The sequence below is a fragment of the Enterocloster bolteae genome (genome assembly GCF_002234575.2).
In the GTDB taxonomy this organism is placed as follows: Bacteria; Bacillota; Clostridia; order Lachnospirales; family Lachnospiraceae; genus Enterocloster; species Enterocloster bolteae.
This window is the reverse complement of record NZ_CP022464.2, coordinates 2652890-2710560: the sequence shown is the minus strand read 5'-3', so window position 1 is coordinate 2710560 and position 57671 is coordinate 2652890. Positions and strand designations below refer to the sequence as shown.

General features: G+C 47.6%; 54 protein-coding genes, 1 tRNA gene and 1 riboswitch (2 of these 56 running past the window's edge). Of the genes, 9 read left to right on the top strand and 46 right to left on the bottom strand.

Annotated elements, in window-relative coordinates; all coding sequences use genetic code 11:
• The 3 genes in view from CGC65_RS12650 to CGC65_RS12640 are tightly spaced (at most 36 nt apart) and all read right to left on the bottom strand, a layout consistent with a single transcriptional unit that may run on beyond the window.
• Positions 1-424 carry the 5' portion of an L-fucose/L-arabinose isomerase family protein gene (locus CGC65_RS12650; protein ID WP_007036200.1) on the bottom strand. It extends 1001 nt beyond the left edge of the window, so only the first 424 of its 1425 coding nucleotides appear in the window; it begins with the start codon at positions 422-424; its stop codon lies beyond the left edge, outside the window.
• Positions 425-447: 23 nt separating this feature from the next.
• Positions 448-1275, bottom strand: a complete 828-nt coding sequence (locus CGC65_RS12645) for an SDR family NAD(P)-dependent oxidoreductase (RefSeq protein ID WP_002567243.1) — start codon at positions 1273-1275, stop codon at positions 448-450.
• Between the two features lie 36 nt (positions 1276-1311).
• Entirely contained in the window at positions 1312-2379 is a 1068-nt protein-coding gene (locus CGC65_RS12640) for an Ldh family oxidoreductase (protein WP_002567242.1), read from the bottom strand.
• A gap of 455 nt (positions 2380-2834) precedes the next feature.
• Here CGC65_RS12640 and CGC65_RS12635 point away from each other — a divergent pair, with 455 nt between their 5' ends.
• Positions 2835-3881, top strand: a complete 1047-nt coding sequence (locus CGC65_RS12635; protein WP_002567241.1) for a LacI family DNA-binding transcriptional regulator — start codon at positions 2835-2837, stop codon at positions 3879-3881.
• Positions 3882-4053: 172 nt separating this feature from the next.
• Here the strand turns inward: CGC65_RS12635 and CGC65_RS12630 are convergent, their stop codons facing one another.
• From CGC65_RS12630 to CGC65_RS31805, 10 genes are all read right to left on the bottom strand, one after another.
• A complete protein-coding gene (locus tag CGC65_RS12630; RefSeq protein ID WP_002567240.1) occupies positions 4054-5340 on the bottom strand; it encodes a TRAP transporter large permease in 1287 nt (428 codons plus the stop codon).
• 6 nt (positions 5341-5346) lie between these two features.
• Positions 5347-5955 (bottom strand): TRAP transporter small permease, encoded by a 609-nt coding sequence (locus CGC65_RS12625; protein ID WP_002567239.1) that lies wholly within the window; start codon positions 5953-5955, stop codon positions 5347-5349.
• A gap of 1 nt (position 5956) precedes the next feature.
• Complete coding sequence (locus CGC65_RS12620) at positions 5957-6997, bottom strand: TRAP transporter substrate-binding protein (RefSeq protein WP_002567238.1); 1041 nt, start codon at positions 6995-6997, stop codon at positions 5957-5959.
• Between the two features lie 35 nt (positions 6998-7032).
• A complete protein-coding gene (locus tag CGC65_RS12615; RefSeq protein WP_002567237.1) occupies positions 7033-8469 on the bottom strand; it encodes a hypothetical protein in 1437 nt (478 codons plus the stop codon).
• Between the two features lie 2 nt (positions 8470-8471).
• A complete protein-coding gene (locus CGC65_RS12610; protein ID WP_002567236.1) occupies positions 8472-9602 on the bottom strand; it encodes a cysteine desulfurase family protein in 1131 nt (376 codons plus the stop codon).
• A gap of 414 nt (positions 9603-10016) precedes the next feature.
• Entirely contained in the window at positions 10017-11063 is a 1047-nt protein-coding gene (locus CGC65_RS12605) for a zinc-dependent alcohol dehydrogenase (RefSeq protein WP_002567235.1), read from the bottom strand.
• Between the two features lie 11 nt (positions 11064-11074).
• Entirely contained in the window at positions 11075-12022 is a 948-nt protein-coding gene (locus tag CGC65_RS12600) for an ABC transporter permease (protein ID WP_002567234.1), read from the bottom strand.
• Position 12023: 1 nt separating this feature from the next.
• Complete coding sequence (locus CGC65_RS12595; protein WP_002567233.1) at positions 12024-13538, bottom strand: sugar ABC transporter ATP-binding protein; 1515 nt, start codon at positions 13536-13538, stop codon at positions 12024-12026.
• A 74-nt stretch (positions 13539-13612) separates the two neighbouring features.
• A complete protein-coding gene (locus tag CGC65_RS12590) occupies positions 13613-14665 on the bottom strand; it encodes a substrate-binding domain-containing protein (RefSeq protein ID WP_002567232.1) in 1053 nt (350 codons plus the stop codon).
• 824 nt (positions 14666-15489) lie between these two features.
• Positions 15490-15942, bottom strand: coding sequence for a hypothetical protein (locus tag CGC65_RS31805; RefSeq protein ID WP_002567231.1), 453 nt, complete (start codon positions 15940-15942; stop codon positions 15490-15492).
• Between CGC65_RS31805 and CGC65_RS32525 the strand changes: the two genes are divergently transcribed.
• Positions 15842-16228: a DUF4397 domain-containing protein gene (locus CGC65_RS32525; RefSeq protein ID WP_227126051.1), complete on the top strand. Its 387-nt coding sequence runs from the start codon at positions 15842-15844 to the stop codon at positions 16226-16228. The two genes, CGC65_RS31805 and CGC65_RS32525, sit on opposite strands and share 101 nt — an antisense overlap.
• A 102-nt stretch (positions 16229-16330) precedes the next feature.
• On the opposite strand, the gene CGC65_RS12580 is transcribed toward CGC65_RS32525, so the two are convergent.
• From CGC65_RS12580 to CGC65_RS12575, 3 genes are all read right to left on the bottom strand, one after another.
• A complete protein-coding gene (locus tag CGC65_RS12580) occupies positions 16331-17284 on the bottom strand; it encodes a GGDEF domain-containing protein (protein ID WP_002567230.1) in 954 nt (317 codons plus the stop codon).
• Complete coding sequence (locus CGC65_RS31795; protein WP_002567229.1) at positions 17250-17546, bottom strand: hypothetical protein; 297 nt, start codon at positions 17544-17546, stop codon at positions 17250-17252. The genes CGC65_RS12580 and CGC65_RS31795 overlap by 35 nt, the downstream gene beginning before the upstream one ends.
• A gap of 310 nt (positions 17547-17856) precedes the next feature.
• Positions 17857-19275: an NCS2 family permease gene (locus CGC65_RS12575; protein WP_002567228.1), complete on the bottom strand. Its 1419-nt coding sequence runs from the start codon at positions 19273-19275 to the stop codon at positions 17857-17859.
• A 137-nt stretch (positions 19276-19412) separates the two neighbouring features.
• Positions 19413-19509: riboswitch (purine riboswitch) on the bottom strand.
• Positions 19510-19990: 481 nt separating this feature from the next.
• On the opposite strand from CGC65_RS12575, the gene CGC65_RS12565 reads away from it, so the two are divergent.
• On the top strand, positions 19991-21172 hold the full coding sequence (locus CGC65_RS12565; RefSeq protein WP_002578311.1) for an ISL3 family transposase: 1182 nt from the start codon (positions 19991-19993) through the stop codon (positions 21170-21172).
• Between the two features lie 176 nt (positions 21173-21348).
• Here CGC65_RS12565 and CGC65_RS12555 read toward each other — a convergent pair whose 3' ends face one another.
• From CGC65_RS12555 to CGC65_RS12540, 4 genes are all read right to left on the bottom strand, one after another.
• Positions 21349-21642: a hypothetical protein gene (locus CGC65_RS12555; RefSeq protein ID WP_002567226.1), complete on the bottom strand. Its 294-nt coding sequence runs from the start codon at positions 21640-21642 to the stop codon at positions 21349-21351.
• Positions 21643-21756: 114 nt separating this feature from the next.
• Complete coding sequence (locus CGC65_RS12550; RefSeq protein WP_002567225.1) at positions 21757-21993, bottom strand: putative signal transducing protein; 237 nt, start codon at positions 21991-21993, stop codon at positions 21757-21759.
• A gap of 45 nt (positions 21994-22038) precedes the next feature.
• Positions 22039-22632, bottom strand: coding sequence for a CpXC domain-containing protein (locus CGC65_RS12545; RefSeq protein ID WP_002567224.1), 594 nt, complete (start codon positions 22630-22632; stop codon positions 22039-22041).
• A 209-nt stretch (positions 22633-22841) separates the two neighbouring features.
• Positions 22842-23288, bottom strand: coding sequence for a hypothetical protein (locus CGC65_RS12540; RefSeq protein WP_002567223.1), 447 nt, complete (start codon positions 23286-23288; stop codon positions 22842-22844).
• 243 nt (positions 23289-23531) lie between these two features.
• On the opposite strand from CGC65_RS12540, the gene CGC65_RS12535 reads away from it, so the two are divergent.
• Entirely contained in the window at positions 23532-24197 is a 666-nt protein-coding gene (locus CGC65_RS12535; protein ID WP_002567222.1) for a DUF3298 and DUF4163 domain-containing protein, read from the top strand.
• A gap of 6 nt (positions 24198-24203) precedes the next feature.
• On the top strand, positions 24204-24389 hold the full coding sequence (locus tag CGC65_RS32520) for a DUF6774 domain-containing protein (protein WP_007035827.1): 186 nt from the start codon (positions 24204-24206) through the stop codon (positions 24387-24389).
• A gap of 92 nt (positions 24390-24481) precedes the next feature.
• Here CGC65_RS32520 and CGC65_RS12525 read toward each other — a convergent pair whose 3' ends face one another.
• The 8 genes from CGC65_RS12525 to CGC65_RS12490 form a co-directional block, all read right to left on the bottom strand.
• A complete protein-coding gene (locus CGC65_RS12525) occupies positions 24482-25384 on the bottom strand; it encodes a PhzF family isomerase (RefSeq protein WP_002567221.1) in 903 nt (300 codons plus the stop codon).
• Positions 25385-25450: 66 nt separating this feature from the next.
• Positions 25451-25696 (bottom strand): hypothetical protein, encoded by a 246-nt coding sequence (locus CGC65_RS12520; protein WP_002567220.1) that lies wholly within the window; start codon positions 25694-25696, stop codon positions 25451-25453.
• A gap of 24 nt (positions 25697-25720) precedes the next feature.
• Complete coding sequence (locus tag CGC65_RS12515; RefSeq protein ID WP_002567219.1) at positions 25721-25960, bottom strand: YdbC family protein; 240 nt, start codon at positions 25958-25960, stop codon at positions 25721-25723.
• A 437-nt stretch (positions 25961-26397) separates the two neighbouring features.
• Positions 26398-26757 (bottom strand): hypothetical protein, encoded by a 360-nt coding sequence (locus CGC65_RS12510; RefSeq protein ID WP_007035829.1) that lies wholly within the window; start codon positions 26755-26757, stop codon positions 26398-26400.
• Between the two features lie 8 nt (positions 26758-26765).
• Positions 26766-27227, bottom strand: coding sequence for a hypothetical protein (locus CGC65_RS12505; protein WP_002567216.1), 462 nt, complete (start codon positions 27225-27227; stop codon positions 26766-26768).
• 55 nt (positions 27228-27282) lie between these two features.
• Positions 27283-27837: a hypothetical protein gene (locus CGC65_RS12500; protein WP_002567215.1), complete on the bottom strand. Its 555-nt coding sequence runs from the start codon at positions 27835-27837 to the stop codon at positions 27283-27285.
• Between the two features lie 206 nt (positions 27838-28043).
• On the bottom strand, positions 28044-29360 hold the full coding sequence (locus CGC65_RS12495; protein WP_002567214.1) for an APC family permease: 1317 nt from the start codon (positions 29358-29360) through the stop codon (positions 28044-28046).
• Positions 29361-29365: 5 nt separating this feature from the next.
• Positions 29366-30553: a mandelate racemase/muconate lactonizing enzyme family protein gene (locus tag CGC65_RS12490; protein WP_002567213.1), complete on the bottom strand. Its 1188-nt coding sequence runs from the start codon at positions 30551-30553 to the stop codon at positions 29366-29368.
• Positions 30554-30782: 229 nt separating this feature from the next.
• Here CGC65_RS12490 and CGC65_RS12485 point away from each other — a divergent pair, with 229 nt between their 5' ends.
• Both CGC65_RS12485 and CGC65_RS12480 read left to right on the top strand, forming a co-directional pair.
• The gene (locus CGC65_RS12485) at positions 30783-31667 is read left to right on the top strand and encodes a LysR family transcriptional regulator (protein WP_002567212.1); all 885 of its coding nucleotides are present in this window, start codon (positions 30783-30785) and stop codon (positions 31665-31667) included.
• 40 nt (positions 31668-31707) lie between these two features.
• Positions 31708-32661 (top strand): CPBP family intramembrane glutamic endopeptidase, encoded by a 954-nt coding sequence (locus CGC65_RS12480; protein ID WP_002567211.1) that lies wholly within the window; start codon positions 31708-31710, stop codon positions 32659-32661.
• Positions 32662-32766: 105 nt separating this feature from the next.
• Here CGC65_RS12480 and CGC65_RS30980 read toward each other — a convergent pair whose 3' ends face one another.
• The 7 genes from CGC65_RS30980 to CGC65_RS12450 all read right to left on the bottom strand — a co-directional run bounded on the left by CGC65_RS30980 (position 32767) and on the right by CGC65_RS12450 (position 39629).
• On the bottom strand, positions 32767-32895 hold the full coding sequence (locus CGC65_RS30980) for a hypothetical protein (protein ID WP_002567210.1): 129 nt from the start codon (positions 32893-32895) through the stop codon (positions 32767-32769).
• 15 nt (positions 32896-32910) lie between these two features.
• Positions 32911-33834 (bottom strand): dihydrodipicolinate synthase family protein, encoded by a 924-nt coding sequence (locus tag CGC65_RS12475; protein WP_002567209.1) that lies wholly within the window; start codon positions 33832-33834, stop codon positions 32911-32913.
• 17 nt (positions 33835-33851) lie between these two features.
• Positions 33852-34889: an ABC transporter ATP-binding protein gene (locus CGC65_RS12470; protein ID WP_002567208.1), complete on the bottom strand. Its 1038-nt coding sequence runs from the start codon at positions 34887-34889 to the stop codon at positions 33852-33854.
• The gene (locus tag CGC65_RS12465) at positions 34876-35901 is read right to left on the bottom strand and encodes an ABC transporter ATP-binding protein (RefSeq protein ID WP_002567207.1); all 1026 of its coding nucleotides are present in this window, start codon (positions 35899-35901) and stop codon (positions 34876-34878) included. The genes CGC65_RS12470 and CGC65_RS12465 overlap by 14 nt, the downstream gene beginning before the upstream one ends.
• Before the next feature lie 33 nt (positions 35902-35934).
• Positions 35935-36846, bottom strand: coding sequence for an ABC transporter permease (locus tag CGC65_RS12460; protein WP_002567206.1), 912 nt, complete (start codon positions 36844-36846; stop codon positions 35935-35937).
• Between the two features lie 10 nt (positions 36847-36856).
• Positions 36857-37816 (bottom strand): ABC transporter permease, encoded by a 960-nt coding sequence (locus CGC65_RS12455; RefSeq protein WP_002567205.1) that lies wholly within the window; start codon positions 37814-37816, stop codon positions 36857-36859.
• A 79-nt stretch (positions 37817-37895) separates the two neighbouring features.
• Positions 37896-39629, bottom strand: a complete 1734-nt coding sequence (locus tag CGC65_RS12450; protein WP_002567204.1) for an ABC transporter substrate-binding protein — start codon at positions 39627-39629, stop codon at positions 37896-37898.
• A 277-nt stretch (positions 39630-39906) separates the two neighbouring features.
• On the opposite strand from CGC65_RS12450, the gene CGC65_RS12445 reads away from it, so the two are divergent.
• On the top strand, positions 39907-40620 hold the full coding sequence (locus CGC65_RS12445; protein WP_002567203.1) for a FadR/GntR family transcriptional regulator: 714 nt from the start codon (positions 39907-39909) through the stop codon (positions 40618-40620).
• 28 nt (positions 40621-40648) lie between these two features.
• Entirely contained in the window at positions 40649-40936 is a 288-nt protein-coding gene (locus CGC65_RS32515; protein ID WP_235622147.1) for a hypothetical protein, read from the top strand.
• A 36-nt stretch (positions 40937-40972) separates the two neighbouring features.
• Here the strand turns inward: CGC65_RS32515 and CGC65_RS12435 are convergent, their stop codons facing one another.
• The 11 genes from CGC65_RS12435 to CGC65_RS12380 all read right to left on the bottom strand — a co-directional run.
• Complete coding sequence (locus CGC65_RS12435) at positions 40973-47413, bottom strand: doubled motif LPXTG anchor domain-containing protein (RefSeq protein ID WP_002567202.1); 6441 nt, start codon at positions 47411-47413, stop codon at positions 40973-40975.
• Between the two features lie 199 nt (positions 47414-47612).
• Positions 47613-47683, bottom strand: a tRNA-Trp gene (locus tag CGC65_RS12430).
• Positions 47684-47859: 176 nt separating this feature from the next.
• Positions 47860-49248 (bottom strand): DNA repair protein RadA, encoded by a 1389-nt coding sequence (radA, locus tag CGC65_RS12425; protein WP_002573498.1) that lies wholly within the window; start codon positions 49246-49248, stop codon positions 47860-47862.
• 88 nt (positions 49249-49336) lie between these two features.
• Positions 49337-49753, bottom strand: a complete 417-nt coding sequence (locus CGC65_RS12420) for a hypothetical protein (RefSeq protein ID WP_002567200.1) — start codon at positions 49751-49753, stop codon at positions 49337-49339.
• 118 nt (positions 49754-49871) lie between these two features.
• The gene (locus tag CGC65_RS12415; protein WP_002567199.1) at positions 49872-52481 is read right to left on the bottom strand and encodes an ATP-dependent Clp protease ATP-binding subunit; all 2610 of its coding nucleotides are present in this window, start codon (positions 52479-52481) and stop codon (positions 49872-49874) included.
• Positions 52482-52534: 53 nt separating this feature from the next.
• On the bottom strand, positions 52535-53569 hold the full coding sequence (locus tag CGC65_RS12410; protein ID WP_002567198.1) for an ATP--guanido phosphotransferase: 1035 nt from the start codon (positions 53567-53569) through the stop codon (positions 52535-52537).
• Positions 53562-54179: a UvrB/UvrC motif-containing protein gene (locus tag CGC65_RS12405; protein WP_002567197.1), complete on the bottom strand. Its 618-nt coding sequence runs from the start codon at positions 54177-54179 to the stop codon at positions 53562-53564. The genes CGC65_RS12410 and CGC65_RS12405 overlap by 8 nt, the downstream gene beginning before the upstream one ends.
• Positions 54180-54300: 121 nt before the next feature.
• A complete protein-coding gene (locus CGC65_RS12400; protein ID WP_002567196.1) occupies positions 54301-54714 on the bottom strand; it encodes a GntR family transcriptional regulator in 414 nt (137 codons plus the stop codon).
• Positions 54715-55009: 295 nt separating this feature from the next.
• The gene (locus tag CGC65_RS12390) at positions 55010-56293 is read right to left on the bottom strand and encodes a glycine/betaine/sarcosine/D-proline family reductase selenoprotein B (protein WP_235622158.1); all 1284 of its coding nucleotides are present in this window, start codon (positions 56291-56293) and stop codon (positions 55010-55012) included.
• A gap of 28 nt (positions 56294-56321) precedes the next feature.
• Positions 56322-57620 (bottom strand): glycine/sarcosine/betaine reductase component B subunit, encoded by a 1299-nt coding sequence (locus CGC65_RS12385; RefSeq protein ID WP_002567194.1) that lies wholly within the window; start codon positions 57618-57620, stop codon positions 56322-56324.
• A gap of 33 nt (positions 57621-57653) precedes the next feature.
• Positions 57654-57671, bottom strand: the end of a protein-coding gene (locus CGC65_RS12380) for a sodium/proline symporter (RefSeq protein ID WP_002567193.1). It continues 1491 nt past the right edge of the window; 18 of the gene's 1509 nt are visible here — the last part of the coding sequence; its start codon lies off the right edge, out of view; the stop codon is at positions 57654-57656.

Genomic DNA, 57671 nt, shown 5'->3' with positions numbered 1-57671 from the left:
ACAGATTCGGGTGCTCATCCGTAAAATCCTGCTGTATCCGAAGATGTTTGTAGCCTATCTGGTTTAACGCTCCTCCTGAGCCCAGGAATCCTACGGTTCCATGGGTTCCGGGATCGTCATTGGAGAGCAGTATGGTGGGAAGGCCCATATTCAGCACTCCCCGGACCACTCCGTTGGGCCAGGTCCAGCAGGGGATATTGGCAATAAATACTTCCACCCCCTTCTTCTTAAGCTCATCTGTCTGACGGTCAATATCCTGGGGAGAACGTGCCACGGTGTCAAAGGTATGCAGCTCCATCTCATAGTCAGCAAAGTATTCAACGGTCCGTTTTATCCTGGCTGCTGTCTTTTCCTCGTAAAGCACCTTGTACTCATGTTCTCTTGCATCGCTAAAGGTAATCATGCCGACTTTCGGCAACCCCATTTTCTTCACCTTTTATTCCTCCTCTACTTTTGCTCCAGCTCCATAAGCTTCTCATACTGTTCATCCGTAACCGTCTTGTAACCCGGTACCGGGAATGCCTGGAAGCTTCTGCCGCCGTCAATGTATATGGACTGTCCGTACACGAAATTGGAATCATCGCAGGCCAGGAACACGGCCAGCCTTCCGCATTCATTAGGAGTTCCGATCCTGCCTATGGGCGTCCTGGAAATCACCGTGTTAAACAGCTGTTCATCCGATCCAACACGCCTCATAAGCTCACTCTCAATGGGACCCGGACAGATGGCATTTACCTTGATGTCATAGGGAGTGAGAGCCACAGCCTGTACCTTGGTCAGCTGGCTGACTCCGCCCTTGCTGGTGGTATAACACATCTGGCTGTCCAAGGCCAGGTAAGCGTTCACAGAAGAAATATTGACAATGGCTCCGCCCTGCCCCTGCTTTACCATCTGCCTTGCCGCCAGCTGGCCTCCAAAGAACAGTCCCTTCAGGTTGACGCCCAGAATCCTGTCATACTGTTCTTCCGTGATGTGCAGATAGTGGGTCTTGTCAGGATCATTGATTCCCGCGTTGGCCACAAAAATATCCAGCCTTCCGTACTTCTTTACTGTCTCGTCCACCAGCATCTGGTTATCCTCGATAGATGAAACATCGGCCTGCAGGTACAGCACCTCTCCCAGCTTTCCCAGCTCTTTTGCCGCCTTCACGCCCTCTTGGGCGTTTCTGGAACAAATGGTGATTTTTGCGCCTTCCTTCAGATACTCTTCCGCGATTCCATATCCGATTCCCTTTGTACCGCCGGTGATAATGGCAACTTTATTTTCCAGTTTCATATTGTATCCTCTCCTTATATTATGTGTTCAGATAAATCACTCTTGGATTATGGTCAGCGGAGCCTGGATGTCATATTCCTTCTTAAGCTCTGCCAGTTCCTCGTAGGTGGTCACCGGAATAGGAAGACCGTTCTGACGTCTCTCCTGTTCCTTACGGTACTCAATCTCGCCCGGCAGAAGCATCTGAGCCCCTTCCTGCCACATGGGCGTTGCCTTCAGCTGGTCCTTAAACTGCGCCATGCGCTCCTTCATCTGTTCCTTTGATATAATCTTGGAGATATCCATGGCGATAAAGAAATGGCCGGTCAGGCTTGGGTCCTTGGGATTGGCGTACATGCTCTTCATATCCTTCGAGAAAACGCCTCCTGTTATCAGGCCGGATAATATGTCCACCACATAGGATAAGCCCAATCCCTTGTGTCCGCCCATGGGCAGCAGATATCCGTCAAAGGCTGCCTGGGGATCATCGGTGGGACGGCCGTTCTTATCAGTTGCCCAGTCCATAGGAATCTTTTCCTTCTTCTTTATTGCCAGGGTAAGCTTGCCGCCGGCCACCACGGAAAGGGACATATCCAGCACAAATGGGAATTCGCCGTATGTAGGGATGCCGAAGGCAATGGGATTGTTTCCTGTCACCGGAACACTGGCTCCCGGAGCCACAATCAGAGGTTTTACATTGGTCATGGCAATTCCAATCATGCCCCGCTCAGCCGCCATGCGGGCATAGAGGGCGCCTGCTCCAAAGTGGTTGCTGTTGATGACGCCGCAAGCCGCTATGCCACTTACAGCAGCGTGGTCCATGGCGCGCTCCATACCTGCCCTGCCGCCGATGAATCCGGCTGCCGCGTCCACGTCCAGGACCTCAAGGCATCCCTCGCCCCGCACCACCTTGATCTGAGGGTTGGTGTTAATGGCCCCATTTAACATTCTCTTAAAATAAGCCGGAACCCGAATCACGCCATGGGAATCAATTCCCCAATAATTGGTATTTACAAGACATTCTGCATGATACTTCGCATCTGGTTCGCTCATTCCGGCCTTCTGGAATAATTCCTGCGTAAACGCAGTCACGGTTTCACCGCGCATCAATACTGTATTGCCCACTGTTTTTCCTCCTGATTACTTGTTTTTATCTGTATTTTCCAATTATGTATACCTATTCATTTTATTTTTTTATTTAAGCTGTATCTTCCGTTTTTTTAACTTAAAGTATTAAAACTGTTGTTTTTCGAAATATACAACTTTGTTTTTTGCTGTTTTTGAATACGTATACATTTGTTTGTAAACTCATTATATTCCCAATGCCGCCTGTTCGTCAATGTATTTTTTAACTTTTTAAGTATTTTAGTTATTTTACTCAAACTATCATTACATTTATTGTACACTTCTAACAATTTCTATTTGGTATTTTTTAAATTACAACGCAGCTGCTGCATTATAAATCGTATTCACCCATATTTTCCCTTTGTTACCTTGCAAATAACCATAATTTATGGTACTGTTAACTATATTCAGTGCGGTTACCGCACATATTCAGCACACCAAGGAGGATTTTTCTTATGAAAAGCTCTGATTCTGGCGACAGCATCCAGAATACCGGCAAGCGCGCAAATGGGCGCGGCCACAATACCTCCATCGACGTGGCAAAGCTGGCCGGCGTATCCCAGGCCACCGTATCAAGGGCCTTCAATCCCGCCTCGAAGATGAATCCATCTACGCGCCAGCGGGTTCTGGACGCTGCCAGCGCCTTAAAATACGCCCCTGACGCGATTGCCAGGAGTCTTATATCCAACAGCACCAACATTGTGGCCGTCATTATGCAGAACACCACCAATCCATTCTACGCAACGGTCTTAAGCAAGCTTTCTATCCGGCTGCGCTCCATGGGCAAGCAGATCCTGTTTTTTTATCTGGACGATGAAGGCCATATGAAGGACCTAATCCATCAAATCCTGCAGTACAGGGTGGACGGCATCCTGATCACATCCGTGACCCTGACATCCGATCTGGCCGATACCTGCGTGGACTTCGGGGTTCCTGTGGTTCTGTTTAACCGCTATATGAATACCCCTGGAATCCAGGCTGTCTGCTGCGACAACGTACAGGCAGGGCGCGACTGCGCGGATTACTTTTTCATGAAGGGCTACCGCAGCTTTGCCTTTATAGGAGGCCACGACGAGGCTTCCACCAGCCACGACCGCCGCAGAGGCTTTGTGTCCCGTCTGGAGGAGCGGGGAATTCATGACTGCTCTGTCATCAACACCCCGTTTACCTACGAAGGGGGCAGGGATGGTTTCAGAAGGCTTCTGGAGCAGGAAGGAACATGCCCCAAAGCCCTGTTCTGTGTCAGCGACCTGGTCTGCGCCGGAGTCCTGGACTGCGCCCGGTTTGAATACAATCTGAAGGTGCCGGAGGACGTGGCAGTCATAGGCTTCGACGATATAGAGCTGGCTTCCTACAACTCCTACAGCATCACTTCCTTTGTCCAGCCCATGGACAGCATGATTGACAGAGTATTGGATTTGCTGCTGTCAGAGAAGCAGCCCTCGGAATCCACCAATCTGACGCTTTTCCCCTGCACCTTAAAGACCAGGGGCACCGCATGAGACGCCGCTGTTTAAGCAGCGTTCCGCCTCACTGCTCCGTGTCGGATAGCCTGCATGAATCTGCATAAGATATGGCCTTATTCTGTTAAATGAATGAGCGCGGATTAAAACAACGCAAAAACGGCGGCTTTGATTTGTCAAAGCCGCTGTTTCATATCCGGTTCTGTTGCTGTCAAATCACTCCCATCGCCTCAGGCAGCGCCATGGATATCTGTGGTATGTATGTAACCAGCATCAGAAGCGCCACCATGACCACGATCCACGGCCATATCTTCCGCGCCAGCTTATCAAAGGATATCTCCCCCACCTGACAGGCCATGAACAGATTGGCTCCCAAAGGCGGAGTGATAAAGCCGATGGACAGGTTCATTACCACGATGATTCCGAAATGGATGGGATTCACTCCCAGCCTGGTCACAATCGGAAGCAGGATGGGCGTCAGGATAATGATGGCCGCATTGGTCTCCATGAAGGTTCCCACAATCAAGAGCAGTACATTGATGAGAAGCAGCACCAGTATCTTGCTGCTGGTCAGTCCCAGAATGGCATCCGCAATCATGACCGGCACCTGGGTAATGGTCAGGATGCGTCCGAAGCCGGTGGATATGCCTATGATGAGCAGTACCGGCGCGCACATCAGCACGGAACGGTACATAATATAAATCAGGTCCGACGGTTTGATCTCCCTGTATATAAAGAGTCCCACAATCACACCGTACACGCCTGCTATGGCCGCTGCCTCGGTGGGTGTGAATACGCCGCCGTAGATACCGCCCAGGATAATAACAGGAATCATCAGACCAGGAATGGCCTTCAGTATAATCTGCCATATCTCTCCCGGAGTATACCGCTTATCTTCCCCTTTATACCCATGCCTTCTTGAATAGAATACTGAGTACAGAATCAGGCCAGCCCCAATAAGAAGCCCCGGCATGATTCCGGCCATGAACAGGCCGCTGATGGAGGCGCCTGCCGCTACGGCATAGACCACCATACAGACGCTTGGCGGAATGATTACGCCCACGGTTCCTGCGGTTGCCACCAATGCACTGGAATACCCCTTGTCATAGCCATTCTTCACCATGGCCGGAATCATGATAAGTCCGATGGCTGCCACGGCCGCAGAGCCTGTGCCCGCGATAGCGGCGAAGAACAGGGATGTGACAATAGTCACAATGCCCAATCCGCCTGTAAACCGGCCAGTGAATACCCTCGCCAGGTCTATAAGGCGCCTGGAAATACCGCCCTTCCCCATAACCTCCCCGGCAAATGTAAACAAGGGAACCGCCATCAGAGGAAAGGAATTCAGTCCCTGTATCATGGATTGTACAAAGGTGGTCATGCTGATACAGTCCATGGTCCGGATGGTGGTCAGGGAGGCCAGCCCCAGGCTGACGCCAATCGGGATGGAAAGCAGCAGAAACAGAATCAACGATACGAACAATAAGATTGCAACCATAAGCCTTTATTCCCCCTTCTCCAACAGTTCCGCCGCCTCTTTTTCCGCCAGTTCCAGGACATCCTTTACCTTGGGTTCAAAGCAGATCCGGTTGTTCTCATAATAATCGCCGTCGTAGTTCACAAACCGTTCCAGATCATCCCCCCAGTGCCGGAATTTCCACACCAGGATCTGGATGTTGCGCACCACCATCATAAAGAAGCCCAGCATTCCGGCCAGATAAAGGGCGTTGTAGTTCCACGGAACAGCTGTCAGCATATCCTGAAAACGCCATGCGTCAGAACAAAGCTGCACCATTGCCCTCAGCCCGCCTGCGGAAAATACGAGAAAGAGGACATCGCATAAAATCAGAATGGCTTTCTGGGTCCGGACCGGGAACAGCTCCCTGAAAAAGCCCACCCGCACATGGCGGCTTCCCCTGGTCAGATAGCCAAAGCTGGAAAAGGACATCCATACAAACAGCAGCCTGGCCACTTCCTCGCCCCAGGAAAATCCTGTTTTAAAGATAAACCGCAGCACCACCTGCACAGTAACCAGCAATATCATCAGGGAGAAAAAGAGTACCATGAGGATTGCCTCAAAATTCACATCCAGCCATCTCAATGTTTTTTTCATTTTACTCCTCCCCCTGCTCCCGCCGCTCAGCCGCCACGGCAGCCATCAGCATGTTATATGTATCCTCTCCGCAGTTGGCTATAATATCGCCCTTAATGGACGCGTTGATTTTCTCGCCCAGCTGTCTCCTGACAGAGATATCCACGTCGTTGACAGGAAAACCTGCGTCCTCAAGCTGCTTAAGTATCTCCTCCTCGCTCTGGTCCGCCAGTTCCCAATTATAATCAATGGCCTCCTGAGCGCTCTCCATGATAAATGCGCGGTCGGAATCCGACAGGGAGTTCATGAAATCCTCATTGGCATACCACAGGAAATTCGTGAACACATGCCTGGTCAAGGACCAGTACTTTTGTGCCTCGTAAAATTTCTCAGTATAGAAGCTGGTGGTGGCGCATTCCTGACCGTCAATCAGTCTCTGCTGGAGGGACGTAAACAGTTCGTTCCAGCTGACGCTGGTGGTGTTGACTCCCACCGACTCCCACGCCTTAATCTGCAGCGGATTATAGCCGCGGATTTTCAGGCCCTTTAAGTCCTCATCAGTCTGTATGGGACGCTTGCTGTTGGAGAAATTGCGGAAGCCCAGCTCCATATAACCGATTCCCGTAAGGTTCATCCGTTTTAAGGGCTCCATCATTTTCTTTCCGGCCTCGCTCTCAAACACCCGCTTTGCGTGGGCCGTGTCGTCAAACATGTAAAAGCTCTCCCATGCGGCGAATTCCGGCATGGCCCTTGTAAAGTTGCTGGTGGTGGAGCCGCTCATTTCGATATCCCCGCGCCTGCACTGTTCAAATGTATCCTGGACACTGCCCATCTGTCCACCCGGGAATATAACCACCTCCATACGCCCCTCAGACCCTGTCTCCACCAGATCCTTGAACTTCAAAAATGCCTTGTGCAGCGGTGTGTTTACATTATTGTCATGGGCAATCCTGATTGTGATCACATCTGATTTCTCCGTCTGGGCGCATCCGGTGAGCGCAAACGCGCTCACCGTCAGAATACAGACAAGACCCATGGCTGCTTTTATGCGCCATCTATCCATAAGATACCTCCTCCCATCTTCGTCCCCTCTGCTGCTTATGCTTCCAGTACCTCTAAATCACATTCCTTTGCAAATGCCTTTACCTCCTCCACGTAATCCCCATATACGAGAGCGAAGTGATGTCCCACGAACTTCTGGCACTCATGGAACCGTTTTGCGTCCTTCACCGTGTAGCGCACCGCGTGCTTGCATTCAGGTGTAAGATAGTCGTCGCATCCATTGATGGTGCCTTTTGCAACCATAATTTTCTTCATATCCGGACTCATGTTAATCATGGTCAGCGTTTCCCCGTTATCCTTGGAGAAATCATAACGCATGGTGGTCCCCCATGAATCCATTGTAAAGGAAACGAATTCCGTAGGCAGGGCAGGCTCGTCGTAACCCTTCATCTGGGCGCAGGCCACATCGTGAAGAGTCCTGCACTGGTTTGTATTCTTATCCAACACCATGGTATTTCCCATGTAAGGAGCCTTTCTGGCAATGTTCATAAGGATGGTGATGGTCAGCACAGACCCCACGTCGCCGGCGCAGGCAGAGGCGATTCCCTCATCCTTAAACAGGGAATGGGCCAGGCAGAAGGTCAGCCTCCTGCGGTTCAGCTCCCTGGTGGCGCAGACCTCGAAGCAGGGGATGGTAAATGCATTGCAGTCGTAATGAGCCATCATTTTCTTAATAGTCTCATAAAACTCCGTATCATTGAGTATGTATTCAGCCGGCATATGTACGCCCTGGGATTCCTTTTCCAGCTTATCGGCCAGCGCTTTTGCCTCTGCCTTCTCCTCATCCGTCAGTGCGTCCAGCCACTGAAACACCTCATCCGAGTTCACATGGGAAAACCGCACCTTGAACTTCCTGGTGATATCCTCCAGGTTCAGGTAAGAACTCTGACATCCAAAGGTGAGCATAGCGCTCTTTAAGGGGAAGAATATCTTTGTGCAGGCCAGAGCCTTCTTTACTCTCAGGGCTGCAAATGTGCGGTTCATCTCCTCGAAATCCAGGAATGCATAGCCGGGTTTTCCCTCGGCAAACAGGTGGGCAGTCATATCCACATGGTCGCATTTGGATATGGCGGATTTATTAGGAGTATGGCCGATAGGTTTATCTGTCCGCTTAGACAGTTCAACCGCGAAGTAGGAAGAAATTCTCAGGCCGCGGATCAAATAGAAATCAGTCTTTGCATCGTCTTCCAGGGCCTTCTGAATCTGTTCCTCCTTAAGCGCGAAATCCTCATTCCAGAAAATAACCACCGGCTCCAGGAATTCCACATTGCGCAGGTCCGCTTCTTCCTCCATCTCCTTCTTGAAAATATCGAATTCCTTCTGAGTTACTTCCATGTCGGATTCCGTTGTCAGGGCATATCCCTCACCGTAACGGCACGGTCCCATATACGCATGTATATGATACATGGTAAATAAAATCGGTTTAACTGTCAACTTTACATTTAATGTACTCTTTTCATTAATCTTGCTCATAATCATTTCCCTCTCTTTATTAATTCATTTAATGTTTCTACTAATACAGTTACTTCTTCCCTGGTATTCTTTTTTCCCAGGCCGATCCGCACAACACTGTCCGCCCTGGGGCCTTCTATGCCCATGGCCCGGATCACATGGCTCCTGGCCCCCTTTTCGCAGGCCGAGCTGCCCGACAGATATATACCCCTCATACGCATCTCATGAAGCAGCTCCTCCGTGGCAAAGGGAAGTACCGATATATTCAGCACATAAGGAACCGCCCCCGAAGGGGAATTGATTACCACATCCTCCATCTGCCGCAGACAGTCCGTCAGGTACAGGTTCAGTTCCTTTACATGCTCCCAGTTCTCCCGTATATCCCGGAGGGCTTTTAAAGAAGCATGGCCGAAGGCTGCGATTCCCGGTACATTCTCGGTTCCCGGCCGCACCTTACTCTCCTGGGAGCCTCCAAAGCACAGGGGACGTACGTTTACGCCTTCCCGCACATAGATGGCCCCGCTTCCCTTTGGCCCATGAATCTTATGGGAGCTCATGGTAACCATGTCAGCCTTTATCCGGTTTAAGCTGAACAGAATCTTTCCGAATCCCTGCACGCAGTCGCAATGCACCAGGACATCCGGATTTTTCCGTTTCACACCCCCGGCAATTTCTTCCACAGGAAGGCGCTCTCCTGTCTCGTTATTTACGGCCATGACCGACACCAGCAGAGTATCCTGATTCACTGCATGAATCACATCATCCGCCTGTATCCTCCCGTCCCTGGGCCGGATAAATACCACTTCGTATCCATCCTCTTCCAGCGACCTGCAGGATTCCAGGACAGAAGAATGTTCGATGGCAGTGGTAATTATCCTGCCCTTGTTTCTCCCCTCTCCCCGGGCAGCCAGGACGCTTCCCCTGATGGCCAGGTTATTGGCCTCAGTACCTCCTGATGTAAAGAAGATCTGCCTGGTAGGGGCGCCTATGACCTGGGCTACCTGCTGCCTGGCTGCTGTCAGCCGCCCCAGCGCATCCCTTCCAAGCAGATACGGGGATGATGGGTTTCCGTAAACCTCAGTCATCACTTCACAGGCAGTCATGGCCACATCCTTGTCAACCTGTGTGGTGGCGCTGTTGTCCAGATATATCATATCTTTCTTCACCTCTTTCCACTTTATATGGTTTGTATATATCCTCCCTCCGCACACCGCATTATTTTCTGCTGCTTATTATGTATGATTGTTTTCTGAATACGTATACATTTTATTGGTAAAAATTAGGCATTATCGCAATTAAACCCCAGTACATCTATATGCTTTTTATTGCTTTTGCCTTTTGTTTTCATCTATTTTATTAATACGTATTCACTTTCTATGCACTCATTATAAAAGCTCTCAAACTGTTTGTCAATTTTTTTTTATTAAATTATCTTTTTTTGTGCAAGACTCACAAATTTAATATAGTAATTTAGTAAATATGGAGAAAATCAAAAATCACCCCGGCATAGAACAAAAACCGTTCTGTGCCGGGGCCTGTTAAGGCGCTCCCACTGCCGCAAAGTAATATCACAGCTGTATCAGAGCCTTAATGCATCCATCCCTCCGCTGTGTAAATACGTCAACCGCCTCTCTCATATCCTCCAGGGCAAAGCGGTGGGTTATCATGGGCAGCGGATCTGCAATTCCCATTTTCATCATCTGCATCACCTGTTGGTGGCTGTTGGGATTTCCTCTGCTGCCGCACAAGGTCAGTTCATTCCACATGATGGCTTTCATGTCAATCCCGTAAGAGGATTTGCGGGGCGAGGACAAAAGGGCAATCCTTCCGCCCCGCTTCACCCCTGCGATGCAATTGCGAAAAGACAATTCTGTTCCGGCGCACTCAATCACCTGGTCCGCCCCTATTCCGCCGCTTATGCTGTGAATCCGCTCTCCAATGTCCTCTGCCGTATAATCAAGAACCACATCCGCGCCCATCTGCTTTCCCCGTTCCAGCCTGTCTCCCCTGCCGCACAGTATAACCCGGCTGCCCATTGCCTTTGCCAAAAGCATGGCAGACATGCCCACCGGACCGCAGCCCATGACGGCCGTGAGCCCTCCGGGCCTGATTCCCACTGATTCAATCCCATGAAGGGCCGTGGCCATCGTATCTGCCATGGCACCGTGTTCACAGGTCAGGCCGTCGGGAATATGATGGACGGCCCGTATGTGATAGACACAGTATTGGGCATAGCATCCCTGAGCGGTAAATCCATACTGCTTATGCCCCTGCTCCCTGATACCGAAATTAAGGCACAGGTTATACCGCCCCATCCTGCAGTTGGCGCAGTGTCCGCACCCAAGATGGGCCTCTGCCGCCACCATATCCCCTGGTTTAAAATCAGTCACGCCGCTTCCCACGGTTTCCACCACGCCGGCTCCCTCATGGCCCGGTATAAAAGGCATGTAAGCGGGCAGTCCGTCCTTCAGGCTCTCTCCCGCCAGAAGGGGCGGATCTGATCCGCAGATTGCCACGGAATGCATTCTTACCAGTACTTCCTGAAAGCCGGGAACCGGCTTTTTTACATCCTCCACGCCGTATTCCCCCGGCGCCCTCATAACCAATGCCTTCATAAGTTATCCTTCTACCTTCTGTTCTTCATGTTGTCGGCCACCACTGCTATTACTATAATGGCGCCCTTGAAAATCTGCTGCAAATACGGTGATACCATCATTAAATCCAGGCCGTTTTGCAGAACGCCCATTATAAGCACTCCGCCCACAACGCCCATCACATTGCCGGACCCTCCGGTCATGCTGACGCCTCCGATTACCGTGGAGGCAATGGCATCCATGTGATACTCGATTCCGTTGGTGGCTGAACCCGAGCTTACACGCCCGGTAATCAGGATGCCGGAAATGGTGGCAAACACACTCATCAGCAGAAATACCTTGATTCTGGTCAAATCAACGTTAATGCCGCAAACCCTGGCCGCTTCCTGGTTGCCTCCCAGTGCATAAATTTTCTTGCCAAAGGCCGTCTTTTGCAGCATGATGCTGACCACTGCGGCACATATAATGAATACAATTACTAATACCGGGATTCCCATAAGCTTCTTGCTTCCCAGCCACTCTATCTCAGGCCGTATGCCGCTGATAGGCTGGCCCTTTGAGACAATCAAAGCCAGGCCCTTTGCCACGCTCATCATGCCAAGGGTAGCGATGAAAGAAGGAATCCTCATTTTCGCGGTCAGGACACCATTTACCAGACCGCAGCACAATCCTGCCAGCAGAGGCATCAGGAAAGCCAGAACCAGCGGACATTCCCTGCTGGCAAAGTAAGCGCATATAACGGATGTAAGCGCAATCTGCGGTCCTCCCGAAATATCAATATCGCCAATCAGTATCACCAGCATCATGCCCATGGTGAGAATCCCTACCAGTGATATCTGGCGCAGCATATTCACAAGATTTCCCGGTTTTATAAACTGCGGCTTAATCATTGTCAGAACAATCATGAGCGCAATCAGTATCAGTATAATACTGTATTTTTTGATTAAGCGGCTGGCTGCGGCCCTTTCTTTATTTTCCATTTTAATGTTTCCTCCCTTCATCTTCCCCGAATGCAATCTGCATCAGAAGCTCCTGCGTGGCGTCTTCCCTTCCAATCTCACCGGCCTTGCGGCCTTCGTGCATAATGACAATGCGGTCGCTCATGCCCAGGACTTCTGGCATCTCCGAGGATACCAGAATGACTGCAGTGCCGTTTTTGTTCATTTCACCTAGCAGGCGGTGGATTTCCGCCTTTGCATTTACATCAATCCCCCTGGTAGGCTCATCCACAATCAGAATCAAGGGGGCATTGATCATCCATCTTCCCATCAGAACCTTTTGCTGGTTGCCGCCTGAAAGCAATTCAATATGTTGCTCCATAGAGGGTGTTTTAACCGCCAGTTTGGCCCGCATGGATTCCGTATGGGCCTTAATCCGGTTAAAGTCCAGAAACATCCCCTTTTTCTGGAGTTCCAGATTCGACATAATCATATTGTCAGTGATATCCAGGGGAAGAAAGCATCCGCTGGCCTTTCTGTCCTCTGTCAGCAGGCCGATGCCAAGGGCGATGGCATCATGCGGATTCCTTATATGTACTTCCTTTCCCCGGATAAATACCCTGCCCTCCGTATGGGGACGCAGGCCGAACACCGCTTCTAAAAGCTCGCTTCTGCCCGACCCAATCAGTCCTGTAAACCCTAACATTTCCCGCTCATGCACGCAGAAGGATACGTCAAAGAACCGTTTTCCGTCAGAAAAATGTTCAACTCTCAGCAATTCCTCTCCCGGCTCGTAATATACTTTGGGGAACATTTCCGTCAGTTCCCTTCCTACCATGAGAGAAATCAGCTTATTGTTATCCAGGTCAGCAGTCAGGTCCCCTCCTACCAGCTCTCCATCTCTGAGGACCGAAATCTCATCTGTTATCTCAAACACTTCCGACATCTTATGTGTAATATAAATAATGGTCACGCCCTCTTCCTTCAACATTCTTATGATGTTAAAAAGGCTTTCCACTTCCTTGTCTGCAATTGCAGATGTAGGCTCATCCATTATGATCAGCTTGGAATGAAATGATATAGCCTTTGCGATTTCCACCATCTGCATATTTCCCACGCTGAGTTCCCTCATCAATATGGTGGGGCTCAGCTTAAGCCTCAGCCTGCCTAACAGACAGGCTGTCATCTCATTCAATTGTTTGTGGTCAACAAATCCCCATTTATTCTTTGGTTCTCTTCCCAAAAAGATATTCTCCGCCACCGTCATGTCCGGAATTGGGCTCATTTCCTGGTGAATCATGGATATCCCCGCTTCCAGGGCATGATAGATTGTCTTTAGCTCCAATGGTTTTCCATCAAATATCATTGTCCCCGATGTGGGTGTATAGATTCCCTGAAGGATTTTCATAAGAGTGGATTTACCTGCCCCATTCTCCCCCATAAGGCCATGCACCACCCCTTTGCGCACCTTAAAGGTAACATCCTTCAACGCTTTGACTCCTGGAAACTCCTTTGTTATGTGGTTCATTTCCAGAATGTATCCGGTATCACTGCCCATTTGTTTTCCTCCCTTCTGTCCGTTTCCAAAATCTGAATGGATGGGCGCCTGCCAAGCGCCCTCTTCTATTTTTGCTACTTCTGGGAATACTGCACATAATCATCAACATTGTCCGCTGTCACAAGTTCAAAGGGAATCATGATCTTGCTCTCCGGCTTCTCCCCGTGAATATACTGCAAAGCTGCCTCCAGCGCTTCCTCTGCCTGGCGGTCGGGATTCTGGAATACGGTGGCAGCAATCTTGCCGTCCCTGACCGCATTGATTCCATCCGGATCCCCGTTGACGCCGCAGACAATAATATCATCGCTTTTGCCCGCCTGCTCTACTGCCAGCTGCGTACCCATGGCCATATCATCGTTCAGACACAGAATTGCATCTATATCTGTTCCGGACTGCAGCCATGTCTCTACAAGCTGAAGCGCTTTGTCTCGTTTCCAGTCGCCGGCGCCTTCAATCACCACCTGCATATCCGGATACATTTCACCTAAGGTTTCTACAATTGCGTCACGCCTGATAAACTGGTTCTCCTGGCCCATAATTCCGTTTACAATCGCTACATTGCCTTTTCCTCCTGTCTTTTCCCCTGTAAACCGGGCCAGCAGAGAACCGGCCACTGCGCCGTCCGCACCCACAAAACTGTCACAGTTTTCAAATATGCGGTTAAAGGCAATAAGGGGCACCCCCGCCTCCTTGCAAGCCCTCACAATGGGTTCTGACTGCTTGGCATCCACTGCCAGGCAGATAATGGCCTGGGTGCCGTTGAGAATCTGATTCTCCACCTGGCTGATCTGCGTGTTGGCATCCTGCTTGGAGTCCAAATATGTAATGTGGATTTTATCCTTATGCTCTTCCTCGTATTTTTTCATGGCATTCATCACAAAAGATGCAAATGTATTGTCAAAGGTTTCAATGATGACAGAAACCTCAGCCGGTTCTCCAGAAGTCCCGCCCGGTCCCTCTTCACCATTTCCGGCGGCAGGTGCATTGGCTGTTTCTGCCACTTTGTCCGCGGCTTCCAGGCTGCCGCTCTCTGCGCTGCCGCATCCTGTCAGGATACATCCCGCCATCATTGTGGCCGCCAGCAAAATGCTCACTATTTTTCCTGATACAATTCTTCCCTTTAACATGTTATTTCTCCTTTTTACTATTTTATTTACGGTTTGTATGAATACGTATTAATGGTTTTGGCCTAAAAAAATAAACTTTGATACATTTCTTTGGTATGCAAAGAATCATTTTAAAAACCACATACAGATTAACATGGTTTTAAGGATATCTATTCTTGTCATTTGTTGTCATTTTTTACATTGTCCCCAAGTTTTTGCCATGGTTTTGTCATTTCTTCTAATTTTTCCTCCTTTTTCCGTTAATTTTTTGTTAATTATACGTATTCATTTCATGGACACATTGTAAGTCCCGCAAACTTTAAAGTCAACTGTTTTTTTGATCCGTCCTTTATTTCGTGTATATTATTCAAAATTACGTACTTAATTTTGTGCACTTTTAATTGAGAATGGGGATTCATTTCCGTGACAACCAGATAAAACCGCGAGAATTTGCAGCTTCAGATAAAAGTAAAATGACCAGTCGGGGAACTGGTCATTTTAGGAGAAGGTATTTCGTTTCTTATGGGGTGTAGCAAAAACTATATAATGTATTGGGGGGGGTTACGTCTATTATAATAGCATAGGGTCATAAAAAAGTCTGCCCAAAGTTTTGCCAGAAGAAAACTTTATTTTGTGCATTTTGCGCCGCTCCTGCCGGTTGATGGCGAAATATGTCTTTGTATTCCGAAAATCAAGCCTTCCCGCACATAATCTTTTTCTGCGCATAAGATATGACAAAGCATATTTATGAAAGGTTACCTTATGTATAACGATAATTTTTATCCATCCACAACAGAGGATGACTTTAATTCAGCCGCTGAATATTCCGAATATGATTCAGAGCCTTACGGCTCCGATGAATGGCTGAACTCCCAGGAAACCACTCCCATTCTTCCTCTTCCGGAGGATGGAAGCGACTGGTCAGACCAGGAGAATGATTTTGGCATGCAGGACAGGGATGCCAGTCCCATGCAGGCAATGCCCAGGCGCCCTATGCCCGACAGGCCGGTTGCCCCGCTTCCTGACAGGCCCGGACGCCCTATTCCCGACAGACCCGTACGGCCCGACAGGCCGGTCCCTCCTATACCCGACAGGCCCGGACGTCCCGACAGACCGGTTCCTCCGCTTCCAGACAGACCCGGGCGCCCCATTCCCGACAGACCGGGATGGCCTAACAGACCGGTTCCTCCCAGGCCCATTCCTCCCAGGCCCACTCCTCCCAGACCCATCCCTCCCAGGCCTGTTCCTCCCGTACGGCCCGACTGGTCCTGGAACTGGGGTACAATCCTGCCAGGCATCGTTCTCCCCCTCTCTCCTGCCCGCGTCAGATTCTACAATGCATCTGTCCCCGGACCGATTCAGATTTACGTGAACAACCGCCTGGTGGTATCCAATCTGAACTATTTGCAGTACTCCCGCATATACAATGTGATTCCCGGACGCTATCGTATTACAGTCTACCAGGGGAACGACATGCGTTCACCTCTGGTAGATACCTGGATGAGCTTCCGGCAGAATCAGGACTATACAGTTGCCTTGATTCGTTCAGGCTCCAATTTCCGCCTTCAGACATCTTCGTTCTAACTTATTAACCATGGACTGAGTAATATTTCGGGGCGCTGCAGCAGGCCAAGAATGACCGCTGCAGCGCCCCTGTATTTTCATAAAACCATATTCATAAAACCATCATGATTCAATATAAATGATTTCTATATCAGAAAAAATCCATAAGGTTTCCTTACCCGTGCTGTCATAATGATAGAATTTGAGGATTCTCAGCCTCAGCTGGCTCCCATCCTTTTTCCGGTAAGTAAAATCAGGTATCTCCTCTCCCTCCAGCATGGCTTCAAGACGGCTGTAATCACAGCAGAGCTCAAATAACGAAGCGTATTGGGGTTCCACCATTCTATCTGCATACAGCAGCAGGGCCCTGCTGTATTTGTCACCACATTCCTTCAGCATTTCCTGGAAATAGGAAGGTATGAAGATTTGCCGCACTGTATCCGTCTCCAGATTCACAAAAAACACACCCTCAAACACAGGAGCCAGTATGCTGAGGAACCGGTCCGCATCCTTTTTCTCAGATATAAGCCGTTCCATATGCTGGTTCAGTTCACGCCTCTGCCGCTCTCCCCCCTTGGAAGAATAAAAGCCCTTCTTATTCTCCTGCATGGCTCTCTCTGCCTTTTGTACAATGTCCTCAATTCTAAGATCCGACTCCCGCCATTCCAGTCCTGTGGAGAGTGAAAAACCTGCCTCCTCCGTTTTCCTGCAGACCTGCTCTATCCTGCGCACCAGCTCCTCGCGTCCCATATTTTTACACAGAATGACAAACTCATCTCCCCCAATGCGAAAAATATCCTGGGAATCAAAATATTCCAGGAAGATGTCCGATATGGTTTTAAGCATCCGGGCTCCTGCCTGATGCCCCAGGTGATTGTTAATCTCATGGAGGCCGTTTACATCAATATAAATACAGCCAAGAGTCCCGCATCCCTGCTTATCAAACTCAAAAGCCTGAATTGTTTTCTCAAAGCGGTTTCTGTTTCCAAGGTTTGTCAGGGCTTCTGACAGAGCCTCCTGGCTCAGCATCTGGTTGGCGGCCTCAATCTGCCGGTACTGCCTGCCTCTTCCTGTCAATCCATGTCTCCAGCCATGTAACACCTGCCGCTGCCAGTATAAGGACCAGATACAAAACAAAATATGTCACTCTGCGGGGCTTGGCAAAGGGCCCGCCCGGACGCATGGATATGGAAATGACCATCACAAATTCAAACACAATGATGAATATGTGAAAAAGAAAATTTCTTTTAACCACGTCACCATGCAAGGCACGGAATACCTCCTCAGAATCCGTAAAATCCGGAATGATTCCCAGAAATTGTTTCAATCTGCTCCACATTTATATTCCTCCTGCCCCGCATGTTTACGTGTCTTTTCCTGTAAGAATTTTGAATGATTTTTGTCACAAACTACTTACAAACTGTTCACATTTAGGTAACAGACTGCTCATAATTAGTGGATATACTTTATATTGTAAACAGCTAATGCTTATAAGACTTTTTTTCATAATACTCGGCCAGTGGGATATATCCCACTGGCTCCTCCCTTTTTCAGGGCCAATTCACGATATGGCCCATGAATTATATGTATTTTATCATATCTTTCTCTGATTTTGTAGTCTGTTTTTTCTCCTTCCCATCAAGCTCCAGCTAACCCAATGTCATAAATGCATATCTTACCACGAACACAACCGAAATGGCCAGGGTCAGTATCTTCACATCCTGCCTCCTGCCAGTGGTAAGCTTCATCAGGCAGTAAGTAATCAGTCCGAATGCAACGCCATTGGCAATTGAATATGTAAACGGCATGAATACAATGGTGCAGAAAGCGGGAAGCGCGTTGCTCATATCAGAAAAATCTACGTCCCTGATATTTCCCAGCATTAAAATACCCACAAAAATCAGTGCCGGTGCAGTGGCAGCTGCGGGAACAATACTTACAATGGGCGCAAACAGAATAGCCCCCAGAAACATAAGGGCTGTTACCAGGCTTGTAAGTCCGGTCCGTCCTCCGGCTGCAATGCCTGCGCTGGATTCCACCACTGTGGTTACGGTGGATGTTCCCACCATGGCACCGGCAGCCGTAGAAATGGCATCTGACATCAGCGCCTGCTTCATCCGGATCACCTCGCCATTTTCATCAATCATGCCCGACTGCTTGGCCGCGCCCAGAAGTGTGCCGATGGAATCAAACATATTTACCAGCGAAAAGCTGATGACCAGCATGGTTACAGTAAAGATGGTCTCCACCATATTGGCTCCTGAAAATAATCCGGCAAAGTCCATTTTCATAAACGATACCTCTGCAAAATCCCTGAATTTCATTCCGATGTTCATATCCAGGTTTGAAATATGAGTCACCCCAAGAGGTATACCTATAAGTGTTGCAGCCACAATGCCCAGAAGGATTGAACCCTTGACTTTTCTGGCATGAAGCATTCCCATGATAACCAGTCCGGCCAGTGCAACCAGAGCGCTGCTCATGAGAGCCAGATCAGCCCCTTCTATTTTCCATTGGGAAAAGTCCACCAGGCTTACAAGGGTTGCTGGATTTGATATGACTATACCCGCATTTTTCAGACCGATGATAGTAATAAACAAACCGATTCCGGGGGTGATGGCCGTTTTTACCGCATCGGGTATGGACCTTATAATTGCCTCACGCAGTCCGATAGCTGTTATCACAATGAAAAATACGCCTGAAATGAACACAACCACCAGGGCCTGACCATAAGTATAGCCCATTCCCAACACAACCGTGTATGCAAAAAAAGCATTCAATCCCATTCCGGGCGCCTGCGCAAAGGGCACTCTGGCATACAATGCACAGAGAATTGTTCCGATAAAAGCTCCGATACATGTTCCAATAAATACGCCATTTGCAATTTTGCCTGCCATGGCGGCATCCCCCATGATGACGTAGGGGTCTGCTAAAATCTGTGGGTTCAAAATTAAAATATAGGCAATGGTTATAAATGTGGTGATTCCCGCAAGCACTTCCGTCCTGACGCTTGAATGGTTCTGAGATACCTGGAAAAAGCGGTCTATACGTCCTGTTTCTTGTTTCAATGCTATGTCCTCCATGTCATGTTTTAATCTGTGTAATGTGATCAGATTCCTCACGTCGCTATCCCTTGTAGCCGGTCTCCAGCTGCTTTACCTCACTCTCCCCCCTCCGCCAGCAGATCTTTAACTGCAAAAAAAGAGCCAACTACAAAAAGCCATGTAGTCAACTCTTTACGGTAGTTGGTAGAAACTCTGAGCCAATTCTCAGGATATACATAGTGAATAGCACCAATATTTAATACAAAATTAATTATATACCCTAAAACATTTTTAGTCTATTGGCTTTTTTATTCAATAATCCCGTCCTGTTTTTGTGCAATATGTACATTCTTATTTCATTCATAAACTTATTACAAACCGTTCATACTTTTGCAACAGACTGCTCACATTTTCTGAATATACTAATCATTGTAAAAGGTCAATGCTAATAACTTTTTTTCATAATACTCAGCCAGCGGGAACAGCCCGCTGGCTGCTCCTCTTTTCAGGAATAGCAAAAGATACATCCCATCTCAGGTTGAAATCCCATCCCGGTCTGAAGAAAGGCAGGGCAATGGGGTTAAAAATACAGATAAAAAAGGTTCTATACTGAATGTTGGGGTGTGCTGAAAAGCACACTTCCAACATTCTTTTCGTTGTAATAAAATACATCTATAAGAAGCCTCCTAAACGCATTATCCCAACCAAAGTTTAATGTTACGGAGGTGACCCCTTATAGATGTACCCTAATTATACCAAGGCTTTCCTTAACTTGGAAGGTGTTTTTATTAAAAAAGTGGTTCAGGCAGACTCTTTCATTAAAATTTTCATCCAGTCCCAACCGGTAGAACAGACTTGTCCCTGCTGTGGGGCTAAAACTAAACGGATTCATGATTACCGTTTACAAGAAGTCCAGGACATTCCCTTACTGGGAAAACAAGTAATCCTGCTCCTTCGCAAACGCCGCTACCTCTGCCCATACTGCCGCAAACGGTTCACGGAACCCTATTCGTTCCTCCCCAGCTACCACCGCAGGACCCGCAGACTGGCATTTTACATTGTCTCCCTGCTCCGGCAGACCTTTTCCTTAAAACAGATTGCAGAGCTTACCGGTGTTTCCGTCCAGACGGTCTGCCGCCTTCTGGACACGATTTGCTATCCTCCGCCTGACCAGCTTCCACAAGCGCTTTCCATTGACGAATTCAAAGGCAATGCTTCTACCGGTAAATATCAGTGCATTCTGGTTGATCCGAAAAAGCGCCGGATCCTCGACATTCTCCCGGATCGGACCCAGAGCCATCTGGCTGATTATTGGCGGAACATTCCCAGGAAAGAACGCCTGAAGGTAAAGTTCTTCGTCTGCGATATGTGGCGCCCCTACACCGAACTTGCACAGACCTTCTTTCCAAACGCTACAATCATCGTGGATAAATATCATTTCATCCGGCAGATGACATGGGCGATTGAAAATGTACGCAAACGGCTGCAGCGCTCCATGCCGGTTTCTCTGCGTAAGTATTATAAACGCAGCCGGAAACTCATTCTGACCCGCTATAAAAAGCTGAAAGATGAGAACAAACAGGCCTGTGATTTAATGCTTCACTATAGCGAGGATCTGCGTCTGGCACACCGCATGAAAGAGTGGTTTTATGATATCTGCCAGATGGAAGCGTATCGTCAGCAGCAGAGGGAATTTGATGACTGGATTGCGAATGCACAGAGCTGTGGGATCAAGGAATTTGAGGCCTGTGCTAAGACCTACAGGGCCTGGCGAAAAGAAATTCTGAATGCCTTTAAATACGGGTTGACAAATGGTCCCACAGAAGGATTTAACAACAAGATAAAGGTATTAAAACGGAGCAGCTACGGAATCCGGAATTTCAAACGGTTCCGAACCCGGATACTTCACTGTACATCATAGGATAAAAAGGTCGGTAATGCGGAGGCTTATTTGGCATGCCCAAAATCAGTAAAACCTGGAACTAAACATAAAAAGGGCCCTTTTCATAGAATTGGGGCGGGATTTTAACAAATCCCACCCCAACTATTGACAAAGAGCCATAAAAAAAAGACAGCCGAACTGTCTTTTTTTGATACTTAGTTAATCTGAATCTCCATGGCCTGCTCCGGGAAAAAGTCATTTTCCATATCATAAATATTATGGCTGGTGGAATCCCTCAGCACACGGCCCTCCAGCGAATAACAACGCATGAACTTGTTCTGTCCGTCCACGCATGTCCAGTTCTCGGCATCCCAGGTCAGATATCCCATATCGTCTGTTCTCTTCTCCGCAAACTTCATATCAATCTGGCGGTCCTTTTTCATGAAGTCAATCAAACCTTCCTTAGTAACTTCAACTTCCTGCTTGTTAACGCAATCAAATGCTTTCATTCGTTTTCTCCATTCCGCCCTGCCTGCTGCAGTGCATATCGTGATTTTATCCCATAAGGATTCTATCACAAATCTATGTTTCTGGCAATAGATGGATAGTATCAGTCACCATGTTCAGCGTTCCTCCGTCAGCCCCATCCCCTCCAATACTTCCATTGCCTTCTGCGCATCCTCTTCCGCAACATATATATCCTCTCCGTACAGGGAATTGCCTCCATATATATTCATGATATCGCTGGAACCCACACCCTTCTTGTAAGCCGGTATCTGATTGTTGCCCAATGTCTCCAGAATCATCTCTGCCTGTATATTGTCCTGGGCCCCAAAAATCTTTATCACTTTACGTTCCATCACATACCCTCCTTTTCAAATTGTCCTGATACTCTGATTATATCATCATACCGCTACTGTTTTCAATGCCTCCGCATACTTCCGGTTAATCCGCAGGAATCCAAATTCTTTCTCTACAGGAATCTTATCATAATATTTTCCGGCCAAGGTATACAGGCCCTGTGATACAGCTACATACCGCTCATGTCCCGGAACAATAAAGTACATAAGCTTTCTCCTGCTGCCTGCATAGTATAACTCCAGGTTTCTCTTTGCCATATGGCGCATGGACTCCTTTGTTATTTCCATAATTCTATCATTCAGCCCTGCCTCAAAAATCCGTATCTTCTCGGCCAGCTGCTTATAATCATCCACATATCTCAGCTTGTAATCTTTCGGACAATCAGACTGCTGAAACACATCCGAATAATCCGTTCCCACACATACCATAAACCTTCTGGCAGGATCGTGATATAAAATATCATACTGTATGTATGACACAGCCCTGCAATCAGGGCATACTACTGTTTCAAACTGACCGTCCAGAATCTGCTGCCTAAGCCCCGGATCCAAGGATGATGTAATACTGTCATATAATTCAAATGGTATGATACAACCACATTCAGGACATCTGACTGCATAGTTTCTGCTTATTGACATCACGCGCCTCCAAACATTTGTTCGATACACAAAGTATACCAAACACAGCTGATATTGTCAAACAGAATCCGAACATTTGTTTTCTGATATTTGTTTCTGCGTATTATTTCACCAATCAAATTTCCTGCCTGGTTTCCGTGCCTGAAATGATAAAATGCGGACCCGCCTTTCACGTATCCGCATAAATGCAAAACATATGATTTATATCATCAGGAAACTGATTCATCCCCTCCATATTTTATGGCATTTAAGAACGCCTCAAGTGTATACTCTTTGTCAAATTCATCCACGATACTGTATTGCTGCTGATTCATCTTACTGTTAAAAAACTCCACCAGACTGGACTCATCACGGATGATATGTTCCTCAACATAGGAACCTTCCCATTGGAACAGGTTCCGCTTTCCATTCCAGTGAGACACACCTATAACGGTTTCATAGCTCTCGGATTTACCTGGCGCGCCCGAAATCCCGGATATTTTTTCTCCGATTATTTCATTTCCAAAATCCGTGTTGACATAAGCTCCATTCTGCTTACTGCAATGATCTTCTATCTGCTGTTTTATTCCTGGAATAAATATTTCTTCCCAAAACCTGTTAAATTCCTGGATTTCTTCCCGTTTTTTCCGGTTAAAAATATAATAATTTGTAGACAATCGTACTACCTCCATTACGTTTCCAAACTCACATATTTTTATAGAGCATAAGATTTTTATAATAAACTTACTATATTATACCAAAATTCAGTCTGTAAAGCCACTATAGATTTTATTGCCCACATGGCCCTTGTTTATGCAAAACGACCATTCCGATGCGCATACTGTGCTTTCCATTTAACACTGTCATGTCAGGAATCTATATGAATATACTATTACAAACTACTTAAATCGGAAATCAATGTGCAGACAATCACAGAAAAAATCCTGAACGACACCATGCTTTATGGGAACATACCGGTATTTACCTATCATATTGCCTATCCATCCTTCTCAACCACCTGTGTTTTATCAGCTGCCCAAACAGCAAACATCTATTATATGCAGCTTGCAGAGAATACAGAACAGTATTGCCGTACCGTCCTCTACCCTCAGGCGGTTGAAAGTGCCAGATATATTACATCCAATCATCCGCCCTTCAACCGCTATACCCTGGATATGAATTATCAGATAACCTATAATTCCGGCTGTATTACAAGTCTTTATATGGATACCTACACTTACATGGGAGGCGCCCATCAGGAACTGGAACGGATTTCAGACACATGGGATTTCAGTACCGGCAAACAGTTACATCTGGACGATATCTCCGCCCTTACTCCCGCAGCCCTGAACGGACTCCAAACGTCTGTGGAACGGCAAATCGCAGAACGCTTAAAGGAATCCCCTGGTTCTTATTTTGAAGATTACCCCTATCTTCTGAGAAATAAGTTCAATCAAAATCATTTCTTTCTGCGGCCCGGATATATTGTCATATATTATCAGCAATATGAGATTGCTCCCTATGCAACAGGCATACCGGAATTCTCCTTTCGGATGCCGGCCTATCAAATGACTACAAGGAGGTGATTTGTCTTGCAATCCTGCGAACTTGCCCTTTCTGTATCCACGCTCGCCTGCTGCATTGCAGAAGGTAAGAGCCCGGAAGAAATTGCCCTTATCAGTTCCATATTCATGCAATTGGGGGATACGTTAGCCACCATCGCAGCACACCAGGCGCTGTGCTGCCCACCGGAAAATACAGATACACAGAAGTCATAAATGCCATGGCAAAAAATGCCCTATGCGCATAGTCCCAATAAAACAGAGCTGAATCTACCAAATAAAAGGAAATTCAGCTCTTCATCATATGCTCAAATAGTAATCTCCGTTGAAAAAGCAATGACAGCATTCCCTGTAATTTGAACCAGCTTCGGCGCTCCGTGCTCTTTTTCAACATGAACGTGCATTGTTCCATCGCGTTTAATCGCTTCTCCCTGTAAAATATCAAAGTCAAAGCATGGGGCATCTTCCTCCTGTAAAATATTAAAATGCACCAGATATGCGCCCAGGGGACCGTTTGCGTTTCCTGTTACAGGGTCTTCCGCAATTCCGATAGCCGGAGCAAACATCCTTCCATGGACCAAAATTTTATTCTGCGGATTGAGTGTAAAGACATAGTATCCGTTACATTCAATTTGCTTACTAATCTTTGTCAGCTTCTGCAAATCCGGCCGCAGTCCATGAAGCAGCTCATTTGAATAAAGGGGAACCATAACCTTGGAATGCCCGGTGGAAGCAACAGCAACGGGATATTCCCTGCATAGCTCCTCATGAGCAATTCCCAGAGCGTCCGCAATCCGTTCTCTTACAGCATCCCCAAAGGGCGCAGACACCGCAGGCGTTCCCTGGGTCATTGTGATTGAGTAGTCACTTAGGGTGCGGACAACCTCTACGGGCAGTATTCCTGCTTTTGTTTTTTGAACGACCGTTCCGCCTTCCATATTTCTCTCTTTGGCCCTGACATAATGGGCCGCTATTGTGGCATGGCCGCATATGGGAACTTCTGTTGTGGGTGTAAAAAAACGTACTTCTATATTATAATCCGGAGAATCTGTTTCAAACATAAAAGCTGTTTCCGAATTATTTAATTCTCTTGCAATCCTCAGCATCTGCTCATCGGTAAGCCCCTTTGCATCAGGAACAACCCCGGCCGGATTACCATGAAACCTGTCTCTGGTAAATGAATCCACTTGGTAAATTTTATATGTTTTCACAAAATATTCCTTTCAGGCATTCGTTTTTTTCACCAGTTCTCTTATTTCTTTTCTCATAGCTCCTGGCTATAAGATGGTAAAATAAGCATTGAGCAGTACGGTTGCCATTGCAAGCATACTTAATACAGAATAAAATATCTTCATGCCCTTACTCTTTGTATGCCTGACAGAATATACCAAATATACAAACCATACAGTATAGGCGCATATGGTAAAAAGGGGATTTCTGACCAGATACAAAAGAATAAACAAAACATTGACTACTTTCATCCCGTCCTCTGAAAACAACTGTTTTTTCCATCTTTCCAGCATGGCTTTCCTCCTTACTGATTCCTGTCAGACAAACGCTTCTGTTACCGTTTCTATCAGTCCCAGTATCTCTTTCAGATTCTCCATTTCCTCCTCTGTCAGAGTAGTCCCTTTCCCCATCTTCTCATGGTCCGGCGCCCAATCACGGATATCGTATTTCGCTGCGCCTCCGTTCCAGCTAATCAGGTTCAGCTCCTTCCGCCATCCTTTTGCATTTTCGGATAACACGCCAATTTCTTTTATAATATCATATTTTATATCTGCCATCTCCTGTCACTCCCTTCCCATCACTAAAAACCACTTCCCGCCATGCCACATTACGTTGGATAGTTTTCCTCATTCAATCGTTTCAGCGCACGTCTGGCAGCTCTCCTGTTTAAACGCTTGCACTTTCTCCATCCGTTATGATTCACTGCCCAGCACGCGTATTTTCTATCAAATTTATCTTCGTATGATAATTGCTTCCAGAATCCCTTTCTCATAACATCTCCTTAAAAGCAGTTATCTATATATTACCATATTCTGCTTTAATTTTATAGTCTAATTTCATACCGCGCTTTCCGGCCTTTATATCAAGGCTCAGCCCCTCCCGCAGTGATAAATATAAGAATGCCAGGCCTCTCATTGGAGGCATCATAGCTATGGCCTGCAGGCCATAGACATACATCCGCGGCAGTTATCAAGAGCAAAAAAAGAAGGGGGCATCATGAGATATCACCCTTCTCCTTTACCAGTTCCATATACAATTCGTCCCCGTTTCTGCAAATCAATGTTCTATTACAATCAACTAAATATATTCCTCCATTTTGAAATTCAGGATGAACTTTAATGGGGTCCGTCACACACATCCGAAAAATACCATTGGTCCCAAACGGTTCAATGGACTGCAGATATATCATATTGTATAAAGCTTCGTCCCCATATTTACCGCCGATATAATATAAAATGGAATTCAGACCGCACCCGGCCGTGCCGCAATTATCCACTTCTTTTTGAGTGATTTTTATCTCATGGTAATCCCCTCCATCATACCAGCCAACAAACCATATATGTCCATCCATCATCCGCCACCTCACCTCATAATGGTCTTATCAAAGGATTTCTTCAACGTATGGTACACCTTTACCATATGATTTGAATTTGTCTGCAAATCTTTAAAATACAACTGATTACATTTTCCCATACCGTCATCATATGTAATGACAAAACGAATCCCATTGTCTTCTTTCTTTTTCTCGGAAGCATAGAGAACCCCTCCAAACAACGACAAAATACCATTGGAAAACATTTCTCCCAGCACTGACTTTTTATACCTTAATCCTTTAACCTGCGCCTCCATATCCTGTATCCGTTCAATGAAAAAAGCGTACAGCTCATTATAAGTGCCATTATAATTATCCTCCAGTATATATAAGTGACGCTCAGTCAATATAAGTCTGCAGAAGCTGTCCGAATACTGTGCGCCGGGCGGAATCAAACGCGCGGTAAGGCCGGCTTCTATCTTTTCGCCCCTGTACTCTTTTGTATGACTCATTGCCTCCCCACTTTCTTTTCCTTTTAATTCAAACAGCGTTTTCCTGTCATCATTATCAATAAACAGTCCATTTATCTTCGTAATCCAACGAAAAACTCTCTTCTACGAACTTAGAAATATTGGCCCTGTCAATGCCCTTCTCGTCAATTTCTGTTCTTATTAAAGCTGCCCTTTTTGAAAGGTCTGTCTTTTTTGTTATAAGGCCCTCTTTAAAAATCAGCTCATATACTGTCTTATATGCATAAACCCGCTGGAATCCCATATGGATATAATATCGTGTCAGAAAATCATTCCCAATGATAATACCGCCATCAAATTTCACCGGAATGTTGATACCATAATATACCTTACCGTCAAACCTGTCCTCCTCTGGTTCCACTCCATTAACAGGCGGATAGCTGCCGTTTCTATCGTTTACAAACAAATCTTTTAGAAACAGGCCTTCCTCAGTTATATTATAAATGCAATGATAACCTCTCCAACATGCCGTATGAATGGGTACGGGATCAAACCCCAACTCATGAATATCAAAATTCATCGTTCCCTTAATTGCCACTATATTATATCTGTTTCCGTTGTATTCATAAACATCTGCAATTTGTCCGGTCATATAAGTCTCCTCTGGCATTGCTTCTTAACATTTTATCAGCGTGCGGGCTGTCTCCCTACCCCTTTTACATTATACCAAAATGAAGTTAATAAAGCTATGACTGAATTGTTTTAATCTTAACAATGCAAAAACAGAGCCGGACAGAACAGCTGATTATCCAGCCGTCCTGCACCAGCCCTGCATTCTGTGAGCCAAAACAAAAACCTTTAATCCTTCTTTTTATCCAAGGTCCTGAAGATAAAATACGCCGGAATGGAAGTTGCCATCAGTCCTATGCTCTTAATCATCTGAATCCCGGAACATGTCATACAGATAATAAATGTGACTGCAATCGCAAGAATGGTGGTAACTGGATATCCAGGCATTTTAAGAGGCCGAGACATATTCGGCTTTTTCTTTCTCAATACCAGGAGTGATAAACAAACAATACATTCCAGAATTCTGCCTGCAAATACATTAATGCCCAGCAAAGTGCCGAAGGAACCGGTCCAGACAAATATCAATGCAGTCAGGCAAATAAACAATGTCGGAATATAAGGTGTATTATATCTGTTATGGAGTCTGCCAAATGACTTAAACATCAAACCATTCTGGCTCATGGAATATGATACCCGGGGATAACTCATGATACCGCCGTTCAGGGCTCCGAAAATCGAAACACTGGCGCCGATTGCGACAATTATAGTTCCCACCGGTCCGAAAATCGCAGTGCCCGCATCAATAACAGGAGTCTCACTTCCGGCAAGTTGTGCAAATCCAACGGTGCCCACACAAACAACTGAAATCAGTATATTAACAGCGATTACAATTATCATCCCGATAATCATTGCCTTGGGCAGTGTTTTTTTAGGGTCTTTAATATCCGCACTCATATATGCCAGCTGGTAATAACCTCCAAATGCCAGGAACGCCGGAAACGCAGCGCTCAGGACTCCATTCCATTCTGCTACCTGTGAGCTAGTTGTCACGGATGTGAAATTTTCAGGTGATATAATGAAAAAGCCGCCTATGATAACAAGAAGCAGGGCCAAAAGTTTTCCAACTGTAAAAATATTCGCAATTGTTGACCCTAATTTTGTCCCTCGAATATTTAATATCATAAGTGCAATAATAACAGCTGATGCCACCATTTTAATTCCTACAGGAGTAATTCCCGGTATCAGCTTTGCCAGATTGCTTGCAAATCCAGTTGCAAGCATGGCAACCAAAGGAATGTAATTTCCGATAGTCATGGACCAACCGTAAACAAAGCCAAAACCATTTCCAAAAGCTTCTGTTATATAAACATAGGGCCCTCCTGCCTTGGGCATGGCCGGAGACAATTCCGCATATACCAATGAACAGAGAATTCCGCTGGCTCCTGCGAGTATCCACGCAACCATAAACGGCCCGAATGATTTTGCAGATGCAGCGACGGTCCCCGGCGTCATGAAGATACCGGAACCGATTACAGCGCCCACCAGAATTGCAACAGCTCCAAACAATCCGATTTGTCTTTTAAGTCCATTTTCGCTTTCACCCATATTATTTATTCCCCTTTCACTGTCTCCTTTTGTAATGCGTGGTCCATGGCCCACCGGGATAACTCCTGACCAATTCCGGGCAATTCAGGCACATGGCAGAAACCGCAGCCATCCGGCTGATAATCGTAAACACCTAAGCGTATATTATTTTCACTTCTATTTGTAACATGATGTTCATGAATAACAAAATTGGGAAGTGACGCTTCCACATGCAGCGACGCAGCTATCGCAATAGGGCTGGCGCATACATGAATCTGTATGCCGGCGTCAACCGCATCTGCCATGGAAGCGATTTTCATTGCTTCTGTTATCCCTCCGCATGTCCCCAAATCAGGCTGATATACCTGAAATATATCCTTTTTTATCAGATTGGCATAATGGTATTTACCATAAACCCTCTCTCCGCCTGCCTGCAAAACAGCGGAGTGGTTACGGACTGTTTCAAGCACCTGCAGATTCATAGGGGTACAGGTCTCTTCCATAAACATGATACCGTAAGGTTTTATGATTTGACTCATTTCAACAGCAGACACCGCGTCTGTTCTTGCATGATTTTCAACAATGATATCCACGCCATCCCCTACTGCCTCCCGAACCGCTTTAACCCGCTCTTCTATCAGAGCTCTTGTTCCGGGCATGATAGGCCCCTTTAAAAATCCAAGACGGTTCCCGTTTCCATCGTATGTAATGAAATTTATTTTGATGGCGTCAAACCCCTCAGCAACTGCTTTTAAGGAATGCTCAACCAAATCCTCTATTTTATATCCACGGTCGAATACCATTCCTTTTCCCCATCCAAACTGCAGCTGGCTTGCATATGAGCGTAATTTCTCACGGCACTTGCCACCTAACAGTTTATAGAGCGGAAGATTCAGCGCTTTCGCTTTGATATCCCAGCATGCCATATCAATGGCACTTATGGCGGAAAACATGATGGTTCCTCCCCCCTGCGCCCAAAAGGTCTGTGTATACATCTTATTCCATACAGCCTCTGTAGCCATTGGGTCCATACCTATCACAAACGGAGCCACTTCCTTAATCATACTATACGAGGCAGACGCCCCGGTATCAAACCCGACTGATGCCTCGCCGTAACCGGACACCCCTTCATCCGTATTAACCCGGCAGACAATGGGCCTCCACCCGGGCGAACCGCCATCCAAAAGAAATATATCTACGCTCACTATTTTCATATGCAACATAACCTCCTGCAAGTCTGTTTTATTGGAATACATAAAAATACATCAGATCTGATTTACATACATTATAATACAAAAAATGCAGTTTATTTATTCCAAGGCCGAATATATATCATTCATTTTTCACATGATTTTTATGAACTTTTCCAATAGCCAACACACATGACTTTTGGTAGAATGGTCACATCAGCTGTATCTCAATTGCAAGGAGGAACCGGCAATCATGAATAACATCAGTCTGCAGCAAATACAGTATTTTAAAATTGCCATGAAATGTTCCAGTTTTTCCCAGGCTGCAAAGCTGGCTTATACCACCCAGTCAACCATCAGCAAAAACATAGCGACACTGGAAAAAATCATGGGGGAACCCTTATTTACGCGGCAAAAGAAGGGAATCATGCCGACCCAGAGAGCAATTCTGCTTGACCTTGAGCTGACAGAGATATACGATAAGATAGATTTGCTGCTTAATAACACCCGCCAGTCCAAACAGGAACGGGTCAGTATCGGATTTTGCCAGAGCATTGACTTCTCTTCATCCATACCTGAATTTTTCTCCTTATTCAGAAGAGAGAATTATATTCCGACCGCGGTCATTAAATTGCAATGCTGTGAAAATTCAGATGTTGTCAACGGAGTCCTGGACGGCTCCATTGACCTGGGATTTATTTTATCTGATACAAATATATCAAATCCAAATATTAAACTCCACACCATCACCTCAACAGAACCGCAGATTTTCTTCTCAGTCAACAGCCCACTGAATAAAAGCGGCCTAACCATAAATGATTTTGCAAATTATCCCATTGTCACCACAAAATATCTGATTGAAAAAAATGACTATCGAATGATTAATCTGCTTCCATTTACTCCAAAGGGTATTGAAATCGTAAAATCATATGATGACATACCAATTTATCTGGCCACCGGACTCTATGTCACGCTGCTTCGTCCTTATGTCAATCTGGCAAATAATAAAAATATTATGAGCTACAAACTGCCGGACAGCTACCATTACAAACAGGGAATTACCATGATATGGTTCAGCCATAATAAAAACAAATACCTGAAACGAATTCTTTCAATCCTTTACAAAGCAAACACGTAATATGAACCTCATTAACATATGACCGAAAGGATAACAGCCTATGCACTCATGGAACAATTCAATATTCAAAACAATATTCAAAAACAAAAATGGATTTTTACGCTCCGGATGGACCATTCTCATTGTGATGCTGCTTTATTACGCACTGCTGTATTTTGCATCTTTTCTGGTCCTGACTGCCCTGATTGTAATATTAACAGCCACAGGTGATCTCAATCGGGCGGCTGACTATTTTTCACCTCTTGCCAACTGGGTCAACGACGCCTGCCTGCCGGTGGCGATGCTGATCCTGACAGATGTCATGATGATCATTATTCCAATCATAGCGTGGAAATGTTTTATAAAACGTCCTTTGAGCGAAATGGGCCTTCATCCGTTCAAATCCACAAAAAAAGAGTGCGGCGCAGGGATGATTCTGGGTATGGTAAATTGTACGCTGGTTTTTCTATTGGTGGTGTGGTTTGGAGGCGGCAAAGTTGCATCCTGGCAGCCCCGCATTACTGCTTTAACTTTAACGTGGTTATTCGCCTTTATATTGGTAGCCTATGCAGAGGAGCTGCTGAACCGCGGGTTCATCATGGCTGTACTCCGCAGATGCCGTAACCATGTTTTTGTCCTCATCTTCCTTCCCTCAGTCATCTTCGGGGCCATACATCTGGGAAACCCCAGCGTGACGCTTCTTTCCGTCTTCAATATAATAATTGTCGGCATTCTTTTTTCATATATGTTTATTAAATCCGGCAATATATGGATGTGTATTGGTTATCATTTTACATGGAATGTATTTCAGGGAATTATCTACGGAATGCCTGTTAGCGGCCTTAGCATTCCCGGTATCATAACCACACACTTTACCCGGGACAATATACTAAACGGGGGCGGATTCGGTATCGAAGGCGGTATACTTACTACATTGGTAACACTTCTCAGCTTTCTGTTTGTGCGGTATTATTACAGGAACAGCACCTATGATTTTATGAATAATATGGATTAGACCAGATCCAGTGCCTAAAAAGCACCCACAGCCGGGAAAATCAATTTTCTCAGCCATGGGTGCATTTCTGTATCATGGAATCCGTTTTTTCTTTCTGCTGACTTTTTACTGTTTCATGGCAGCCACAAACCGCTTCGTTATCTCTCCGGGCCTGGTTATGGCTGTCCCGGCCACCGCGGCCAGAACGCCTCTGTTACGTTCCAATACGCTGTACTGCGGCTTACTCCCACTCATTCTTACCGTCCCTCCTTACAGCCTGAACATATCCAGCTCTTCTGCCTGGTATCTGTCCTTTATCCTTCTGATATCTTCCTTAAGGCCCTCCAGCTCTGAATCCTGGTAATTGTAGAACGGTCTCCTGGAGTATCCGGATTCCAAACCGCGCCAATTCATCAGATTGTGAAGTACGGACGGGAAATCATACTTCAGCGCAGCAAATATCACCTCGTCCGCAATCCGCTGCAGCCGCATGCCTCCCTTAATATCGCTTTCCTCCACCTTCTTAAGGATCTGCTTATATAAATCCGGGAACAAATTATAGAAGGACCCTATGATTCCGTCCGCGCCTGAACACATACCGGAAAAAGCCATCTCATCACACCCTGAATATATCATGAAATCCGGGCCCAGTGTTTCCTTGATGAATCCCATTTCATCGTGGGACCTGGCCGTATACTTAAGCCCATGGACATTGGGAAGTCCTGCCAGCTGCAAAAGCAGGTCCATATCCATAAGTCCTGCCAGCTGAATATTATAGACCACCATTGGAAGAGGGGTGGACTCCGATATATCCCTGTAATAATTATAGATATCACCGGCACGGAATTTCCAGTAAAACGGCGGTACGGAAGATATGGCGTCGGCGCCGGCCCTGTAGGCATGCTCCGCAAGCTCTATGGATTTCTTCGTGCCGATATCCCCAACATGTACAACAACCGGCACACGGCCCTTCACCTGGTCAATGACCGTATCCACCACCAGATTCCGCTCCTCCACGGTCATGGTAAAGCACTCGCCGGTGCTGCCTGTAAGATAGAAACCGTCAGCGCCATGCTCCAGCATGAATTCCACCATGCGTCTGGTACACTCAGTATCCACGTTCTCTTCCCTGTCAAAGAACGTCATCATTGCAGGGATGACCCCCTTGATCTGATTCATCTCAAATCTGCTCATTTCTCTCTCCTCTTCGATTATATATGTGTCTTAAAATCATTCCCGCCGCCTGCATTTGCCTGTACCCGATGGCAGCACACCATATGTTCCCGCCCATCCCTGGTGATGATCACCGGATGCGGGACTTCGGTCTTACATCTTTCCATGCACTCCGGGCATCGGGGATGAAAAGGACAGCCGGAAGGCGGGTTCACCGGACTGGGTACATCTCCCTGTAACGGTATCCTCTTTCTCCTTCTGTCGATATCCGCAATGGGGATAGCGCTTAATAAAGCTCTGGTATATGGGTGGAGCGTATTCTCAAACAGTTCCTGCGTATCCGCCATCTCCACCATGCGCCCCAGATACATAACCACAATGCGGTCGCTGATATACTCCACCACAGACAGGTCGTGGGTAATGAACATATAGGTAAGCCCCCGCTCTTCCTGCAGTTTTTTCAGCAGCTGCAGCACCTGGGCCTGAATGGATACATCCAGAGCGGACACAGCTTCATCGCAGACTATGAACTCCGGCGATACGGACAGGGCCCTGGCAATCCCAATCCTCTGCCTCTGGCCGCCTGAGAACTCATTGGGATAGCGTTCCATGTAATCCGCAGGCAGGTTTACGGCCTCTAACAGCTTTGCTATCTTCTCCCGCCGGGCTTTCCTGCTTTTTTCACCAAAACGGATTAATGGTTCCTGCATGGACCCGAATATGGTAAAGGAGGGGTTCAGGGAGGAGTAGGGATCCTGGAACACAATCTGCATCTTGCACCTGGCCTCATCCAGCTCCTTTTTATTCATGCCAATCAGTTCCTTTTCCCCGCCCTCAAAGGCATAGCGTATACTTCCCTCCGTAGGCTTTATGAGCTGGAGGATGCTCTTTCCCAATGTGGTCTTGCCGCAGCCGCTCTCACCTACCACGCCCAGGATTTCTCCCCTGTATACATCCAGGCTCACATCATCCACGGCCTTCACATGTCCAACCGTATGTTTAAACACCCCCTGCTTTACAGGATAATACGTCTTAAGGTTCCTGACTTTAATCAACACATCCTTAGTTTCCGGCATCCGGCTGTCCCTCCTTCCCCATCAGATTATGGAAACATCTGCAAAAATGCCCCGGCCCGATTTCCGTCTCCGGCGGCATTTCCTGCATGCACTGCTCCGTTGCATACCCGCATCTGGGCGCAAACTGACATCCCTTTGGACGGTCATATGGGTCTGGTGTGGAACCCTTTATAGGTTCCAGCTCCTGCTTTTTCCCCCTTCCCAGCACTGGTATGGATTTAAGCAGCGCCCTGGTATATGGATGTGCGGAGCGGGTCAGAACAGCCCTGGCATCTCCGCTCTCCACGATATTGCCCATATACATGACAGCCACGTTATCAGCCAGTTCCGCCACCACGCCCATGTCATGGGTAATAAGGAGGATTGCCGCGTCATTATTATTCTTAAGGTCCTGCATCAGTTCAAATATCTGTGCCTGTATGGTGACGTCCAGCGCCGTGGTGGGTTCATCCGCAATCAGCACCTTGGGCTGGCAGCTCATGGCCATGGCGATCATGGCCCGCTGACACATGCCCCCTGAAAACTGGTATGGATATTCGTCAACCCGTTTTTCCGGGAGAGGTATTCCCATATCCTTTAACAGACGTATGGCCTTCTGTTTTGCCTCGCTTTTAGTTTTTGCCCTGTCATGGTACAAAAGGGACTCGTTAATCTGATACCCTACGGTAAATACGGGATTAAGGGCCGTCATGGGGTCCTGGAATATCATGGAAATCCCGTCTCCCCTAATCTGGCGCATCTCTTTTCCCTTGCGTTTCAACTGGTCTATCCGTATATCCCTGCCGTTGTGGAAGAAATGTATCTCCCCTTTCTCAATTCTTGAAAGGTCAGGCAGCAGCCCCATGATGGAATTGGCAGTAACTGACTTGCCGCATCCGCTCTCTCCCACAATGCACATAATTTTCCCTTTTTGCAGCTGAAAGGATACCCCTCTTAAGACCCTGTTGCATCTCTCATTGTTATAGAAATTCACTTCCAGGTCCCGGACACTTAATACAATGTTATCATTCATACTGTAATATCACGCTCCTTCTCTCCATGGCTGTTAACCAATCTGTGACGGGTCCGTGGCATCCCTCAGGCCGTCACCGATAAAGTTGATTCCCACCACAAACAGTGTCACCACGATACCGGCAGGCAGCCATACCCACCAGGAGTTCTTAAGTATCATCAGGTCCTGGGCCGCATTCAGGATATTGCCCCAGGTTGCCACCTCTAACGGAACCCCAAGCCCCAAAAAGCTTAAGGATGCCTCCTGCAGGATAAACATGGCCGTAGACAATGTGATATTTACGAAAATAGGTCCTATGGCATTGGGAAGCATATGTACAAAGGCAATCCTCATGCTTCCGATACCAAAAGCCTTTAGAGCCTGTACATACTCCTCCTCCCTCAGCGACAGCATCTGGGACCTGGCCATACGGTACATGGAAGGCCATCCTGTGATGGAAAAAATGAATATCAGATTCCACAGGCTCTGGCCCGTAATGGTCACAAGAATCAGAACCAATATAATCTGGGGAAATGACATCAGTATTTCGGAAACCTTCATGATGATCCCGTCAAACCAGCCGCCCTTATAACCTGCCATAGTCCCCAGCGACACCCCCAGGACCGTAGCCACAAGTGCGCTTCCCAGCCCCACGCCGATGGAAATACGGCCTCCGTAGAGGATTCTGGCCCATATATCCCTTCCTATCTTGTCGGTCCCAAATATGTGGGAAGACGTGGGCGGGCTTAATATATTGCGCAGGTCCACCTTGGTGGCGCTGTACTGTGTAAACAAAGGCGCACCCAGGCACATGACAAGTATCACGATAAATATGATAAATCCCAGCACTGACAGCCGGTTGGCAAACAGCTTCCTGAGCGCGCGGTTCCTGATTCCCTTTTTTATCCTGCCGGAGTTCTCCCGTTCCAGAATCCGGTCCATTTTCCTGTCAAGTGAATGTTTCATCCCGCACCTCCTAACTCAGTTTAATACGCGGATCCAGCAGCGCGGTAATGATATCCACCACAATACTGGCCACCAATACCAACAGAACGCTGAAAAAACCAATAATCATTACCAAGGGCGTATTCTGGGAACGAACCGCATCCACAAACAATACGCCGATTCCCGGCCACTGGAATACCTCCTCCACCACCACGGCGCCGCCGATGAGCATGGGCAGACGGAATCCAATGAGCACTACCACCGGCGTCATGGCGGCCCTGAGGCCGTGCAGCAGGTTCACACGCCACTCCGGCAGTCCCTTGCTCCTGGCCGTTTTCATGTAATCCCGTCCCATGGAATCCAGCATGCTGGAACGCCCGTAACGCATCACACCGGAAGTCAGGGAAAATCCCAGTACTGTGGCCGGCATGATAAGGTATGGAAGCCGCTGGATAAAATTCTGGCCCGCATAAGCCATCCTCCCGCCTACAGGAAGAATGCTGGTATGCAGAGCAAACGCGTTGATGCAGATCAGTCCCAGAAGGAACTGGGGGATGGCAACTCCCACCATACCCACAACGCTCAGTATCTGATCCAGGGCAGTTCCCTTCTTAAGGGCGCATACGACCCCCAGGAGAATACCGAATATGGAAGACATCACCAGGGAAGTCAGGGTCAGCTCTATGGTTGCAGGCAGGTGGTTCTTCATCAGGGTCAGCACCGGCACGCCGCTCTGAAGGCTGTAGCCAAAGTCCCCCCGCACAAGTCCTGCCAGCCATTTAAGGTAGCGCAGAAAAAACGGATCATTTAAACCCAGGGCATCCCTCATGGCATTCAGCTGTTCCGGCGACATGGTTGAAAGGGCGTCCGGAGGAATCAGGAAGTCCACTGCGTCGCCCGGCATCAGCTCCATCCCCAGATATATCAGGAAGCTGATAACCAGCATCATTGGGATAAGTGTCAGGATTTTACGTATTATATAATTACTCAATTCAAATCCTCCTCGTCGAAATCTCCTCTAAGAAACAGGGCGGACCGTCATATAGCCGGCCCGCCGCAGTCCAATCATCCTACTTAATATTTGGTTCATGAGGGAACTGATTGATGTAGAAGCACCTGGTGTATCTGATATTGGCAGTTGAAACCTTCATTCCATCCATGGATTCGATTGCCTTGGCGTCATCCGTGGATTTGCTCCATGCATAATCAATCTTACCTGCACCTGCGTTCTTAACCAGATTGCTGTCATTCTCACCGCTGGCAAACATGTAAATTGTCTCGATGTTACCGGTTCCTGTCTTATAATATCCATCCCAGCGTTTCAGGGTCGCATAGTTGTTGAGAACCACCTCATCCACCTTAAATGGCCCGGAACCAATGGGTTTCTGCCAGAACTGATCCTGCTGAAGGGTTTCAGGACTTGCATTCTCCAGACAATGCTTTGGAAGGATTGGCCATTGTGAGAATACAGCCAGCGCATTGGCTGAAACCGTGTCAAAGTTCACTGTAATCTTGCTGCCGTCAATGACAACACCTTCCAGGTTATCGGTCTTGCCGTCCAGGAAATCCTGGGCGCCCTGGATCGCCTTCATGACTTCTGATGCCACTGCATTGGTACCCGGAGTCCTTAACATAAGTTCCAGTGTGAACTTAACGTCCTCAGCAGTCAGAGGTTCATCGTCATGCCACTTAAGGCCGTCCCTGAGAACAAACTCAATCGACTTGTCATCCTCAGAAACCTTGTAGCTTTCAGCCAGCATGCCATCTGTTGGATTTAATGAACTGTCTGCATTGATAAGCTTATCAAAAACAAGTTCAGTATTAATCATATACCCGGGATTGACCATGGGATACCAGAAGAATTCCTGAGGTCCTCCGTTGGTGTACATGGTGCGGTCATCCCTGTCAATCTTCCAGTCCAGTATGTTCTTTTCGTAGGAGAACTGGTCATTGCCAAAGGCGCTGCCTGCTGTATCCAGTTTATCGCTGGTATAGATGAAACATACCTGATGGTACAGAGGCATGGCCAGCTCATTCTCAGCCACGAACTGCTGGATTTTGTAAAATGCCTCCTTCTGCTCACCCACATCCATGGTGGCGTTGGAAGCTGCAATCATCTCATCCAGCCCTTCCTGTTTGGGAACAGAAGAGTTATTGGATGCGGTAGATGCAAAACGATTATAGAACTCGCTCTCGGCAAGGGCTGCCACTGCCGCATAGGCTAAATCCCACTTCACTGCTGAAGGCCCCTTCTCCATATCTGCCGGCGGTACCCACAGCTGGGCCGCCAGATCGCCTTCCAGCTTCCTGAACTGTGCCTTCACGCCCACCTCCTGCCAGTACTGGCCAATGATGGTCATAAGGTCCACGGTCTGCTGGTCATCATAATAGTAAACCACATCCAGGGTATAATCGGAAGGCCATCCAGCTTCCTTTAGCAGCTCCTTTGCCTTTTCCGGATTATACTCATATACCGGGATGCCGGCATTCAGCCAGTCACCGGGAGCAGTAAAGCTCTTAGCCACCTCTGCCTTACCCTCAAACAAACTGTCCACAATGGCATTCATGTCAATGGCATAGGCAAGGGCCTGCCTTACCCTGACATCCGCCAATGGTGTCCCAAGGTCAGCCGCGCTGGTCCCGCCTGCCGCCCCGGTCTCCCCTGCTGTCCCGCCTGCCGCTTCAGTCTGTCCTCCTGCCGCTGCCGCAGTGGTTTCCGTCTTTCCTCCCGAACCACATCCGGCCAATGCGCTGGCTGCAAGGGATGCCGCCAACAACAGGCTCGCCAATCTTCTTTTTCTCATACTACGTAACCTCCATTTCTTTTATATTTGTACTTTGTACTACAAAGTATGTGGCATGTTGCTGTATTTATTAATCAATACAGCCTTATTGTACGTTAATCTGACATATATGTCAATATATTAAAATGTTTAGATTGTATATATGTGTATAATACATAATTTGTTCCATATATTTTTGTTGTATATGTATATCGTATTGACTTTTCTTTCATGATGAAATATGATAGTCCTATAAATTATTATTTTAACAATTACATATTAAGGGAGAATATCAGACATGGCAGAATCTACCGGTATGAAAAACCTCAAGTCCCGGCGTCTGTATTTACAGGTTTACGACGAAATCAAAAGCTACATAGAAAAAAATCACCTGTTGCCAGGTGACAAGCTTCCATCGGAGATGAAGATGTGCGAGATGCTGGGAGTCAGCCGTAATGTGCTCCGGGAAGCTATTAAATCACTGGAGATAACCGGGGCGGTCCACTCCACTCCCGGCGTGGGTATCGTGATTCAGGAATTTAATACGGATTTTTTCCTGAGCAATCTCATATACAGTATCAGTGATGAGGACCAGCTCCACAAGGAGATTGAGGAACTGAGGCGCGTCCTGGAACTGGGATTCGCAAAAGATGCATTTGACCGCATGACAGAAAAGGGCATTGCGCTTCTGTCAGAAAAGGTGGTTACCATGGAGGAACTGTTTAATCAGATTAAACGTTCCCACTCCTCCGTATACGGCGTGAAATTTGCCGAAACCGACGCCGCCTTCCATAAAATCCTGTTCCAGGATGTGGATAACCGGCTGCTAAAGTCCATTATAGAGTTTTTCTGGGCCTGTGACCGGTACTATAAAGTAAAGACTACCCACAGCAACATGGAACTTACCGTTGAAAAACACCAGCGTATCTGCCATGCATTGAAAGCCGGCAGTTATTCTGATTTTTATGACGCCATGCAGTTCCATTTCAATGTAGGATATTTCAAGCGCTGACCATACCGGGCCAGCGGTCAGCTGTGCCATGACTGGTACAGCTCCTTACCTTGTCTGTAAAGGCCGTCATCCCGACCAGCGGCGGTATGGAAAATCTGTATCTGCACACCCTGAACACCGCAGGCATATCAGGAAGCAAAGAAAAGAAAGCTGCGGCAGCCACTACAGGGAAGATTCACCGGATACAGATGACGCCCATTATCTGCACCGCATCAGTATTGGTCTTGAAGAGAAAATAAAAAAAGAGGCAGCCGCTTCACAATTTTTCACTTGTGAAGCGGCTGCCCTTTCAAACATCAGAGCATCTGCTCTATGATGCTAACATAATGCTTAAAATAATATTACTGAATAATCATTCCTTTTTTCTTTTCGTCAACGCTAGATAAATCCCTGTCAGTAACATTGATATCACAGTCAGCATATAATGATCAACTGACATATCACCTGTCTTTGGCAGTGGTGCCAGCGGTACATCGTCATCCAAAATCGTAATCAGAGAGTCTGGTTGGCTGGGAATCTGAGCCATAGGAACCTCTTCCGGGGTAATACTGATTGTAACTCCTGGTCCGCCATCAGAAGGCTGGTACCGTCCACCCCCAGTATTGGAAGTACCGCCGCCTCCTCCAGTACTCCCTCCCGGAGAAGGAGATGGGTTTGGATTTGGAGACGGATCCGGTGTGGTTTCTGGATTCTCATGGTAAACATTATTAAACTGTATCACCTCTGCCTCAGCACCATCAGACCTCTGGATATTTACTATTTCTGCACTCACTGTTCTGTCATGATTGTCCGTAACCTCTACCGTCACAGTATAAACAGTATCATCATAGTCAACACCTGTCAATGTACCCTTCTGTTCCATGATTGTGTAGGTATGTCTGCCCGCATCATTGGCTTTGTAGTTAATCTCCGGAAACAGGATAACTCCGTTTAGTCCATTTTGAGCTTCCGCTTTCAGCGTGTCTCCCTCGTATATGCGGAAAGTAAATTCCCCTTCTTCCAAAGGCCTTCCTTCCATTGTCTTCATGGCAGTGAATTGGAGATTTCCATCTGCTTCATATAGATTCTTTACCAGACATTCCGCCTGCTGTTCTTTTTCAATAGCTATGACCGCTTCATTCCTGTCCTCACCATTTATCTGTACATTATAATAGAAATTATCACCGTTAATAGGCGTCCCCTCTGCGTCTGCCACTTCTTTCACCACATATTCTCCAATAGGCAGCGACAGTATGAGGCTGTTATCCGCAATCCTGGAATCATAGTGAAGTTTTACAGTCCTCAGGTCGGCGTAGGATCCATCCCTATCGTAGTATCGGTCTCCACCATAGACTGTAAAGTAGAAATCGGTCTCAAAATCACTGCCTGATTCCCTGCCGTTTACATCTTTGGTCAGCTTTAATGTACCGGAATTCTTAATGTTCTCTACTACATGAGGTGTTCCGGCATTTTCTATGGCTATCGCTCCATCCGGCACCCCAATACCATTCTCCCTATCCGGAATGATAAAATACTCCCCTTCTGCCTTCTGATATCCTTCCGGCACCGTAGTCTCCTCCAGATAATACAGCTGCCCCTTCTCCAGTCCCGTTATCAGCACTGCTGCGCCTGCCTGCGGATTCCCAGAATCAATTACCGGGGTAAACTCTCCCACATATTCTAAATCCGGGCTTCCCACTTCTGATACTTTGCTCAGCGTAAAGGCAGCTCCTGTCAGCGGCTGTTTATTCTGATCCACCTTGTATAGTTTTATAGAAAATTTTCCTCCTCCTGTAAAGGCGGCTTTTACAATAGTGACGCTGCGCTCAATGGTTTCGGTAATTATACCTTCTCTGCTGTAGAGCAGGGATGCTGTGTTCTTCGTATCAACGGTTTCATTTATAGCTCCTGTAATCATTACCTTATAAAAAATCTTAATGGGCGTTTTGTTCGGAAGATTGGAAATCTCAAAACTGTCATTGCCAAAACTGTCTTTTCCCACCCTGATATTCGCTTCTTCTATAGGTGTCCCGTTTTCTGCATTTGTTACCTTAAAGCTGTCCGGAACATATGCCATTTTCCCGGGTACTCCTAAGGTATCAATTACGGTCAGGGTACCATTGCTGATATCTGCCCCTGGCTGGTTGACCAGAATTGTATATTCAGCATACGGCGCCGTGTCGCGGCTGTATGCCATTCCTTTTTTCAGGAAGCTCTTATCAAAACCAGTCGTAGCTGATACTTTATGAAGCATATTTCCATCAATAACCATCTGGGCGCTGTTTGTAAAACTCTTTATAGATGGATCTGTAACCTTGGTTATGATGTTTAGGTTAATATGTTTGCTCATCTTGTAACCAGAAAAGTTTCTAGCAACCGTGTTAAGGTGGATGGTCACTTTATTTCCATCTATATCGTAATCTCCCTTTTCTGGTTTCAGCGTATAGTTCATGCTCTGGAATTTAATATGGTCCAGAGTTAGTCCTTCCGGTATATACTCAATAACATCAACCGTGAAACGCCCCAGATTTTGGGGTGCATCATTCCCATATCCCTTGTTGATATTCAGATTCCATGTGATGGTGCCTGCTTTCGTATCATTTTTTACCCAGTTCTTTGAAATATAATCTTCGATGTAATATGGCTGAGAGGTAGCGCTCTTCCATGTTGTCCCATTGATTGTCATCTCACCTACATTTTTGAACCGCAGATTATCTTTTGTTCCGTCTTTATCAAAAACCCCCACATTTTCCAACATCTCTAAATCCACGAAGGACTCATACTCAATGACAACCGGTCCTGGGACATCTTTTGAAAACACTACGCTGAATCCACGGTTTCCAAGTTTTTCATCAAATGATAATGTATAGGTCCCATCATCCGGAGATATAGCCCTGCCATTACCGTCTTTCAGAACAAAGGAAGCCTTAAAGCTGCCATCATCCTTGAATGTATGCATATTTGCACGGGCAGCATCTTCCTTATTTTTATTTCCCCACTTAATTACGCTGAGAGAATCTTTATAGACAGTGCCCGCTGGAATCGTGGCGCCTTTCGTCTGCCCGTCTGCATATGGGGTAAGCACGCTCTGCCAGCGGATTGTGCCAAATTCATCCCCCCACCCAACATTTCCGGCTGTATTATTGACAGGCTCATATACCCCGCCGGAATTAATGTTATTGCTGGATTTCATGTTGCTGCTTAAGTTCTTCTTTGTCATGGTATAGGTGTTGTACAGGAATCCGACACCGGTACTTCCGCCTATGCCTCCAGAACCTCCGCCTGGCCATGTTATCTTTATTTCGTTACTGAGATTGCTTTCTGTTGCTTCATTAGGAGTGGTAAAGTATTTGAAATCATAGTAATATTTTCCTGGATTTTCAATGACATATTTCCATGTTTGGGGATTCTTAGAAATTATTGGTTCAATGTCATCCACTTTCCCAAGTGAGGTTCCATTTTTGCCAGTATAAGCAATAACTTCTACATTTCCCAGATACTTTTGATTTTTATCCAGCTTATCCTCAATCGTCCATCCGGTCATATTAATCAGCCTGGGATTTACAAAAACATGATACTCAATGACAACCGGCTCAGTCTTACCATCTATCTCATAATTATAATGTACAATTCCACTCTTGGTAACGCATTCTATGGTCCTCTTAAATGTAGTGCTGTCACTGCCCGATACTTTTTTATCCGCTGTCACATTAACTGTATTCTTAAGTTCCAAAAACAGGGATGCGGACATCTCTTTTGAAGAATTCCCGGTATTCTGACCGCTCCAAGCACCGGCTCCAAGCTTTACCCAATAAGATAAACTAACAGACTCTCCAGGCATCATAGAGGCCGGCATTCCATCCTTTGTATTCAGTTGGATACCTATGGTCTTTCCCCCATTGCTCATGCCGCCGAAAGTAACATTGTCTATAACAGTATCCTGATTATTGGATTCAAATTTGATTTCCTGGGTCTTGTCAAATACAATCGTTCCGTTTTTGGTGTTCCCCAAGGTATCGCTTACTTTTACATTGGTTATTGGGCCGCTGTTCTGCGCATCAGCTGTCACGGTTACATGGTACTGCAAAGCTGAAGGAAGCCTATTCTCATCATACCTGATATCCTGGTCTGTCCACTTTCCGCTCTTGGGTCCTTTGACTACTTTTACAGAGTAATTTTCCTGCACCGGAGCCGGCACCAGTTCCATAATGTACTCCACTTCGTCACCCACCAGAGTGATTTCATTTTTTTCCTCTAAAACCTTTTCCAAATCCAGTTTACCACCGGCTTCTGCCGTGCCGCGATAATTCTGGCCTACATTTTCAGCTGTTATTTCAACATCCATGTAACCCTCTGCATTGATGGATGCCGTTCCAATGACAGCTTCTCCTCCATTGATATCTTTTACAACAGTCTGCTTTTTGTCATATAAAATATTTGACGGGAACTGATATGTAAAATGGTCTCCCTTCTGTACACTGTAAGTTTCAAAAAAAGGGTCTGAACTATTCTTAAAATCGTAGGAAATCTCAAACCAGGTGCTTATGTTCCTTGGAAGAGGTTTTCCATCTTTCAAGGTAACCCTCCTGGCCCCATCTTCCTGTTCTGTAATCTCAATATCAAGTGTATTTTCGTCTTTATCCCGGACAACAAGTTTAGGAAAATCCTCATCCATCAGTCCATGTTCATCAATATTAAATACATTAGATATATCCGGCGCTACAGCAAAGACAGCAGCAAACGTCGTAAAATGACTGGTTTCAAAACTTAGATCTTCAGTTGTACCCTCCCGGGTAATATCCTTATAACTGCCTTCCATTACTTCTGTGCTGTTGTTCTCATCCTTTACCCAGAGAACCTGGGCCATCTGTGACTCCTGAATCAGTTGGTCCATAAGAGGGCCTGAAAAACTTACCGTAACAGCACCATTCCTGTTCCAGATTTCATCATCCAGCTTTTCTCCATCCAGACACAGGTTAATATCATAAGCAGGAGCAGCTATAATTTCCCGTCCCTCTTCTGACTGGTCAGACCTGATTGCCTCCTCAACTTGTGATGTTACAATTTCGGCTGTAACCTCCGTATTTTCAGGAAGAACACCCGGCAAAGCGGATATGGTAATATCCATACCATCATCCATTGAGATCGTTTTGTTAAAAGGCATAGATGTACCATCCGGAACCATCGTTATAAGGATTTCCAAGTCTTCCTCTACATACTCCAGAGTAAACCATACGATGTTTTCCTCACTGTATGCGGATTCCACCACATCTCCATTTGCCTCTACCTGCCCAACACGAAAACCCTCTTGTTCCTCTACACCAAAGGTAACGCTTTCTCCTGCTTTAACCCTGTCACACTTATCTACAATTGCCGCCTTGTCTTCGGGGGTAATCTCATATGTGACACGGTATCCGTCCACCTCATCTAATACTTTCAATTTCTTCAGTGTTGTTACATATGCCTTTGCAGTGCTGCATCCGTCCATCCCCACAAGATCACCATTACCAATAGAACTCACCGGGATGCTTTCCGTCTCTGTCGAAATCTGGCTTTCCTGGGTTTCCGTAACCTGGACGGGTTCTGATTCTACTGGCTGAGTCTCCTCGGATGTCTCTGTCTGAGTCTCCTCAGATGTCTCTGTCCGGCTTTCCTCTGAAGGGGTCTGAATATCTGTTGCAGGTTCAGATGACTCAACTGCAGCTGTTTCTTCTCCGGTTTCATCGGCAGACGCTTCTGTCTGCTTCCCGCTTTCCTCTGTCAATGACTCCGTTTCAGACTCTGCCTCTGCAGAGGATTCCTTAGGTACGCTGCCTACAGTTTCATTGTCCTTATCATTACTATGTTTTTCTGAATCATCATGGGTTCCACCTGTTTCTGTATCCTCCTGCTGCTTATCAACACTGGGTTCAATCGTAGAATTTTCTTCTCCTGTATCCACTGCCGCCACGACAGGAACTGCATGCCTGATACGGGAAGCCACGGGACTATCAGCCTGTGTTTTTCCCTCTTCCGATACATCAGGAGACTGCGTCTCTGGCTCTGACTTTTCAACGATTTCCGGCTCGGTATCTTCTATCACTTCATCCGTCTCAACAGCTTCGTTTTCCTTTTCCTCTGTTTCCTGGTCAGGAATCCCAGATCCTGTCTCTGGTTCTGTCACCCCGGACTCTTCCATACTGGTTTCAGGTGTTTCCACCATCGGTGCATCTGTTCCGGGTTTCTCAATTTCTGCTGCATCGGATTCAGGTATTTCAGCCTCTGTCTGGCCCGTGGCAGATGTATTGGATTTATACTCAATTCTGTTATCACCAAACGCAGTTTCATAGTCCTTGACTGTAACCCTTTTTGTCCTCTTTTCACTGCCATCTGACATTAAGATTGTTGTTGAGCAGCTTATGGTATCCTCACTATTGTTAATATATAGAAATATAATCTCTTCCTCACCAGTAAGGGAATATGTATCATCCGCTGCTTCCGGAAGGCGGACAAAAACCCTTACTTCTGCCTCCATATCCTGACCATCAAATTCCGGATAGAACTCATATACCGGGTCCTCCCCATCAAAGAAAAACTGATAGTACTTTTCTGCCTTTCCATTGGTAAAATCCAGCTCCTCTTGTTTTAATGGCTCTGCTCCTGAATGAATCATGTCTTCAATAGCAGCAACAAAATCCGTTCCTGATACCATGAAGTCCACACTGTTTCCGCTGGCTGCATACGCAACAGTCGGGGAATGGCCAATATTTGTAAATACCATTGCTGCTGATAGTACAATGGCCAAAGTTCTTTTCACTAATTTATTCTTATTCACGAATGATTTCCTCCAATTTACAATTCTGTACTACATATATGTACGATTATACACTTAAACGGTTACATCTTGGTTACATATTCAAATTCTGTTAAAATTCATAAGCCAGACTTTATTATGCAAAAGAAAAAGCCCAGAAACCTTATAAAATAAGATTCCTCGACTCTCTTCGGGTTGGGCTATTCGTTAAAATAGTCAGCAGGGGAAGAGGGGCTCGAACCCCCATCTACGGTTTTGGAGACCGCTGCTCTACCATTGAACTATTCCCCTTTTTGTTTGGCGCATTTCTGAACCTCAATTAGAATACCACAGGTTTGAGAAAGTGTCAACTGTTTTTTCAAAAAAGTATTTTTCCTGTCCTAATGGCCCGGGCCGGGAGGGAACTCCTCTTTACAGACATCGGACTCTCCCTTCCCATCCCAATTCCCATCCCAACCCAGGCTCTTTTACATGATTCCAATAGCCTCCCGCACATTGGACACCCCAATCAAACGTATGCCCTCCACAGGCTTCATCTTATCCGCGCATACGCTCGGCAGCACACAGGCGGTAAAGCCCAGCTTGGCAGCCTCATTCACACGCTGGCTGGCCTGGGATACGGCCCTGACCTCTCCTGACAAGCCCACCTCCCCGAATATGAGCATTTTCGGATCCACGGGCCGGTCCTTGTAGCTGGACATAAGGGCCATGATAATGGCCAGATCCAGGGCTGGCTCGTTCATCTTCATGCCTCCCGCTATATTCACATAGGCATCCAGCCGCGACATCTCATAGCGGCAGCGCTTCTCCAGCACTGCCATCAGCAGGTTCACACGGTTGTAATCCGTACCGGCCGCCGTCCGCCTGGGCATACCGAAATTCGTTTCCGTCACCAGGGCCTGTACCTCTAAAAGGATGGGCCTGGTGCCCTCAAAGGAACAGGATACCACTGCGCCCGAGGCTTCCTCCGGCCGGCCGTCCAGCATGTATTCAGAGGGATTCTCCACCTCTGCCAGCCCCTGTTCCTGCATCTCAAATACACCTATCTCATTGGTAGATCCAAACCGGTTTTTCACACTGCGCAGAATGCGGTAGGACGCATTCCTGTCTCCCTCAAAATAGAGTACCGTATCCACCATATGTTCCAGTACCCTGGGGCCTGCCACCACGCCTTCCTTTGTCACATGCCCCACCACAAAAATGGCGATTCCCCGGCTCTTTGCTATCTGCATCAGGATTCCTGTGGACTCCCTTACCTGGCTGACGCTTCCGGGAGCAGAGGATATCTCCTCCCTGTACATGGTCTGTATGGAGTCAATGACTGCAATCTGGGGATTCTCAGTGTCAATGGCCCTCTCAATATGCTCCAGGCTTGTCTCACACAGGAATTTCAGCTCTCCGGTCACAGGACCGATGCGGTTTGCCCTCATCTTAATCTGTTTTAAGGATTCCTCCCCTGATATGTACAGAACCCGCTGGCCTGCGCCCGCCAGATTCCGGCATACCTGAAGCAAAAGGGTGGATTTTCCGATACCCGGGTCTCCCCCCACCAGCACCAGGGAGCCGGCCACGATTCCGTCTCCCAGCACCCGGTCCAGTTCCCCAAAACCAGTGGATATACGGTCCTGCTCCTCTATGTCAATCTCTGACAGAAGAGATGGTCTGGCTGCCGGAACCGGGGATTTCTGGCTCCCCGAAGCCAGGCGCCCTAACCCGCCCTGGCTGCCTGACGGTTTTGATACCGGTTCCTCCACCATGGAATTCCAGGCCTTGCAGGCAGGACACTGCCCCATCCATTTGGATGATTCATATCCGCATTCCTTACAGAAAAATGCGGTGGTTCTCGCTTTTGCCATGATAGCCTCCTCATATTTATGGAATCAATATTTAAAAAACTGACAGAAAAAGGCTGGAATCGCTTCCAGCCTGTATGATACTTAAGTTTTATGCTCTCTTTACAGCCTTAACCTGAACCGATACCCCTTCTTCCAGTTCCACGCTTACGCTGAGCTTGCCGCTCATGTTAGTCTTCATGCTGCCTACGGCTGCACCGTCAACGTAAACCTCGTAATCCGTATCGTTCTCAAGCTGTATGGTAATCTGTGCATCCCTGCTGCCTTCCACCGCGAATTCCACGTCCTCATCCGTAACCTTGAAATGCTCTGCAGCTGTTCCGGGTACAGATTCATAAACAAACATGTCATTGCGCTCCAGTTTGGTAATCTCGTTGTAGGTCTTGACCTTGTACATGTCTCCCTGATATTCGAAATCGGACTTCTTAGCCTTCTGTCCTAACTTGTAATTGCCAAAACTAATGGTGCCATCCTGCTCTATGCAGATTAACTCTTCAATGACCGGCATCTTCTTATCCTCCTGCTAATTGTGCTTAAGTATAACCTCTTCATAAAAATTATACAACAATCACCGAGAAATAACTAGTGAAAATATTCTTAATTTGTATAAACTGCTACAGATGCTGTTAAGCCTTGGGCGCCGGGGTCTCCTTCTTCTTACCGGAGGCGCGTCCGGCCCTGCTTTTGCTCCCCGCCGCCTTGCTCTTATCCTCAGAACCTTCCCCGGCTGAGGCTGGTTTGGCGGCTGGTTTGTTGGCTGGTTTGGCGGCCGCCTTTGGCCTGGCTGTCTTTGCTTTCACGCTAAAGGTAAGCTTTTCCCCGTCAAATCCCACTTCCACCAGGGATCCGGCTTTGATGCGGCCATCCAGCATCTCCTCAGCCATCCGGTCCTCCACCAGGTTCTGGATGGTGCGCCTCAGAGGCCTTGCCCCGTATTTATCGTCATATCCCTTATCAATCAGGTGCTCTCTGGCGCTGTCCGTTACCTCAAGCCCTATGCCCAGCTGTTCCTTGCAGCGTTTGCCGATGGTGCCCAGCATGATATCCGCGATTCCCTTTATATGCTCCCTTGTCAGCTGATGGAACACGATAATCTCGTCAATACGGTTTAGGAACTCAGGCTTAAAGAGGCGTTTCACCTCATCCATAACACGGTCCTTCATGAAATTATAATCTGCCTTGGCATCGCTTACCATGCCGAATCCCAGGCGTTTGGGTGAAATGATATTCTCCGCCCCTGCATTGGAAGTCATGATGATAATGGTATTCTTAAAGTCTATCTTGCGTCCCTGGGCATCTGTGATATGACCGTCGTCCAAAACCTGCAGCAAAATGTTGAACACATCCGGATGGGCCTTTTCTATCTCGTCAAAAAGGATGACACAGTAGGGATTGCGGCGGACTTTTTCGCTGAGCTGACCGCCCTCGTCATATCCCACATATCCTGGCGGTGAGCCTATCATCTTGGACACGCTGTGCTTCTCCATATATTCGGACATATCCACGCGAATCAGGGCATTTTCCGTACCGAACATGGCCTCTGACAATGCCTTGGACAGCTCCGTCTTTCCCACGCCTGTGGGGCCCAGGAACAGGAAGGAGCCAATGGGGCGTTTGGGGTCCTTAAGGCCCACCCTGCCTCTGCGGATGGCCTTTGAAATGGCTGTTACCGCCTCCTCCTGTCCCACCACCCTCTGGTGCAGGATGCCTTCCAGGTTCCTCAGACGCTCTGATTCCTCCTCAGCCAGCTTCCTGACCGGAATCCTGGTCCAGCCGGACACCACGTCCGCGATTTCATTGTCGCTGACAATAAGCTTTTTGCTCTCCTTGTCCTTCTGCCACTTTTCCATGGTCTGGGCTATCTTTTCCCGTATCTTTTCCTGTTTCTTCTTTATCTCTCCGGCCTTCTCGTAGGCTTCCCTCTTGATGGCCTCCTCCTTGGCTTCCTCCAGACCATCAATCTCAGCCTCGTAATCCTTAATCTTAGCTGGCTTCGTGTAGTTCTGGAGACGTACCTTGGAAGCGGCCTCGTCAATGAGGTCGATAGCCTTATCCGGCAGGAACCTGTCGTTAATATAACGGCTGGACAGCTTCACCGCTGCCTCCAGTGCATGGTCTGTTATCTCTACTTTGTGATGCTCCTCATAACGGCTTCTGAGCCCCTTAAGTATGGCTACGGACTCATCCTCTGTAGGCTCATCCACGGTTACCGGCTGGAAACGGCGTTCCAGGGCAGAATCCTTCTCTATATACTTGCGGTACTCATTGATGGTAGTGGCTCCAATGAGCTGAATCTCACCTCTGGCCAGGGACGGTTTTAATATATTGGATGCATCCAGTGCGCCCTCGGCCCCGCCTGCTCCGATGATGGTGTGTATTTCATCAATAAACAGAAGCACATCGCCGGATTCCACCACTTCCGAGATGACTTTTTTAATACGCTCCTCGAATTCTCCCCTGTATTTGGATCCTGCCACCATACCGGACAGGTCCAAAGTCACTACCCTTTTGTCTGCTATGGTTTCAGGCACATTGCCGGACGCAATCATCTGGGCCAGTCCCTCTACCACGGCTGTTTTGCCCACGCCGGGTTCGCCAATCAGACACGGATTGTTCTTAGTGCGGCGGCTCAGTATCTGTATCACGCGCTGGATCTCCTGCTCTCTTCCTATGACAGGGTCCAGTTTTCCCGCTGTGGCCAGCTGGGTCAGGTTCCTGCTGTAGCTGTCCAGGGTAGGTGTGGCATTGCCCCGCTTTCCGGCCCTGGCTCCCTGAAGGTCATCCTTGGCAGCAGGAGCGTCCTCACCCATGGCTGCCAGCAGGTCGATGTAGAGCTTCTGTATATTGACCCCGATGGTGTTGAGAAGACGGCTGGCCACGCAGTCCCCTTCCCTCAGCATGGCAATCAAAATGTGCTCTGTTCCTATCTGGGCTGCCTTAAAACGGACAGCCTCCCTGTAGCTGTTCTCTATTACCCGGCGGGCCCTGGGGGTATAGGCCGTCCTGTCCGCGGTCTGTACCGTTGGGTTGGGGGCAATGAGCTGGCTAACCAGTTCAATGACGCGGTCTTCCTCCACCCCGTTTTCCTCCAGTACCTTGGCCGCCACTCCGGTCCCTTCCTGCAGCAGGCCAATGAGCAGATGCTCTGTTCCCACGTAACCATGGTTCAGTGTCTCCGCCACACCCACTGCCAGCCCAAGCGCTTCCTGGGCCTGCGGTGTATATCGTTCCATCATAATGTCATGTCCTCCTTGCAAGTGTGTTAAATCCGGCTCTGCCCATGGCTGAGCTAGATTATCTCAGGCAGGTTCTGCCTTATATAAGCTGCCCTCACAGCGTCCAGCTCATCCTTATCCAAAGGCCGTTTGGCCCAAAGATTTAAGTTGGCCGGCTTAATTCCTATAATCAGGCTGTAAAGGGAGCATTCCTCATTAAATTTCATCAGTCCATCCTCTTCCCCTGCCATGAGCTGGGAAATGAATATCCTGGCATCCTTCTCCGTTATCTTCCTGGCGTACTTTAAGACACCGTAGGACTTATATGCCTCATCCTCCCGCTCCAGGCGCTGGGTATTAAGGGTGGCGCTCCTGACCCGCATTTCCTGGTTGTTGAGCTGGGCCGCCGCCTTTGTAACCAATTCCACGATCTCCTTTTCGGACTGTCCCAGGGTCCGCTGGTTGGATACCTCATAAAGGCTTCCATAGTTGTCGCTTCCTTCTCCGTACAGGCCGCGAATAGCAGTCCCGAACCGGCTCATATCCGCCACAATGCTCTGGAACTTGCGCACCTGGGATAGGGTGGGCAGGTGAAGCACCGCACAGGCACGCAGTCCTGTACCCACATTGGTGGGGAAGGAGGTAAGATACCCGTACTTTTCGTCAAAAGCATAGGAAAACCGTTCATTGACATAATCATCCAGAACATCCGCCTTATGCCACAGCTCATCCAGTTTGAGTCCGGGGGACAGTATCTGCATGCGGATGTGATCATCTCCGCCCAGGACAATACTGCCCGACTCATCAGCTGACAGCAGCAGTCCAGACGGCTCCTTCCTGCTGACACAGGCCATGTTAAGGATTCTGCGCTCCCTGAGAGCCATCTTCTCCAGCTCCTGCATCTGGTCCAGCTGGCTGTAGCTTAAATCCCGGCCATCCTGGTCCTTAAGTCCTTTAAGTCCCTCCCTGAGGCGTTCCACCATCTCGCCGCACTGGGCAGCGGTCATCCTGGAGGGAAACACATATTCATCCCAGTTCCTGGCCAGACGGACGCGGCTGTATATCACGTTGGAGTTTTTGCTGTCTATTTCCTCAAACCATTTACTCATGGATTCCAGCCTCCTTTTTCAGTTCTTTAATCTGGTCCCGGTAACTGGCCGCCAGTTCATAATCCTCCTGGCGCACTGCCTCCTTTAGCTTGGAGTCTAACTCCCTAATCTGCTTTCTGACCACAGCGGTCTGGGAATCCTGGGAACCGGCCTCTGCCAGACAGTCTGTGTTCTCTTTTGTTTCCTCCCCAGAGCCCCCTGAGGCCTCCGGGTGCTCCTTTTCAAATGTACTTCTGTATTTGGGATGCTTGCCCTTATGGCTCTCGCTTCCCTGAAGCTGCTTCATCTTATCTTTGATAAACAAATCAAATACGCCATAACAGTCAGCGCATCCGAACCGGCTGTTCTCCACAAAATCCTCGAAGCTGGTGCCGCAGGTGGGGCAGACTACATTTCCCCTCACATCGGTCTCCTCCTCGTCATCCTCCAGACCCAGAAGGCCGGAAAGAAGCTTCCCCAGTGGAAACTCCCCATCCAGGAGGGCGGAGTACTGGCCGAAATCCATCTCCTTCGCACAGTGAGAGCAAAGGTTATGTTCCGTTTTTACGCCATTGATTATCTCAGTGTATTTGATCGTGGCTTCCCGGATTTTACATCTTTCACATAACATACGAATCCTCCATTGACATCCAGAAACGTACCCGTGCTTTCTGCACATCACGGTTCTGGCCTTATTACAGAACATGTCTGAATATACAGGCGGACAGCCGCCGCTCATGTTCCGGCAGTTTCTAACCTTCCCCGGTCCCCTGGCCGTCATTTGTCCCCATACACCCGCGGGTGTATTTATCATAAATCTCATCCACCAGATGATGGATTTCATCACGGCTTATATTCTTACAGATACCCCAGGCCAGTACCACATCCAGGTCTCCCCGCATGTCGTCAATGGCCTGAATCTTATCCACGTCCAGGCTGACTACAGCGCCCTTGCGCCGATCCAGCTTTACAAACCCTTCCTGGCGAAGCACAGAATATGCCTTATTAACTGTATGCATGTTGATGCCGATATAATCAGCCATTTGACGGACAGAGGGCAGAGTGTCCCCCTCCCGTATCATGTCCGTGGCAATCCCCATGATAATCTGGTTGCGCAGCTGTATATAGATTGCTTCATCACTGTTGAAATCAATCTTCAAGAACATAAAACCACCATCTTTCGTTTTGTGTAACAAGGAAAGTTATATTTGTTCTACAAGCAATATAACACTTGTTAGTATTATCATAGCAAGGGAACATGATTTCGTCAAGCGGAAATCTGTGACATTTCCCCCTCCCCTGTGACCTCCCGCCCCCTTTGCCCAAAAGCCAATTCCAAAAATCAGCGTTAAAGACAAGCGCAAAAAAAAGAGCGCCGCCTGACGCTCCTTTCTTAATCCTGGGATGTTTTTCAATGAATCTGCCCGGAAAACCTTTTTTAAAGGAGTTTACGGATGGGCTTTAGAAAAACTCCTGGCCCGAAACCTCCGCAGATACCGCCTTCAGCGCCCTGTCAATATAATTTCTGCGCATTTTAAGCTGTTCCTCCATAGGCAGGTCAATATCACTGCATGGATTATTAATCGCGATTCCCGGAATAACTCTGGGGCTTCCAATGCTCCTTGCCACAGCCGTCATGTTGGTGATAAGTGCTGTTGGTATGCCGGACTTCTCCATTTCATTAACCATCGTTGCACCGCAACGCGTACAGCTTCCTCATGTGGCAACCAGGATAGCTGCCTGGATGCCGTCCATTTTAAGCTGCTCCACGATTTCACGGCCCATTTTCCTGGCCTCCTTTAAAATCGTAAGATTGCCGGTTGTCACGTAGTAGTAATCATCCAGCTTTCCGATTTTCCCCTCCCTCTCCGCTTCTTTTAATGCCGTAAGTGGTACCAGTACCTCCGGATCTTCATTTACGTTATTTGTGCTGAAGCCGCCGTGGACACTGTAGAACTCATTTTTCTTAAATGCTTCCAATCCCCTGATGTCATACCGCTTCCAGACAGAGGCTGAACCGGAAGGAATCCTGTCCGGATTTCCTACAGGTACCAGGCTTCCCGTGGTGATGACTGCGATTTTTGCTCTTCCTGCATCCACAGGGGCTGCCGGAACAACCGTGTCCTCCTGTTCAATGGGAAACTCTGTCTTAAAAGGCTGGCCCTGTAGTTTTGACAGCATCATCCTTACCGCCCTGTCAGCGGGCGCCTCCTCGCTCTTGACGCTGACCCTTACGCCGTGGGGAAAATAGCCTTCCGCCTCAGCCCAAAGGATTTCTTCTCCTGACAGCACCTTGGCTGCCAATCCTGCCATTGCCGACGCGTCCTGACGCATTCTGACCGCGCTTTTGCTGCCGCGCATGATATAGACATCCGGTGTTTTTGCATAGGCGGCCACGCCTGGATTTTCCTCATTCATGCTGGTAATGGCTGTCACATGATATTTTTCCGTTATGTATTTGCAGATTTCACCGCAGCTCATACCGTAGCGCCCTGACTGGAACGCGGGTCCGGCCAGGAACAGGTCAAATTCGATTCCCTCCAGAAACTGATCCATTCTTTCAATTGCCTCGTCTCTGTGGCCGGTCATGAAGTTATCGCCGCATATGATGGTGTGTGTTATCTCTGCATCCTTTAAACAGGACAAAATCACATTTCCCGGACCCACCGGTCCCTCCTCAACGGAAGGCTCATAGCCGGCCTTGTCCTCGCCTCCTATGCCGCCGAAAAACTGGTTTATATACATGACTATTCGTTTCACTGCTAGTCCCTCCTTAATATTCTTTTACAGCCCGTTTCAGCTGTGCCGCCGGATTGCCGCCGCATGCCAGCGCATATGTATTGATAATGACGGAATGGTCCGGTCTCAGGCTCGGCCCCAGGGTTGTATGGGTGGACCAGGCGCCGTAGTAATAATCCCTGACCAGGGACTCATCGTCACCTATAACCTTATCCATGGGCGGTAGCTCAATGATGGTTGAGGTCTCCCCCACGGACACGATTGCGTCGGCTTTTGGGTCTGTATACACCTTCCCGATATGCTCATCCATGATTCCCACGGTTTTAATGCCTTTGTCCTCCAGATGGCTTAACAGATAAAAGGTATCCACATCAACATTGCTTCCGCCGCCCCACTCCTGCACAAAGGCTCCGTCTAATTTCAGGCATTCCGCTATCTGTGTAGCGCTGATGGCATTGCGCAGTTTCATGCTGTCCGACACATCGGCAGGTGACAGGATAACCCCCGCAAAATCAATGGTCTTTCCATGTTCCTGGCAGAGCCGCTTAATCATGGGATGGTTCTGGGCATCATATGTGGTAAGGGCCTGCCCGGCCAGCCCCATGCCTCCCAGCAGAAATCCGTCCAGAATTTCCTGGGGATGGACCAGCAGCGGCATCATATTATTGCAGTCCCGGCCCAGAAACAAATCATTGATGCCCTTTGCCAGCTGGCTGATTACCGTCATCACGTAACCCACCCTGGGAAGCTTCTTTTCCTGCGCCTGCTGTGAGCCTTCATCCAGGTCATAGCACTCCCACCGGTCCGGTTCCCTGCCGGCCAGCGTCTTTCCCAGATACTCTGCCATATAATGGGCAGATATGCGGAACTCGTCCTCCTCTCTCAGCGTATAATCCAGTTCCTTCTCATTCGTCCTTTCCGCAAAAATCACAAGGTTTGTGGTGGTGGAATGATAGCTGTAATCTGCTCCGGGACCGCTCATGTCCAGTATGCCGTCCCCCATGCTGCTGTAACGGCCGCAGACCAGCACGGCAATTCCCTTCATGGCATGAAGCGTCCCCTCCCCGCAGCTTGTGACAGGTCCCGTATATCCGGGAAAAAGGGCCCTTCCGTCCGGCCTGAATCTCGGCTCCACCGCACCCTTCACAGGGCAGATTCTCACACTGTCTCCGGGATGGACGATGTGAAGTTCAATGTTTTTAAGCTTCCCCAGAGGGTTGATGGCCTTTGTTGCCTCCTCCCTGTTCACAGTGAGGATCCCGCCTTCATAAGCTGTCTTTTCTCCAAAGACAATATCCCTGACGAGAAAATTTCCAATTTCCAGTTTTTTCACAATATTGCACCTCTCTTATCTTTGCTTCATTGATTATTTGCTGCCGGCAGC

Excerpts from the sequence above, each read along its gene's own strand:
- CGC65_RS12645 (WP_002567243.1), bottom strand. The coding sequence starts at position 1,275 with ATGAAACTGGAAAATAAAGTTGCCATTATCACCGGCGGTACAAAGGGA.
- CGC65_RS12635 (WP_002567241.1), top strand. The coding sequence starts at position 2,835 with ATGAAAAGCTCTGATTCTGGCGACAGCATCCAGAATACCGGCAAGCGC.
- CGC65_RS12630 (WP_002567240.1), bottom strand. The coding sequence starts at position 5,340 with ATGGTTGCAATCTTATTGTTCGTATCGTTGATTCTGTTTCTGCTGCTT.
- CGC65_RS12625 (WP_002567239.1), bottom strand. The coding sequence starts at position 5,955 with ATGAAAAAAACATTGAGATGGCTGGATGTGAATTTTGAGGCAATCCTC.
- CGC65_RS12620 (WP_002567238.1), bottom strand. The coding sequence starts at position 6,997 with ATGGATAGATGGCGCATAAAAGCAGCCATGGGTCTTGTCTGTATTCTG.
- CGC65_RS12615 (WP_002567237.1), bottom strand. The coding sequence starts at position 8,469 with ATGAGCAAGATTAATGAAAAGAGTACATTAAATGTAAAGTTGACAGTT.
- CGC65_RS12610 (WP_002567236.1), bottom strand. The coding sequence starts at position 9,602 with ATGATATATCTGGACAACAGCGCCACCACACAGGTTGACAAGGATGTG.
- CGC65_RS12605 (WP_002567235.1), bottom strand. The coding sequence starts at position 11,063 with ATGAAGGCATTGGTTATGAGGGCGCCGGGGGAATACGGCGTGGAGGAT.
- CGC65_RS12600 (WP_002567234.1), bottom strand. The coding sequence starts at position 12,022 with ATGGAAAATAAAGAAAGGGCCGCAGCCAGCCGCTTAATCAAAAAATAC.
- CGC65_RS12595 (WP_002567233.1), bottom strand. The coding sequence starts at position 13,538 with ATGGGCAGTGATACCGGATACATTCTGGAAATGAACCACATAACAAAG.
- CGC65_RS12590 (WP_002567232.1), bottom strand. The coding sequence starts at position 14,665 with ATGTTAAAGGGAAGAATTGTATCAGGAAAAATAGTGAGCATTTTGCTG.
- CGC65_RS31805 (WP_002567231.1), bottom strand. The coding sequence starts at position 15,942 with ATGCCTGGCAGGATTGTACCCCAGTTCCAGGACCAGTCGGGCCGTACG.
- CGC65_RS31795 (WP_002567229.1), bottom strand. The coding sequence starts at position 17,546 with ATGTGGAGCAGATTGAAACAATTTCTGGGAATCATTCCGGATTTTACG.
- CGC65_RS12565 (WP_002578311.1), top strand. The coding sequence starts at position 19,991 with ATGTACCCTAATTATACCAAGGCTTTCCTTAACTTGGAAGGTGTTTTT.
- CGC65_RS12555 (WP_002567226.1), bottom strand. The coding sequence starts at position 21,642 with ATGAAAGCATTTGATTGCGTTAACAAGCAGGAAGTTGAAGTTACTAAG.
- CGC65_RS12550 (WP_002567225.1), bottom strand. The coding sequence starts at position 21,993 with ATGGAACGTAAAGTGATAAAGATTTTTGGGGCCCAGGACAATATACAG.
- CGC65_RS12545 (WP_002567224.1), bottom strand. The coding sequence starts at position 22,632 with ATGTCAATAAGCAGAAACTATGCAGTCAGATGTCCTGAATGTGGTTGT.
- CGC65_RS12520 (WP_002567220.1), bottom strand. The coding sequence starts at position 25,696 with ATGCTGGAAAGATGGAAAAAACAGTTGTTTTCAGAGGACGGGATGAAA.
- CGC65_RS12515 (WP_002567219.1), bottom strand. The coding sequence starts at position 25,960 with ATGGCAGATATAAAATATGATATTATAAAAGAAATTGGCGTGTTATCC.
- CGC65_RS12510 (WP_007035829.1), bottom strand. The coding sequence starts at position 26,757 with ATGATGGATGGACATATATGGTTTGTTGGCTGGTATGATGGAGGGGAT.
- CGC65_RS12505 (WP_002567216.1), bottom strand. The coding sequence starts at position 27,227 with ATGAGTCATACAAAAGAGTACAGGGGCGAAAAGATAGAAGCCGGCCTT.
- CGC65_RS12500 (WP_002567215.1), bottom strand. The coding sequence starts at position 27,837 with ATGACCGGACAAATTGCAGATGTTTATGAATACAACGGAAACAGATAT.
- CGC65_RS12495 (WP_002567214.1), bottom strand. The coding sequence starts at position 29,360 with ATGGGTGAAAGCGAAAATGGACTTAAAAGACAAATCGGATTGTTTGGA.
- CGC65_RS12490 (WP_002567213.1), bottom strand. The coding sequence starts at position 30,553 with ATGAAAATAGTGAGCGTAGATATATTTCTTTTGGATGGCGGTTCGCCC.
- CGC65_RS12485 (WP_002567212.1), top strand. The coding sequence starts at position 30,783 with ATGAATAACATCAGTCTGCAGCAAATACAGTATTTTAAAATTGCCATG.
- CGC65_RS12480 (WP_002567211.1), top strand. The coding sequence starts at position 31,708 with ATGCACTCATGGAACAATTCAATATTCAAAACAATATTCAAAAACAAA.
- CGC65_RS30980 (WP_002567210.1), bottom strand. The coding sequence starts at position 32,895 with ATGAGTGGGAGTAAGCCGCAGTACAGCGTATTGGAACGTAACAGAGGC.
- CGC65_RS12475 (WP_002567209.1), bottom strand. The coding sequence starts at position 33,834 with ATGAGCAGATTTGAGATGAATCAGATCAAGGGGGTCATCCCTGCAATG.
- CGC65_RS12470 (WP_002567208.1), bottom strand. The coding sequence starts at position 34,889 with ATGCCGGAAACTAAGGATGTGTTGATTAAAGTCAGGAACCTTAAGACG.
- CGC65_RS12465 (WP_002567207.1), bottom strand. The coding sequence starts at position 35,901 with ATGAATGATAACATTGTATTAAGTGTCCGGGACCTGGAAGTGAATTTC.
- CGC65_RS12460 (WP_002567206.1), bottom strand. The coding sequence starts at position 36,846 with ATGAAACATTCACTTGACAGGAAAATGGACCGGATTCTGGAACGGGAG.
- CGC65_RS12450 (WP_002567204.1), bottom strand. The coding sequence starts at position 39,629 with ATGAGAAAAAGAAGATTGGCGAGCCTGTTGTTGGCGGCATCCCTTGCA.
- CGC65_RS12445 (WP_002567203.1), top strand. The coding sequence starts at position 39,907 with ATGGCAGAATCTACCGGTATGAAAAACCTCAAGTCCCGGCGTCTGTAT.
- CGC65_RS32515 (WP_235622147.1), top strand. The coding sequence starts at position 40,649 with ATGACTGGTACAGCTCCTTACCTTGTCTGTAAAGGCCGTCATCCCGAC.
- radA (WP_002573498.1), bottom strand. The coding sequence starts at position 49,248 with ATGGCAAAAGCGAGAACCACCGCATTTTTCTGTAAGGAATGCGGATAT.
- CGC65_RS12420 (WP_002567200.1), bottom strand. The coding sequence starts at position 49,753 with ATGCCGGTCATTGAAGAGTTAATCTGCATAGAGCAGGATGGCACCATT.
- CGC65_RS12415 (WP_002567199.1), bottom strand. The coding sequence starts at position 52,481 with ATGATGGAACGATATACACCGCAGGCCCAGGAAGCGCTTGGGCTGGCA.
- CGC65_RS12410 (WP_002567198.1), bottom strand. The coding sequence starts at position 53,569 with ATGAGTAAATGGTTTGAGGAAATAGACAGCAAAAACTCCAACGTGATA.
- CGC65_RS12405 (WP_002567197.1), bottom strand. The coding sequence starts at position 54,179 with ATGTTATGTGAAAGATGTAAAATCCGGGAAGCCACGATCAAATACACT.
- CGC65_RS12400 (WP_002567196.1), bottom strand. The coding sequence starts at position 54,714 with ATGTTCTTGAAGATTGATTTCAACAGTGATGAAGCAATCTATATACAG.